The 57671-nt window shown below is 49.6% G+C and carries 47 protein-coding genes and 2 tRNA genes (1 of these 49 running past the window's edge); 26 read left to right on the top strand and 23 right to left on the bottom strand.

All coding sequences use genetic code 11. The features are described 5' to 3' along the window. The 7 genes from ACI0FR_RS02995 to katA form a co-directional block, all read right to left on the bottom strand. Window positions 1-322: the beginning of an aspartate dehydrogenase gene (locus ACI0FR_RS02995; protein WP_374829231.1), read on the bottom strand. 503 nt of this gene lie to the left of the window's left edge; the window shows 322 of its 825 coding nt (coding positions 1-322); its start codon is at window positions 320-322; its stop codon lies beyond the left edge, outside the window. A gap of 181 nt (window positions 323-503) precedes the next feature. Continuing rightward, on the bottom strand, window positions 504-1214 hold the full coding sequence (locus ACI0FR_RS02990) for a phosphoribosylaminoimidazolesuccinocarboxamide synthase (protein WP_404906620.1): 711 nt from the start codon (window positions 1212-1214) through the stop codon (window positions 504-506). Window positions 1215-1293: 79 nt separating this feature from the next. Next, window positions 1294-2853, bottom strand: coding sequence for a glutamine-hydrolyzing GMP synthase (gene guaA, locus ACI0FR_RS02985; protein WP_374829227.1), 1560 nt, complete (start codon window positions 2851-2853; stop codon window positions 1294-1296). Window positions 2854-2975: 122 nt separating this feature from the next. After that, the gene (locus tag ACI0FR_RS02980; RefSeq protein ID WP_184221145.1) at window positions 2976-3431 is read right to left on the bottom strand and encodes a PaaI family thioesterase; all 456 of its coding nucleotides are present in this window, start codon (window positions 3429-3431) and stop codon (window positions 2976-2978) included. A 117-nt stretch (window positions 3432-3548) separates the two neighbouring features. Continuing rightward, complete coding sequence (locus tag ACI0FR_RS02975; protein WP_404906621.1) at window positions 3549-4835, bottom strand: RsmB/NOP family class I SAM-dependent RNA methyltransferase; 1287 nt, start codon at window positions 4833-4835, stop codon at window positions 3549-3551. 142 nt (window positions 4836-4977) lie between these two features. After that, window positions 4978-5583, bottom strand: coding sequence for a disulfide bond formation protein B (locus tag ACI0FR_RS02970; RefSeq protein WP_404906622.1), 606 nt, complete (start codon window positions 5581-5583; stop codon window positions 4978-4980). Between the two features lie 504 nt (window positions 5584-6087). After that, the gene (gene katA / locus ACI0FR_RS02965; protein ID WP_374829221.1) at window positions 6088-7587 is read right to left on the bottom strand and encodes a catalase KatA; all 1500 of its coding nucleotides are present in this window, start codon (window positions 7585-7587) and stop codon (window positions 6088-6090) included. A 174-nt stretch (window positions 7588-7761) separates the two neighbouring features. Between katA and ACI0FR_RS02960 the strand changes: the two genes are divergently transcribed. Continuing rightward, a complete protein-coding gene (locus ACI0FR_RS02960; protein WP_404906624.1) occupies window positions 7762-8700 on the top strand; it encodes a hydrogen peroxide-inducible genes activator in 939 nt (312 codons plus the stop codon). A 60-nt stretch (window positions 8701-8760) separates the two neighbouring features. Here the strand turns inward: ACI0FR_RS02960 and guaB are convergent, their stop codons facing one another. Then, the gene (gene guaB / locus ACI0FR_RS02955; RefSeq protein ID WP_374829217.1) at window positions 8761-10251 is read right to left on the bottom strand and encodes an IMP dehydrogenase; all 1491 of its coding nucleotides are present in this window, start codon (window positions 10249-10251) and stop codon (window positions 8761-8763) included. Between the two features lie 363 nt (window positions 10252-10614). On the opposite strand from guaB, the gene ACI0FR_RS02950 reads away from it, so the two are divergent. The 6 genes from ACI0FR_RS02950 to ACI0FR_RS02925 all read left to right on the top strand — a co-directional run bounded on the left by ACI0FR_RS02950 (window position 10615) and on the right by ACI0FR_RS02925 (window position 18201). Beyond that, window positions 10615-12924, top strand: coding sequence for a bifunctional salicylyl-CoA 5-hydroxylase/oxidoreductase (locus ACI0FR_RS02950; RefSeq protein WP_404906626.1), 2310 nt, complete (start codon window positions 10615-10617; stop codon window positions 12922-12924). Window positions 12925-12938: 14 nt separating this feature from the next. Further along, entirely contained in the window at window positions 12939-13721 is a 783-nt protein-coding gene (locus ACI0FR_RS02945; RefSeq protein ID WP_404906628.1) for an SDR family NAD(P)-dependent oxidoreductase, read from the top strand. Window positions 13722-13723: 2 nt separating this feature from the next. After that, window positions 13724-14572, top strand: coding sequence for an enoyl-CoA hydratase family protein (locus tag ACI0FR_RS02940; protein WP_404906630.1), 849 nt, complete (start codon window positions 13724-13726; stop codon window positions 14570-14572). A 4-nt stretch (window positions 14573-14576) separates the two neighbouring features. Further along, on the top strand, window positions 14577-15746 hold the full coding sequence (locus ACI0FR_RS02935) for an acyl-CoA dehydrogenase family protein (RefSeq protein ID WP_404906631.1): 1170 nt from the start codon (window positions 14577-14579) through the stop codon (window positions 15744-15746). 70 nt (window positions 15747-15816) lie between these two features. Beyond that, window positions 15817-16212 (top strand): RidA family protein, encoded by a 396-nt coding sequence (locus ACI0FR_RS02930; RefSeq protein WP_404906632.1) that lies wholly within the window; start codon window positions 15817-15819, stop codon window positions 16210-16212. Between the two features lie 24 nt (window positions 16213-16236). Then, entirely contained in the window at window positions 16237-18201 is a 1965-nt protein-coding gene (locus ACI0FR_RS02925; protein WP_404906633.1) for a 3-hydroxyacyl-CoA dehydrogenase NAD-binding domain-containing protein, read from the top strand. A 13-nt stretch (window positions 18202-18214) separates the two neighbouring features. Here the strand turns inward: ACI0FR_RS02925 and ACI0FR_RS02920 are convergent, their stop codons facing one another. Next, window positions 18215-19618 (bottom strand): MATE family efflux transporter, encoded by a 1404-nt coding sequence (locus ACI0FR_RS02920; protein ID WP_374829201.1) that lies wholly within the window; start codon window positions 19616-19618, stop codon window positions 18215-18217. Between the two features lie 221 nt (window positions 19619-19839). Here ACI0FR_RS02920 and ACI0FR_RS02915 point away from each other — a divergent pair, with 221 nt between their 5' ends. After that, window positions 19840-20025 (top strand): tautomerase family protein, encoded by a 186-nt coding sequence (locus ACI0FR_RS02915; RefSeq protein WP_374829199.1) that lies wholly within the window; start codon window positions 19840-19842, stop codon window positions 20023-20025. A 64-nt stretch (window positions 20026-20089) separates the two neighbouring features. On the opposite strand, the gene ACI0FR_RS02910 is transcribed toward ACI0FR_RS02915, so the two are convergent. Beyond that, window positions 20090-20866, bottom strand: a complete 777-nt coding sequence (locus tag ACI0FR_RS02910; protein WP_374830459.1) for a ferredoxin--NADP reductase — start codon at window positions 20864-20866, stop codon at window positions 20090-20092. A gap of 100 nt (window positions 20867-20966) precedes the next feature. Here ACI0FR_RS02910 and ACI0FR_RS02905 point away from each other — a divergent pair, with 100 nt between their 5' ends. Together ACI0FR_RS02905 and ACI0FR_RS02900 are read left to right on the top strand one after the other, a co-directional pair. Further along, window positions 20967-21287 (top strand): hypothetical protein, encoded by a 321-nt coding sequence (locus ACI0FR_RS02905; RefSeq protein WP_374829197.1) that lies wholly within the window; start codon window positions 20967-20969, stop codon window positions 21285-21287. A gap of 22 nt (window positions 21288-21309) precedes the next feature. Continuing rightward, a complete protein-coding gene (locus ACI0FR_RS02900; protein ID WP_404906636.1) occupies window positions 21310-21945 on the top strand; it encodes a helix-turn-helix transcriptional regulator in 636 nt (211 codons plus the stop codon). On the opposite strand, the gene ACI0FR_RS02895 is transcribed toward ACI0FR_RS02900, so the two are convergent. Beyond that, window positions 21942-23399, bottom strand: a complete 1458-nt coding sequence (locus ACI0FR_RS02895) for an MFS transporter (protein ID WP_404906638.1) — start codon at window positions 23397-23399, stop codon at window positions 21942-21944. The two genes, ACI0FR_RS02900 and ACI0FR_RS02895, sit on opposite strands and share 4 nt — an antisense overlap. A 393-nt stretch (window positions 23400-23792) precedes the next feature. On the opposite strand from ACI0FR_RS02895, the gene nspC reads away from it, so the two are divergent. Together nspC and ACI0FR_RS02885 are read left to right on the top strand one after the other, a co-directional pair. Next, window positions 23793-24890 (top strand): carboxynorspermidine decarboxylase, encoded by a 1098-nt coding sequence (gene nspC / locus ACI0FR_RS02890; protein WP_404906639.1) that lies wholly within the window; start codon window positions 23793-23795, stop codon window positions 24888-24890. Window positions 24891-24965: 75 nt separating this feature from the next. Beyond that, window positions 24966-26207 (top strand): saccharopine dehydrogenase family protein, encoded by a 1242-nt coding sequence (locus ACI0FR_RS02885; protein WP_404906640.1) that lies wholly within the window; start codon window positions 24966-24968, stop codon window positions 26205-26207. A 77-nt stretch (window positions 26208-26284) separates the two neighbouring features. On the opposite strand, the gene nadC is transcribed toward ACI0FR_RS02885, so the two are convergent. From nadC to ACI0FR_RS02855, 6 genes are all read right to left on the bottom strand, one after another. Continuing rightward, window positions 26285-27136, bottom strand: coding sequence for a carboxylating nicotinate-nucleotide diphosphorylase (nadC, locus tag ACI0FR_RS02880; protein ID WP_404906641.1), 852 nt, complete (start codon window positions 27134-27136; stop codon window positions 26285-26287). Between the two features lie 20 nt (window positions 27137-27156). Further along, a complete protein-coding gene (nadA, locus tag ACI0FR_RS02875; RefSeq protein ID WP_404906642.1) occupies window positions 27157-28131 on the bottom strand; it encodes a quinolinate synthase NadA in 975 nt (324 codons plus the stop codon). Between the two features lie 66 nt (window positions 28132-28197). Next, the gene (locus ACI0FR_RS02870; protein WP_404906643.1) at window positions 28198-29091 is read right to left on the bottom strand and encodes an NUDIX hydrolase; all 894 of its coding nucleotides are present in this window, start codon (window positions 29089-29091) and stop codon (window positions 28198-28200) included. A 176-nt stretch (window positions 29092-29267) separates the two neighbouring features. After that, a complete protein-coding gene (gene panC, locus ACI0FR_RS02865; RefSeq protein WP_374829181.1) occupies window positions 29268-30122 on the bottom strand; it encodes a pantoate--beta-alanine ligase in 855 nt (284 codons plus the stop codon). Between the two features lie 109 nt (window positions 30123-30231). Further along, window positions 30232-31446: an alpha/beta hydrolase gene (locus ACI0FR_RS02860; protein WP_461667879.1), complete on the bottom strand. Its 1215-nt coding sequence runs from the start codon at window positions 31444-31446 to the stop codon at window positions 30232-30234. 198 nt (window positions 31447-31644) lie between these two features. After that, window positions 31645-33192, bottom strand: coding sequence for a VOC family protein (locus ACI0FR_RS02855; protein ID WP_404906646.1), 1548 nt, complete (start codon window positions 33190-33192; stop codon window positions 31645-31647). Between the two features lie 732 nt (window positions 33193-33924). On the opposite strand from ACI0FR_RS02855, the gene ACI0FR_RS02850 reads away from it, so the two are divergent. Next, entirely contained in the window at window positions 33925-34167 is a 243-nt protein-coding gene (locus ACI0FR_RS02850; RefSeq protein WP_374829175.1) for a hypothetical protein, read from the top strand. A gap of 111 nt (window positions 34168-34278) precedes the next feature. Next, window positions 34279-36081, top strand: a complete 1803-nt coding sequence (locus ACI0FR_RS02845; RefSeq protein WP_404906648.1) for a long-chain-fatty-acid--CoA ligase — start codon at window positions 34279-34281, stop codon at window positions 36079-36081. Here ACI0FR_RS02845 and ACI0FR_RS02840 read toward each other — a convergent pair. The 3 genes from ACI0FR_RS02840 to pgi all read right to left on the bottom strand — a co-directional run bounded on the left by ACI0FR_RS02840 (window position 36070) and on the right by pgi (window position 39586). Further along, entirely contained in the window at window positions 36070-36792 is a 723-nt protein-coding gene (locus ACI0FR_RS02840) for an HAD family hydrolase (RefSeq protein ID WP_404906649.1), read from the bottom strand. The genes ACI0FR_RS02845 and ACI0FR_RS02840 overlap by 12 nt on opposite strands. A 14-nt stretch (window positions 36793-36806) precedes the next feature. After that, entirely contained in the window at window positions 36807-37868 is a 1062-nt protein-coding gene (locus ACI0FR_RS02835; protein WP_404906650.1) for a succinylglutamate desuccinylase/aspartoacylase domain-containing protein, read from the bottom strand. Between the two features lie 68 nt (window positions 37869-37936). Beyond that, entirely contained in the window at window positions 37937-39586 is a 1650-nt protein-coding gene (pgi, locus tag ACI0FR_RS02830; protein WP_404906651.1) for a glucose-6-phosphate isomerase, read from the bottom strand. A gap of 206 nt (window positions 39587-39792) precedes the next feature. On the opposite strand from pgi, the gene ACI0FR_RS02825 reads away from it, so the two are divergent. The 3 genes from ACI0FR_RS02825 to preA all read left to right on the top strand — a co-directional run bounded on the left by ACI0FR_RS02825 (window position 39793) and on the right by preA (window position 43393). Next, complete coding sequence (locus tag ACI0FR_RS02825) at window positions 39793-40251, top strand: CoxG family protein (RefSeq protein WP_374829167.1); 459 nt, start codon at window positions 39793-39795, stop codon at window positions 40249-40251. 266 nt (window positions 40252-40517) lie between these two features. Then, window positions 40518-42005, top strand: a complete 1488-nt coding sequence (locus ACI0FR_RS02820) for an NAD(P)-dependent oxidoreductase (protein WP_374829165.1) — start codon at window positions 40518-40520, stop codon at window positions 42003-42005. Window positions 42006-42082: 77 nt separating this feature from the next. After that, window positions 42083-43393: an NAD-dependent dihydropyrimidine dehydrogenase subunit PreA gene (gene preA / locus ACI0FR_RS02815; protein WP_374829163.1), complete on the top strand. Its 1311-nt coding sequence runs from the start codon at window positions 42083-42085 to the stop codon at window positions 43391-43393. Between the two features lie 176 nt (window positions 43394-43569). Here the strand turns inward: preA and ACI0FR_RS02810 are convergent, their stop codons facing one another. Next, window positions 43570-44250 carry a TetR family transcriptional regulator C-terminal domain-containing protein gene (locus tag ACI0FR_RS02810; RefSeq protein ID WP_374830455.1) on the bottom strand — a complete coding sequence of 227 codons (681 nt, stop codon included), beginning with the start codon at window positions 44248-44250 and terminating at the stop codon, window positions 43570-43572. 363 nt (window positions 44251-44613) lie between these two features. Here ACI0FR_RS02810 and ACI0FR_RS02805 point away from each other — a divergent pair, with 363 nt between their 5' ends. The 6 genes from ACI0FR_RS02805 to ACI0FR_RS02780 all read left to right on the top strand — a co-directional run bounded on the left by ACI0FR_RS02805 (window position 44614) and on the right by ACI0FR_RS02780 (window position 51171). After that, window positions 44614-45861, top strand: a complete 1248-nt coding sequence (locus ACI0FR_RS02805) for a Zn-dependent hydrolase (RefSeq protein ID WP_404906652.1) — start codon at window positions 44614-44616, stop codon at window positions 45859-45861. A gap of 92 nt (window positions 45862-45953) precedes the next feature. After that, complete coding sequence (hydA, locus tag ACI0FR_RS02800) at window positions 45954-47411, top strand: dihydropyrimidinase (RefSeq protein ID WP_404906653.1); 1458 nt, start codon at window positions 45954-45956, stop codon at window positions 47409-47411. Window positions 47412-47414: 3 nt separating this feature from the next. Further along, window positions 47415-48317: an ABC transporter ATP-binding protein gene (locus ACI0FR_RS02795; RefSeq protein ID WP_374829157.1), complete on the top strand. Its 903-nt coding sequence runs from the start codon at window positions 47415-47417 to the stop codon at window positions 48315-48317. Further along, entirely contained in the window at window positions 48314-49243 is a 930-nt protein-coding gene (locus ACI0FR_RS02790) for an ABC transporter permease (RefSeq protein ID WP_374829155.1), read from the top strand. The genes ACI0FR_RS02795 and ACI0FR_RS02790 overlap by 4 nt, the downstream gene beginning before the upstream one ends. Beyond that, complete coding sequence (locus tag ACI0FR_RS02785; RefSeq protein ID WP_374829153.1) at window positions 49240-50100, top strand: ABC transporter permease; 861 nt, start codon at window positions 49240-49242, stop codon at window positions 50098-50100. The genes ACI0FR_RS02790 and ACI0FR_RS02785 overlap by 4 nt, the downstream gene beginning before the upstream one ends. 63 nt (window positions 50101-50163) lie before the next feature. Further along, on the top strand, window positions 50164-51171 hold the full coding sequence (locus tag ACI0FR_RS02780; protein ID WP_374829151.1) for an ABC transporter substrate-binding protein: 1008 nt from the start codon (window positions 50164-50166) through the stop codon (window positions 51169-51171). A gap of 80 nt (window positions 51172-51251) precedes the next feature. On the opposite strand, the gene ACI0FR_RS02775 is transcribed toward ACI0FR_RS02780, so the two are convergent. Both ACI0FR_RS02775 and ACI0FR_RS02770 read right to left on the bottom strand, forming a co-directional pair. Next, a complete protein-coding gene (locus ACI0FR_RS02775; RefSeq protein WP_404906655.1) occupies window positions 51252-54398 on the bottom strand; it encodes an efflux RND transporter permease subunit in 3147 nt (1048 codons plus the stop codon). A gap of 11 nt (window positions 54399-54409) precedes the next feature. Then, a complete protein-coding gene (locus tag ACI0FR_RS02770) occupies window positions 54410-55540 on the bottom strand; it encodes an efflux RND transporter periplasmic adaptor subunit (RefSeq protein ID WP_461667878.1) in 1131 nt (376 codons plus the stop codon). A 229-nt stretch (window positions 55541-55769) separates the two neighbouring features. Between ACI0FR_RS02770 and ACI0FR_RS02765 the strand changes: the two genes are divergently transcribed. From ACI0FR_RS02765 to ACI0FR_RS02755, 3 genes are all read left to right on the top strand, one after another. After that, window positions 55770-57293, top strand: a complete 1524-nt coding sequence (locus tag ACI0FR_RS02765; RefSeq protein ID WP_404906680.1) for a sensor histidine kinase — start codon at window positions 55770-55772, stop codon at window positions 57291-57293. Between the two features lie 177 nt (window positions 57294-57470). Further along, window positions 57471-57547 (top strand) — tRNA-Arg (locus ACI0FR_RS02760). A 47-nt stretch (window positions 57548-57594) separates the two neighbouring features. Further along, window positions 57595-57671: transfer RNA gene (locus tag ACI0FR_RS02755), tRNA-Arg, on the top strand.

Genomic DNA, 57671 nt, shown 5'->3' with positions numbered 1-57671 from the left:
CATCTGCCAGTGCACCGATTGAGACGATGATTGTATCAGTGCCTCGACCTAAGAAATTCGGAACATAGGCAGAAACAGCTGCATGGCCGGCACATTCAATAACCAAATCAAAAGAAGCGGCTAAAAATACTTCACCATTATCAATAACCGTTAATTCGCTGGCAACATTTTTGCCTTCTTCCGCCAATTGCTGGCGGGTGATTTCAGTAAATTCCGGCAAACATAAAACAGTCAGGGAGGTTAAAGGAGCGGCTAATTCATCGCTCAGCAACTTCATCAAAGTTCGCGAAATATTACCATAGCCGATTAAACCGATACGCATTCATTTTCTCCCTGAAATAAAGTGGCGCGCATGCCAATGCACTGCTGTTCGTGTTTACACCCAAAAAGCCTTTGATGAAAACTGCCTCACACAATTTCAAAAGGCTTTGAAATAAAAACACCGCCACGAATGAATAATCGCGGCGGTGTTGTTTTCATCACAATCCGTTATGGATGATCAATCAGCCGATCAGCTTTTCATAGACTTTGGCGTGCTCAAGCACCTTGCCGCTTTCGTCCATAACGCGCATCGCATCAGCAGAAATTTCATCAATCACCACAACCTCACCGTCAATCAGACCAATTTCGATTTTCATATCGATTAGGGTCAGGCCGAGGCCACGCAGGTCAGCCTCAACGATGCGGCATACATTACGGGTAATGTCTTTGGCCTTAGACAAGTGGTCAAGACTCAGAAGGCCAAGCGCCACGATTGTGTCGTCATTGATCAACGGATCACCGCGTTCATCGTCTTTAACCGTGATTTCAACCAGATAATCAAACTTCTGTTCTGTATCACGTATATATTGCTGATAACGGCGAATGAAGCTGCCCCAAGGGCGTGTGCGGCAAACAAATTCAAAACCGCCGGTGCCGTTGATATCCTTGCCCAAAGGCTCGGCACGGCGCACTTCCATCGTGCCTTTTTCAAGATCAAGATTGACCAGATGGGTGGCGACATCAGCAGCATGTAAACGCTTAAAGAAATAATCCGTCATAGCCAGAGACTTGCGTCCCTTGCCTTCAACCTGACCGATAACGGTATTTGCGCCCGGATCAATCACACCGTCCGCGCCGGTTACATCATCCTTGAACACCAGAAGAACGTTGCCGTTCTCTAGTGCGTAGAGGTCTTTGGTCTTGCCGGAATAAATCTTTTCGCTGCTGTTCATTTACTTGCTCGCTAAGGTTTATGCGCTCATTATAGATCCAAAAAGAAACAATGCGCCAATCGGCGCATTGTTCTTTAACTTATTCCCACTCGATGGTGCCCGGAGGCTTCGAAGTGATGTCATAGACGACGCGGTTGATACCGCGCACTTCATTGATGATACGAGTGGCGGCTTTCGCCAAGAAGTCCATGTCGTAGTGGTAAAAATCGGCAGTCATACCATCAACGGAAGTGACTGCACGCAACGCACATACGAATTCATAGGTACGGCCATCGCCCATCACGCCAACGGTTTGCACCGGCAGCAGCACGGCAAAAGCCTGCCAAATGGTGTCATAAAGACCGGCTTTGCGGATTTCATCCAAGTAAACCGCATCGGCTTCACGCAGGATTTCCAGCTTTTCGCGGGTGATGCCACCCGGGCAGCGAATAGCAAGACCCGGACCCGGGAACGGGTGACGGCCAATGAAGCTATCCGGCAAACCAAGCTCTTTACCCAACACGCGCACTTCGTCTTTAAACAATTCGCGCAAAGGTTCGACGAGCTGCATATTCATGCGCTCAGGCAAGCCACCCACATTGTGGTGCGATTTGATCGTAACCGACGGACCACCGGTGAAAGAAACACTTTCAATCACATCCGGATAGAGCGTACCTTGAGCGAGGAAGTCAGCGCCGCCTAGTTTTTTAGCTTCTTCTTCAAACACTTCGATGAAGAGACGACCAATGGTTTTACGCTTCTTCTCAGGGTCGGTTTCACCTTCCAGTGCGGAAATGAAACGATCCTGTGCATTCACCAAAATCAACGGAAGATTGTAATGTTCTTTGAACATTGCAACAACGTCAGCCGCTTCATTTTTGCGCATCAACCCGTGATCAACCAGAATGCAGGTCAGCTGATCGCCAACAGCTTCATGGATGAGAAGAGCTGCAACGGAGGAATCCACACCACCTGAAAGGGCGCAGATCACTTTGCCCGAACCCACCTGCTTGCGGATGGCTTCCACAGCCTGCTGGCGGTAAGCGGTCATTGTCCAGTCCGGCTTGATGCCAGCGATATTGTGGACGAAATTTTGCAGGAGTTTCGCACCGTCCGGTGTGTGCACCACTTCCGGATGGAATTGCACGCCATAATATTTGCGCTTTTCATCAGCGATAGCAGCATAAGGCGCGTTGGTGGAGGTTCCGATAATTTTGAAGCCTTCAGGCAACGCAGTTACGCGGTCACCATGGCTCATCCAAACCTGATGACGGGTGCCTTTTGCCCACAGACCGTTGAACAGCGCGCTGTCTTCCTGAACGTCCAGGAAGGCACGACCAAATTCACGGTCATGGCCGCTTTCAACTTTACCGCCGAGCTGTTCGCACATGGTCTGTTCACCATAGCAAATGCCAAGCACCGGAATGCCGGCTTCAAACACTGCCTGCGGCGCACGCGGGCTGCCGATATCAGTGGTTGAGTGCGGGCTTCCGGACAGGATGACAGCACGCGGATTGATCCGCTTGAATGCGTCATCGGCCAGCTGGAAAGGCACGATTTCAGAATAAACTCCGGCCTCACGGACACGACGCGCTATCAGCTGCGTGACCTGACTTCCGAAGTCGATGATAAGGATGGTGTCGGGATGATTGGTGCTCATGTGAAGCATCTAAAGAAAAAACTGTCTTGTTGCAATGGGCATTTTCGTCGCTTTTAACAACAGTGCAAGCAGAAATACAGGAAAACCCGTTACTCCACCCCCAAAGCCGTGTCTGTGACTTTTTAACCCTGCAACCCTTTACGATCCTGCACGACCATCACGGTCGCTGTCATCGTCGCAATCAAGCGCACTTCCGTGTCGGTCACGGCAAAGGCCTGTCCGTCGCTCACCATGATGGTGCGACCAGGCTTTGTGACTTCGCCACGGAATAAAAACCTGTCGCCCTGCCCCGGTGCCAGCAAATTGACCTTGAACTCGATGGTCAGTACGGCTGCATCAGCCGGCATCAGCGTGAAAGCTGCATAACCACAGGCAGAATCAAGCGCTGCCGAAATAATGCCGGCATGCAAATAGCCGTGCTGCTGGGTGAGATCATTGCGAAACGGCAATTCGATTTCCACAATACCCGGTTCGCAGCGCGTTAAATCCGCGCCGATCAGCTTCAAGGCCGGCTGCCTTGCGAAGCTTTCCTCAACACGCAGCTGGAAATCAGCTTCGGCTATTCTCGCATCTGACATAAGTCCTCCCAAAACATACCTGATTTCATATGACAGTTTTGTATTTATGCAGTCCGTTCTCAAAGAAGCTAGTTATTCTTTTCCTATACTGCCTGACAGATGATAAATAATCTGTTGTCAGGCGCGCTTCTTTAGAATTGCTACATAAAAACCATCAGTCATGGTTTGTTTTGGTGCGAAAACACAGCCTTTGGACATGAAAACCGGCTGTATATCGCCAAAATCTGCGCCGGAAATGCATGAAAGGTCGATTTTCTCTTCAGAGAAATTGCTGTTTTCAGTCAAGAACTTCTCAATTTGCAGATTGTTTTCACTGTCGAAAACCGAACAGGTGACATAAACGAAACGACCACCCGCTTTCAGATAATGTTTGGCGCTGTTCAGCACCTCCTGCTGATCTTGCTGGCGCGCGGCCAATTGCTGGTCGGTCAAGCGCCATTTTGCATCCGGGCGACGGCGCCATGTGCCTGCTCCCGTGCATGGTGCATCAGTCAGAACCAGATCCATCTGGCCTTTCAAAGGCTCCAGATCAGCCTGCTTATTATAGCCTTGCGTGTTGCGCACACCGGCACGCTGCAAACGATCATAAATCGGTGACAGACGGGCAGCTTCCGCATCAAAAGCATGGATTTGGCCGCGATTTTCCATGGCAGCCGCCAGTGACAAGGTTTTGCCCCCTGCTCCGGCGCAATAATCGAGCACCTGCTCGCCAGCTTTTGCATTGGCGAGTTTCGCCGCAATTTGCGAACCTAAATCCTGCACCTCAAACCAGCCATCCTGAAATGCCTGTCCGGTTTGCACATTGGGATGGCGACCCAGCGCTTCAATGGGTGGAATACGGACCGCATCATCAAGGAAAGGTGCAGCAGTCGCATCTGTGCCATCCAATGCCTGCAACACCTGATCACGGGTGGCTTTAAGGCGATTAACACGTAAATCTACCGGCGGACGATCAGCCAAAGCGGCAGATTGGGCCACCCAATCATCACCGAATGTACCGCGCAATTTATCAACGCACCATAAAGGCACATCCGCCTGAATATACTCTTCGGCTTTGGTAATATCGTTGTTCTGCCAATGCTCAAGCTGTTCGCCCGACAATTCCGGCGGGCGGAATTTGTCGTTCGCGATAGCGACCATGATATCTTCATAAGTCAGGCCACCATCACGCAGCAATGCGCCATAGGCAAGCGATGATGCGCTGTCGCTGCCCATCAGCCAGCCAAGCGAAAGCTTGCGGCGCAAAGCATCGTAAACGATATTGCCAATCACTGCGCGATCCCCCGCGCCGGCAAAACGATGCGAAGAGCCCCAATCTTTTAAAGCATCAGAAGCGGGGCGCTTTTTGGCCTCAATATCTTCCAGTACTTCTATCGCCGCCTGTAGGCGTCCGCCAAGCCGCATTATTTTTCCCTAGCCATCCTTATTACCAGTATTACCAGCTCCGCATAATCATGCCCGGCTGCAAATGGCAACATAAAACACAATAAGGATGGTATATTGATGCGGCTTAAGCCATTGATCAGACCCAACTTCGCTTTTTGGATTATTTTAGCAACGCATAGCCCATTGTATGGCACTGCCCTGCACCGCATTGCAATAATACTGAAACCGTGTTCACAACAGCAATGAGAAGCACATAAGAGCTCAGAACGATTGCTGCGATCTTAAGTAACGGAAATGCTTTGATTTTTGCATTGCTGCGATAGTTGATGCCGCCCCATAGCATCATTTGTAATGATGTCGCCAAAATAAGAGCCAAACCAATTAAAACTGACCATACCGGCATATGCAAACCAAAAACAGCACTGCCAATATATTCATGCCCTGGACGGACATAAATATCGAGAAGTGTTTGGCGTACAGAAACAATCATCAGGAATATCGCAAAAAACAGAGTGACGCCAGCATGTTGGAACGTCAGACCGTAGCGAAATTGCAGCATCACACCAAAGCACACACCCAACATGGCAAGACGTTGCAGCAAACAAAGCGGACAAGGCAATTCACCATAAGCATATTGCAATATCATTGCTGCGGTCAAAATCGCAGCAACAACAAACATCATACCGAGTAAATATAAGAAATGAAATCCCGTCCATTGGTGCTGCCTAACGGAGCCATTCTGATCACCTGTATTGAAAATACTCATATCAATCCGCCTTCAAATTGACTTCAAATCATAGCTGAAGCCACGGCATGCTATAGCCATAATCAGAACTGTGAATTTCCCATAAAAACTCTTTAATCGCGAAACTTAGGCAAAAAACTAAAAAAACCAGCGATAATTTTCGATAGCCAAGCCAATTAAAACCGAGTGCCATCGTCATAAAAACAAATAAAAACAACATCATCTTATTCGCCTTCCGTCATAGAATCAAAAGCGATTACCTGATTAAGATAATTCAAAGATCAATAAAAATATATCATTAAGAACTATAGATAGTAATTTGCCTCGATAAGATGACAATCAATTATATAAATTGAAAATTCAAAACATAATATTCTATTTATTTATATAAATGGCCATAACAAATCTATATGATCAACATCAAAATATTAACAATGCAGTAAAGACATTTTAATCATCTGATTGCTCTTTTTAAAAAAGAGGGGTTGCCCCCTCCTTTTCAATCCGTTCGATTTATCACACGCCTTAAGCGTTGATACCCGCTTTTTCCTCGTTGGAAATCGTATTGGCATCATAGCCGTGGGCTTGGTGGAGAGCCTTACGTACACCCGCTTCATAATCCGGATGGATCAGCTTGAAATGGCCAAGCTGGCGCTCAATGATAAAGCCCGGCACGCCACCCATTGCTGCAGCAATATTCGAGAAAAGACGTGCTTTTTCGCCATCATTAAAAAGATTAAACAAAGCGCGTGGCTGTGAATAATCATCGTTGCCGATACGGTGATTGTAACGCTCGGCATCACCGTTGATTCTCAGTGGCGGCTCTTTGGCAGAAGGCTGCTCGACCGGGCCATTGAAAGAATTCGGCTCATAATAAGCATCAGGATTGCCGGTTGCGATACCACCGAATGTATTCATCTGACCATCGCGGTGATAGTGATGCACAGGGCATTTCGGCTGGTTGACCGGAATATGCTCATAATGGGTGCCCAAACGATGGCGATGTGCATCCGCATAAGAGAATAAGCGTGCCTGCAACATTTTATCCGGCGAATAGCTGATCCCTGGCACAATATTGGATGGAGAAAAGGCTGCGTTTTCAATTTCCGCAAAATAGTTTTCCGGATTACGGTTCAATTCCATCACACCAATATCAATTGGCGGATAATCCGCATGCGGCCAGACTTTGGTCAGATCAAACGGATTATAAGGCGTCTTGTCGGCATCCGTTTCAGGCATGATCTGCACCTGCACTTTCCAGCGCGGAAACTCGCCTTTTTCAATAGAACCGTAGAGGTCTTCCTGTGTCGATTCACGGGTTTTACCCACAACATGCTCAGCTTCATCATTGGTCCAATGCTTGTGACCCTGCATGGTTTTAAAGTGGAATTTTACCCAATAACGCTCGCCTTGATCATTCCAGAAAGAATAAGTGTGCGAACCATAACCATTGATGTGGCGCACATCGGTCGGCAAACCGCGGTCAGACATCAAAATTGTCACCTGATGCAGACTTTCCGGTGACAATGACCAGAAATCCCACATCGCTGTGGCCGAGCGCAGATTGGTTTTCGGATGGCGTTTCTGCGTATGGATAAAATCCGGGAACTTCATCGGGTCACGCACAAAAAACACCGGCGTATTATTGCCAACCAAATCCCAATTGCCTTCAGGCGTATAGAATTTCAAAGCAAAGCCGCGTACATCGCGCTCGGCATCCGCTGCACCCTGCTCACCGGCAACGGTCGAAAAACGCGCCAACATCGGGGTAACAGCTCCCGGCTGCAATGCGGAAGCCTTGGTATATTTGGAAATGTCACCAGTAATGGTCAAAGTGCCATGTGCACCCCAACCTTTCGCATGCACAGCACGCTCAGGAATGCGTTCACGATTTTGATGCGCCAGCTTTTCAATCAGCTGATAATCCTGCATCAAAACAGGGCCGCGCTCACCGGCGGTCAACGAGTTTTGATTGTCCGGAACAGGTGCACCACCGGTTGTGGTCATAATCGGGCGATCGGTCATAAATGGTCTCTCCCTTTTGGTATAAACATGTTAAATGCTCCTGAATGGAGCCAAGGCTCACGTCTATAAATACAAGTCTCTCACAGACGCGCCCTTTGATAAAGGCAGTTTAGAACTATTCTTATCATAATCTCTAATTGCATTTTCATGAAAGACTGATAGGAATACCTTATCATGTTTACAGTCAGACAAATGCGCTATTTCGAAGCGCTCGCCACTACGCTTCATTTTCGCAAAGCCGCTGAAACAGTGCATGTTTCGCAGCCAGCCTTGTCGGCACAAATTGCCGAAATGGAAGATCTCGCCGGTGCGCCTCTTTTCGAGCGCACCCAGCGCAGTGTGATCATCACCGAGCTTGGCAAAATTCTGCGTCCGCGTATTCAGTCCATTTTGATGGATATTCAGGCACTGGAAGATGTTACTGCTATTAACAAAGGCCTGCTTAGTGCGCGCATGAGGCTTGGTATCATTCCAACCATCGCGCCCTATATTGTGCCGCTGCTCATCCCGTTACTGCGTAATCAATATCCGCAATTCCGCCTTGAACTGCGCGAAGCAATGACGGCACGCTTGCTGGAAGATCTCAACAATGGCGAGCTGGATGCCATTGTCGCCGCACTGCCCGTCGACGATGATCGCTTGGCGCATACATCGCTTTTTAACGACCGTTTTCTTATTGCAACCGCCACCAATGACACTGATATTCTCGATGGACCAATGACACAGGATCGCGTTGCACTGGATCAGTTGCTATTGCTGGAAGAAGGTCATTGTCTGCGCGAACAAGCACTGGAATTCTGCACCAAACCACATCAACGCCAATTGGTGAAATATGGCGCCACCAGCATGGCCACGCTGCTGCAAATGGTCAGTCACGGCATGGGGTTGACGCTCATTCCGGAAATTGCTGTACGTGCCGAAGCAAGCCACATGAAAATGCGAATTATCCCTTTCGAAGGCGAACAGCCATCACGCGAAATCGGCATGTTATGGCGCAAACAAAGTCTGCGACGGGCTGATTTTATGGCGCTTTCTGATTGTATTTCAAAAGCTGTGCAACAGCTTAAGGTCAGCGATCAGGAGCTGAAATCACTCGCGAAGATGCAAAATTAACGCAAAAAAGCCCGCTTTGAGAAAAGCGGGCTTTTTTAATGTAATATTCAATCAAGCTTATTATGCGCTTGGGTAATTCGGGCTTTCACGGGTGATGGTCACACCATGTGAATGGCTTTCCCTCAAACCTGCATTAGAAATACGTACGAAAGTTGCTTTTTCGCGGAATTCTTCCAGATTTTTTGCGCCCACATAGCCCATTGATGCGCGAAGACCACCAGCCAACTGATGCAGCACATTGCCGACAGGGCCTTTGTAAGCCACCTGACCTTCAATACCTTCCGGTACCAGCTTCAGTTCGTCACGTACTTCTGCCTGGAAATAACGGTCGGCAGAACCACGAGCCATTGCACCAACCGAACCCATGCCGCGGTAAGCTTTGAATGAACGCCCCTGATGCAGGTAAACTTCGCCCGGGCTTTCTTCCGTACCGGCAAGCAAGGACCCAGCCATAGCAGCAACCGCACCAGCGGCCAGTGCCTTGGCGAAATCGCCGGAGAATTTGATACCACCGTCAGCAATCACCGGAATATTGTGTTTCTGCGCCACTTCAACAGCCGACATAATGGCTGAAAGCTGCGGAACCCCAACGCCTGCAACAATTCGGGTAGTGCAGATTGAGCCAGGGCCAATACCAACCTTAACAGCATCGGCACCGGCATCTATCAGCGCCAAGGTACCACCGGCGGTTGCCACGTTACCAGCCAGAATGCGGACACCGCTGGAGAGTTTTTTGATGCGGGTCACTGCATCGAGAACGCGCTGCGAATGGCCGTGGGCTGTATCAACAACCAACAGATCAACGCCGGCATCAATCAGACGTTCGGCACGTTCAAAACCGTCTTCACCAACACTGGTGGCCGCAGCTGCACGCAGACGGCCTTGCGCATCTTTGGCAGCATTCGGGTTTAGTTGGGTTTTTTCAATGTCTTTGACTGTAATCAAACCAACGCAACGACCGGCATCATCAACAACCAGCAATTTTTCAATGCGGTGTTGATGCAGCAAGCGCTTGGCTTCGTCCTGATCCACATTTTCACGCACGGTGATCAGGTTTTCATGGGTCATCAGCTCATGAATTTTCTGATCAGGATTGGATGCAAAACGCACATCGCGGTGGGTTAGAATACCAACCAGACGACCTGGTGTACCATTTGCCCCTTCAACAACCGGAATGCCGGAAATGTGGTGCGCGGACATCAAAGCCTGTGCTTCAGCCAGAGTAGCATCCGGAACAATCGTGACCGGATTGATAACCATACCGGATTCAAATTTCTTGACGCGGCGAACTTCTTCAGCCTGACGTTCCGGTGTCAGATTACGATGAATAACGCCAATACCACCGGCCTGCGCCATCGCAATGGCCAGACGCGATTCGGTTACAGTATCCATTGCAGCTGAAAGCAGCGGCAGGTTGAGTTCAATATCACCGGCAATAATTGTGCGCAGATCTGTCTGACCCGGCATCACCTCAGAGTGACCCGGCTGCAGCAGCACATCATCAAATGTTAGGGCTAAATGTCCCGTAGGCGTTTCAATAATTTTTGCCATTGCCAGTTCCTTTAAATAACAAAAGGCTGCTCAGTCATACATTGGTTCTAAAACAACCATGGGGGGCAGAGCAGCGAATTCTCAAGTATTTTTCCTTGGATTGGCAAGGGCTGGTAACACGATTATGGCAAAATGAAAAGTCAAGAATAAAAACTATTTGTTGGAACTCTCAATTTTGTGAAAATTCGCCGTCAAATCAGCGCTTTTCATCAAGGCTGTCCGTTCCGACCAACCGATTGGATTCTCAATTCATGATAAATCTTGAAAATGGTGCTTGACGCAGACCTGTTCCCACCTAATACTTTAAGCATAAACTATTTTTAAAGCCGGCAAAGATCGGTGCGTCGAACAAGGGAACATATCATGCGTATCGTCTGCATCGGCGGTGGTCCGGCAGGGCTGTATTTTGCACTTTTGATGAAGAAACTGCACCCCGAACATCATATTCGTGTGGTTGAGCGCAACCGCCCTTATGACACATTCGGCTGGGGTGTGGTGTTCTCTGACGCAACAATGGAATCCATGCTGGAATGGGACCCTAAAAGCGCCAATGAAATTCAGGATGCATTCAACCATTGGGATGATATTGAGGTGCTGTTCAAAGGCACCAAACAGCGCACATCCGGCCACGGCTTTGTTGGTATCGGGCGCAAAAAACTGCTCAATATTTTACAGCGCCGCTGCGAAGAACTGGGCGTGGAGCTGGTTTTTGAAACCGAGGTCAACAGCGATCTCGATTATCAAGATTCCGACCTGATCATTGCCAGTGACGGCGTGAACTCCAAAATCCGCAATCACTATGTCGAAATTTTCAAGCCGGATATGCTCAAGCGGCCAAACCGTTTTATCTGGCTAGGTACCGACAAACTCTATGATGCTTTTACCTTTGATTTCCGCAAAACCGAACATGGCTGGTTTCAAGCGCATATTTATAAATTTGACGATCAGACCTCGACATTTATTATCGAAACCACCGAAGACACCTATCAGGCTTCCGGCTTCGACGCGATGGATCAGGATCAGGCCATCCACTTTTGCGAAAACCTGTTTTCGGAAGTGCTTGAAGGTGCATCGCTCAAGAGCAATTCCCGTCATTTGCGTGGCTCTGCATGGCTCAATTTCAACCGTCTGATTTGCGAAAAATGGAGCCATTTTAACGGTCATTCGCATGTGGTGTTGATGGGTGATGCAGCGCATACCGCGCATTTTGCCATTGGTTCAGGCACCAAGCTTGCCATTGATGATGCGATTGAACTGACCCGCCAATTTGAAATTCACGGCCATGACAAGAGCCATATTCCGGCAGTGCTGGAGGATTACGAGGAAATCCGCCGTGTTGATGTGGCGCGCATTCAAAATGCGGCTCGCAATGCGATGGAATGGTTTGAAGTCGTCGGCCACCGTTATGCCGATGTAATGGCGCCGGAACAGTTCATGTATTCGATGCTGACCCGCTCGCAGCGTATCAGCCATGAAAATTTACGTCTGCGCGATGCCACATGGCTTGAAAATTACGAGCGTTGGTTTGCCAAACAAGCAGGACTTGCGATAAATGATGAGCGCTCGCTGCCGCCGATGTTTACGCCTTACACCATGCGGGGCACAGTGCTGCCAAACCGCATTGTGATGTCGCCAATGGCGATGTATTCGGCTGAAGATGGCCTGATTAATGATTTCCACATGGTGCATTTAGGCAGCCGTGCCATTGGTGGCGCGGGGTTGATTTTTGCCGAAATGACCTGCGTGTCACCCGATGCCCGCATCACGCCGGGCTGTCTGGGGCTTTGGAATGATGAACAGATCGAGGGCTGGAAACGCCTCGTCAATTTCATCCATCAGAACAGTTCAGCCAAGGTCGGTATTCAGCTTGGTCATGCAGGGCGCAAGGGTGCTACTAAAGTCGCTTGGGAAGGCATCGACCAACCGCTGGAAAGCGGTGGCTGGCCGCTCTATTCCGCATCAGCGATTGCCTATCTGGAACATGGCGTGACGCCAAAAGCGATGGATCGCGCCGATATGGACCGCGTCAAAGCGGACTTTATCGCCGCCACCAAACGAGCCGCCGAAACCGGTGCCGACTGGTTGGAATTGCACGTTGCCCACGGCTATCTGCTGGCAAGCTTCTTATCGCCGCTCACCAATATCCGTGACGATGAATATGGCGGCCCTCATGAAAACCGTGCCCGCTATCCACTGGAAGTGTTTGAAGCGGTGCGCGCCCACTGGCCGGATGACAAGCCGATTTCCGTGCGCCTTTCCTGCCATGACTGGGTGGAAGGCGGCAATACGCCGGATGATGCTGCCATTTTTGCAAAAATGTTCAAAACGGCTGGTGCGGATATGATCGACTGTTCTTCCGGCCAGACATCAAAAGCTGAAAAGCCGGTCTATGGCCGTCTGTTCCAGACACCATTTTCCGACAAAATCCGCAATGAAGTGGGCATTGCGACCATTGCTGTCGGTGCGATTTCGGAAGCCGATCACGCAAATTCCATTATTTCCGCAGGTCGCGCTGATCTATGCGCCATCGCCCGTCCGCATCTGGCCGACAATGCATGGATTTTACATGAAGCGGCCAAAATCGGCATTAAGAGTATTGCTTGGCCGAAGCAATATCACTCAGCTAAATATCAGTATGAAGCCAATCTCGAACGAGCGGCGGCGCAAAAATAACAACAGGAATTGCCATGCAAAAAGATGCAGCATTGCTGAACGGCCATCATGCATTGATCACCGGTGCCGGTTCGGGCATCGGCGAAGAAATTGCGCGCCAGCTTCATGGTGCCGGAGCCAAGGTAACATTGGCTGGACGCCGTTCCGAGCCATTGCAAAAGCTGGCAAATGACTTGGGCAGCGGCAGCTTGGCGCTTGGTGATTTTGACGTTACATCTTCTGCCGCCATTCACGCAGGCCTTGAAAAAGCGCGTGCGCAATTCGGCACGGTTTCAATTCTCGTCAATAATGCCGGACAAGCCCCAACCGAGCTGTTTGAAAATATGAGCGACGAGCAATGGGAAGAGATTATCGCGGTTAATATGACCAGCGTTTTTCGTCTTTCCCGTGCGGTATTGCCTGACTTAAAACTGCACGGCGAAGGGGCAAGGCTCATCAATATTGCATCCACTGCGGGGCTGAAAGGCTACCGCTACGTGTCTGCTTATTGTGCGGCCAAACATGGCGTTATCGGCCTCACCCGTGCGCTGGCGCAGGAGCTCGCCAAAGCCGGCATTACAGTCAATGCGGTCTGCCCCGGTTTCACCGACACGCCACTCATTCAAAAATCCATTGAAAAAATTATTCACAAAACAGGACGTACGCGAGAAGAGGCTGTGGCGACACTGGCCAGCACCAATCCGCAAGGCCGCCTCATTCAGCCGAAGGAAGTTGCCAATTGTGTTTTATGGCTTGCAGGCTCCGCCAGCGGTGCCATTAACGGACAAGCCATCAGCGTCTCGGGAGGAGAAATATAATCATGGTTGCACAGAGCAGTATGGGCGCGATGCAAAAGCCTTTTAAGGATTATCAGGCTAAGCATTTTCTATGGTCGGTCAGTGATGATGGCCGTGTGGCGACATTGACGCTTAACCGGCCAGACCGCAAAAACCCGCTGACTTTTGAAAGTTATGCCGAGATGCGCGATTTGTTTCGTGATCTTGTCTATGCCTCCGATATCCGTACGATTATTTTAAAGGGTTCCGGCGGCAATTTTTGCTCCGGCGGCGATGTGTTTGAAATCATCGAGCCGCTGACAAAAATGACCATGCCCGACCTCATAGCCTTTACCCGCATGACCGGCGATCTCGTCAAAGCAATGCGCAATTGCCCGCAGCAAATTATTGCCGCTGTTGATGGTGTTTGTGCCGGTGCCGGTGCGATACTTGCTATGGCGGCAGACTTACGTCTCGCCACCCCTGAGGCTAAAACCGCATTTTTGTTCACTCGCGTTGGTTTGGCCGGTGCGGATATGGGCGCTTGCGGAATTCTGCCGCGTTTAATCGGTCAGGGACGGGCGGCTGAACTGCTTTATACCGGTCGCTCAATGAGTGCCACGGAGGGCGAGGCATGGGGCTTTTACAATGCGCTTCATGCTAAAGATGAGCTGGATGCAGCCGCTGAAAAGCTAGCCCGTACGATTGCCGATGGCCCGTGGTTTGCCCATGGCATGACCAAAAACATGCTCAATCAGGAATGGTCAATGGGCTTGAACGAGTTGTTGGAAGCCGAAGCTCAGGCGCAAGCCATCTGCATGGCGACACAGGATTTCACCCGCGCTTTTGAAGCCTTTGCCAACAAACAACGCCCAGCCTTTGAAGGAAATTAAGGCGATGGATAAAACCAGCCTTGCCCCTTCCACCGAGCATCTGCAATGGCCGTTTTTTGACGAAAACCATAAGGCTATTCATACGAAATTGCATAGTTTTGCCATCAGTGGCGCGCTTGAACATATCAATCATGAAGATACCGACAATAGCTGCCGTAAATTGGTGAAACAACTTGGCGAAGCAGGATTGCTGGCAATCGCCACCGGCAATGCAGGGCAGAATATTATTGATTCACGCGCTGTTTGTCTGGCACGCGAAACACTGGCTTGGCATGATGGTTTGGCGGATTTTGCCTTTGCCATGCAGGGGCTTGGCACCGGCGCCATCGGCCTTGTCGGTTCAGATCAGCTGAAACAAGACGTGCTGCCGAAGGTCACCAGTGGCGAATGGATCGCAGCTTTCGCACTCTCGGAAGAAGAGGCTGGTTCCGATGTTGCAGCCATGCAATGTGCAGCCACTCGCGAAGGCGACTATTATGTGCTGAACGGCGAAAAAACATGGATTTCCAATGGCGGCATCGCCGATGTCTATACGCTCTTTGCCAGAACCGGCGAAGCGCCGGGCACAAGAGGCATTTCAGCTTTGGTCGTCTATGCCACGGATCCGGGATTTTCGATCACCAAACGTATTGATGTGATCGCGCCCCATCCGTTGGCAACCATCCGTTTTGACAATTGCCGCATTCCGGCAGGTCGGCTGCTTGGCAATGCTGGTGAAGGCTTTAAAATCGCCATGCGCACTCTCGATATTTTCCGCGCCTCAGTTGCCGCCGCCTCAGTGGGCTTTGCCCGCCGCGCCTTGGATGAAGCGTTAAACCACGCCAAAACCCGTAATATGTTTGGGGCGAAACTGGCTGATTTACAACTTACTCAAGCAGCACTTGGAGATATGGCAACCGACATTGATGCGAGCGCACTCCTCACCTATCGCGCGGCATGGCGGCGTGATGTGCAAAAACTGCCGACAACGCGTGAAGCGGCGATGGCAAAAATGCAAGCCACCGAAATGGCGCAGCAAGTCATTGACCGCGCCGTACAGATGTTTGGCGGGCGCGGTGTCGCACGCGGTGAAATTGTTGAAAGCCTTTACCGCGAGATACGGGCTTTGCGCATTTATGAAGGCGCCACCGAGGTGCAAAAACTCATCATCGCCCGCGAATTGATGAAAACATGAGACTTAAACCTGCTCGCATGAGCGCCGACCAATCCTTGGCCGTGAAGGCTCTTAATTATCCGGAGTAGACATGAAAAAAATCTTGCAACCTGAAGGTTGGGCAGCACCAATCGGCTATGCCAATGGTATTGAAGCACAAGGGCACACCATTTTTGTCGGCGGACAAATCGGCTGGAACGGTCAATGTCAATTTGAAACTGATGATTTTGTCGGCCAAGTGCGCCAGACTTTGCAAAATATTGTCGATGTGCTGGCTGTTGCCGGTGCAGGGCCTGAGCACCTGACCTCAATGACATGGTATTTTATCGACAAAAAAGAATATCTCGACAATATGAAAGGCATTGGTCAGGCTTACCGCGAAGTAATCGGCAAGAACTTTCCGGCCATGGCCGCCATGCAAGTGGTGGCGCTCATTGAAGACCGAGCGAAGATCGAAATTCAGGCCACTGCGGTTATTCCTGACTAAGCCAAATTCAAGAAAGGCTGCCTGATGACGAGCTCCCATTCAAGCACACAATTTTCTGATACAATCAGTGCGATTGTTGAAGATAATGTCATGCTGATTACCATTGATAACCCGCCGGTCAACGCAGTCAGCGCCTCGGTGCGACAGGGTTTGATGGCGGCTCTCGATCAGGCAGAAACAACAGACACCATTCAAGGTGTTGTGATAACCGGTGCGGGCAACACTTTTGTTGCCGGTGCCGATATTAAAGAATTTGGGCAACCCGTCACCGAGCCAACCCTGCCGCAAGTGACCCAGCGACTGGCAAATTTCGGTAAAACCATCATTGCCGCCGTCAATGGCGCGGCCTTGGGTGGAGGTGCCGAAATTGCCATTGCCTGTCATGGCCGTGTGGCAAGTGGAATAAGCAGTTTTGCTATGCCGGAGGTAAAGCTCGGGCTGGTGCCGGGTGCTGGCGGTACGCAACGTCTGCCGCGCCTGATTGCTGCCGACATTGCCCTTGATATGATCGGTACCGGACGCACACTCAAAAGCGTTGAATGCTTGGAAATCGGGCTGATTGACGAATTAGCAGATGAAGATACGCTGATAGCACACGCAAAAAATGCAAGCCTCAAACCGGCAGCAAAGCGCACGACACCGCAATATGATGCGCAAAAATTTGCGAGTGTTAAGTCTGGTATTTTGCGCAAAAGCCGTGGGCAAAATGCGCCACGACAAGCCGTCGAACTAGTGGAACAAGCCAAACAGATAGACTTAAACGAAGGACTAGCACAAGAGCGGCAAATATTTTTGCAACTTAGAGACAGCGATGAAGCGAAGTCGCTGCGCCATGTTTTTTTGGCTGAGCGTATGGCCAAAAAACCAGCAATGCTGGAAGGTAGCAGCCCGAAAGATGTTAAAGTTCTAGGCATCGTCGGTATGGGGCTGATGGGCTCCGGCATTATCGTCTCGGCACTCAATGCCGGTTATCAGGTGATCGGCGTTGAACAGACAGAAGAAGCAGCCCTTGCCGGACATCAGCGAATTTTAGGGCTTTTGGAGAAAAACCTGCAATCTGGTCGCTTAAGCGCGGATGCCTTCGAGCGCCAGAAAAAAGCGCTGACCATTGCCGGAAATCTGGAAAGTTTGGGCGTAGCTGATCTCGTCATTGAAGCGGTGTTTGATGATTTGGAAGTCAAGGTAAAACTGTTTCAGGCACTGGATCAAATCATTCGTGCCAATGCGATCCTTGCCACCAATACCAGCTATTTAAACCCTGACGAGATTGCCGTGGCCACGCTTTATCCCGAGCGTGTTATCGGTATGCATTTCTTTTCGCCAGCCCATATTATGCGGTTAGTGGAAGTCATTCACACGGGAAAATCTGATCTGCAAGCCGTTGCTACCGGTTTTGCTGTCGCCAATAAAATGCGCAAGCTACCGATTTTAAGCGGTGTGATTGAAGGTTTTATCGGCAACAACATCTTTTCAGCCTACCGGCGTGAAGCAGAGTTTTTGCTGGAAGAGGGCGCCTATCCGCAAGATATTGACGCGGCGCTCGAAGATTACGGTTTCGCCATGGGGCTCTTTGCCGTTTATGACATGGCAGGCTTGGAAATTGCCTGGGCAAAGCGCAAACGCGAGGCTCTCACCCGTGACCCGCAATTGCGCTATGTCAAAATTGCCGATCAGCTTTGCGAGCTTGGTCGTTTTGGCCAAAAATCCGGCCTTGGCTGGTATCGATACACACAAGGCAAACGCGAGATTGATCCGGTTGTGACTGATTTGATTGATGCAGCACGAAGCGAAAAAAACATCACACCGCACAAGTTTAGCAGAGAGCAGATACAACAACGCCTGCTGCAAACCATGCAAACCCAAGGCAATCTTTTGCTGGAAAATGGCATTGCAGCGAGCGCCAGCAACATTGATCTGGTGATGATCAATGGCTACGGCTTCCCCGCCCATAAAGGCGGCCCCATGTTTGCTTGTGGCATAATAGATTAAAGCTGATTTCCTATCAAACAAGCTGGCTCAAACGACGGGTTTCAATTTCGAGTAATTTTATCCAGCGCCTTGTCATCAACACGGCAACCATCGCAAGGCCTGCTGCCAAGCCAATCCAGATCCCCATACCCTTCCAATCTGCCCAGAAGGCCAGTGCTGCACCCAGCGGCAAACCAATGCCCCAATATCCAAGCAGCGCCAATAACATCGGAATACGGGTGTCTTGCAGCCCGCGCAACATACCGGCCGCAACCACCTGCCCGCCATCAAAAATCTGGAAAATTGCCGCCAACACCAAATAAGACATTGCCAGTTGGATCACTGCGGCATTGGCCGGATCATTTAAAGGCAAGAAAGCCCCGATGAAAACTTTCGGCATAACTGTCATCAAAAATGCCATGAAAGCCATAAAGCCGATGCCTAAAATATAAGAGCTCCAGCCGGCATAATAGAGCCCCTTGGCGTCACGCGCACCGTAAGCGCGCCCGACACGCACTGTCGCCACCTGCCCAAAACCAAGCGGCACCATAAAGCTCAAACTTGCAATCTGCATCGCGACCGCATGAGCTGCCAGTGATGTCGGGCTAATTTTACCCATCATCAAAACAGCTGCGTAAAAAATTGACGATTCAAACACGAAGGTCAGCCCCATCGGCAGCCCCAAGCGCCACAGTTCCAGCAAACGCGGCCAGTCAGGACGCCAGAAGCGGCCAAACATGGCATAGCGCCGGAACTTCTTATGGGTGACAATCACCATTGCCAACCCGAAGAACATCATCCAGCTGGACAAGGTGGTGGCAATACCTGCCCCGCGCAAGCCCAGTGCCGGCAAACCGAAATGGCCGAAAATCAAGCTCCATGCAGCTAAAGCGTTAAAGGCAATCGCCATCATCGCAATCAGCAGTGTCCAGAGCGGTTTTTCAAGTGCTGCCAGAAACGAACGCAAAACGATATAGCCAAGATAGGGCAACAACGCCCATTGCAAAGTGTGCATCAGCTCGATTGAGCGCGCCGCTACATCAGGGCGTTGACCGAGAGCGATGAAAATATGTTCCGCATTCCAGAGCATGATCCAGAAGGGAATGGAGATCATGATAGCTGTCCATAACCCCTGACGAACGGTGCGGCGAACCTCGCGCACCGAATGTCTGTTTTTACCCAAAGTGATCGCCACCATCGGCATAACGGCTGTGACCAGTCCCATGCAGAAGATCATGGTTGTGTGGTAAAAAGACGTTGAAAGTACCGCTGAAGCCAAAGTGTCAGGCCCCAAACGACCGATCAGAATCACATCGGTTGCGGTGAGAGCTGCTTGTGACAAATTGGTAAGGATGAGCGGCCATCCCAGCTTCATGGCACTGATGAATTCAGCGCGCCAGCGTGCTGTGCCGCTTTCGGGCATTACTTGTGTTGTCATGCAAACAGCCTCCGGCACTGTACCTCACTATTAGCGATTTACAGGTGAGCAATGCCATTATAAAAAATGTTATTCAAAGTGCTGATAAATCTTCAGAACTTAACCGATACCAGAGCTTTCGAGATAATCAACACCACAATTAGATTTTATGATGCTGATATAACATCATATCAATACTGATCCTTCTTACACAGCATCAGTCACAAAGGCAGGAGCGCATAATGCCACTGGTCAGAATTTCCATGTTATCCGGGCGTAGTGACGAGGAAAAGCATGAGCTCGCACAAGAAATAACGAAAAGCTTTGAGCGTATCTGGAATAATAAACCCGAAGCCATCACCATCATATTTGATGAGGTGGAAAAAACGGACTGGATTGTCGGCGGTGTGCCTTATTCCAAAAAATAATATAAAAAACACCCCTGTCTTGAACGAGACAGGGGTGTTTTTATTGATCATGAAGCATCAAGACTTACTTCTCGACAAATGCCTTTTCGATCACGAAGTGACCGGCTGTGGTCTGGCTGCCCTCTTCCAAACCCTGACCTTCCAAAATCTCGCGCATTTCAGCAAGCATTTCAGGGCTGCCGCACAACATCATGCGGTCGTTTTCTTGATCAAAAGCCGACATATTGATGTCGGAGAATAATTTCCCCGAGCGGATGAGATCAGTCATACGACCCTGATTTTTATAAGCTTCACGGGTAACGGTCGGATAATAAATCAGCTTTTCACGCACCATTTCGCCCAAAAACTCATCTTCAGGCAATTCTTTAGTGATGAAATCTTTATAAGCAAGCTCGGCCACTTCACGCACACCGTGCACCAAAATAACCTTTTCATAGCGCTCGTAAACTTCCAGATCACGGATGATCGACATGAAAGGTGCAAGGCCGGTGCCGGTTGATAAAAGCCAGAGGTTTTTGCCCGGCAACAAATTATCATAGAGCAATGTGCCGACTGGTTTTTTACCAGCCAGAATCTTGTCGCCAACTTGTAAATGCTGCAAACGGGATGTCAGCGGGCCATTCGGCACTTTGATGGAAAAGAACTCCATCTGTTCATCATAAATGCTACTGGCGATGGAGTAAGCGCGCAGCAATGGTTTGCCTTCAACTTCAAGGCCGATCATGATGAATTGGCCGCTTTGAAAACGAAAACCCTGATCGCGCGTGGTACGGAAAGAAAACAACCGGTCTGTCCAGTGATGAACTTCAAGGACGGTTTCCTGATTGAAATTGCTCATGATGGAATGTGTCTCTGCTTTGCTACCAGATTGATACCTGAGGGACTTGGGAAACCCGACAGGCTGATGAAATATTCAAAAAATAAGCGCTGTTTCATGAACCATGAAAACAGAGCTTAAATTCAAGTTCCCGGACTGTGTCCTGAACATGCAGCCATTGCGGTCAGGCAATATCAACGCGCTTGTTCGAACCACCAATGAACATGAGCGCCATTACCAATCCGGAATAATGTCTGACGCCGAAATAATCTTTATCAGCACAGACATCAAGCCTTTTTGCCATCCGGCACGGAAACGTAAAAGCACCAGCCATTGGTTGACTGTCGTATTCTTTTTCCTTGCCGCTTGCGCCCTTAACATCAATCGTTTATTTTACAAGGAATGTCTTTTTAAAATAGATTGCGTTGAAGATGTCAAGAAATGACCTACTAAATTCCGAAACTATCTTGGCACGTTCTCCCGGGCAGCGGATTTTGATGCTGTTAAAAATGCATGGCGCCAATACAGCCGCTGTTTTGGGTAAAAAACTGGGCATCACCGGTGAAGCCGTACGCCAGCAATTGGTAAGGCTCAATGAAGAAGGTTTGGTTGTCTCTTATTCACAAAGCCGCGGCGTGGGTCGCCCGTCGCAATATTGGGATTTGACGGCACTTGGTCACGCAAGATTTCCCGATACGCATGCGCAATTAACAGTGCAGCTTTTAAGCTCTATACGCGATTTATTAGGGCAAGATGCACTTGATATACTGATCAGCGCCCGCGAAAACCAAACGCGCGAGCTTTACCAGAGCGCCATGAACCAAACTACAAGCTTGACAGAGCGCGTGGCAAAACTGGCGGAACTTCGTTCGTCAGAAGGCTATATGGCGGAAGTGGAAACGGATAAGGACGGCAGATTGATTTTCATTGAAAATCATTGCCCGATTTGTGCTGCTGCAACAGCTTGTCAGGGCTTTTGCCGTGCGGAGCTTAATATTTTCCGCGCGCTTTTAGGAACAGATGTCAAAGTCGAGCGGGAGGAATATATCTTGTCGGGCGACAGACGCTGTACCTATTCTATACAGCGTCTGGAAGCACATTAAGCAGCCATTTCAACCGACTCTTCAGCAACCGGCTTTACAGCCCGTTGTTTGCGTAAACGCACGACGATGCGGGTCATGAAAATCGCCAGCACCGGCAAGGCCGTCAAGGAAATAAACAACCACAGAGCTGCATTGGCAACGCCGCCAGCACCACCCGGATTGCTCAAACCGGCCAGATTAGCGATAGTTCCGGCTAAGGCCGCACCAAAAGCTGTTGTGACCAACTGAACAGTGGTGAGTGAGGCAGACGCAATGCCTTGCTCGTTTTGCGGGGTGATCTGCAATACATTGGCAAGCAAATGCGGCCATGTCAGACCAACACTATAACCAACGATGAAAAGACTGATGCACATTGGCGCCAGATCAAGCCAGCTACCATGACTTCCGCCCGGCACCATCAGTGCCAGAATGATCAAACCGGTCAATCCAACAAAAGGCGCCGACACAATCACACGATTGGTATTGCTGGCAGAAAGGCTGGATGTCGTGAGTGAGCCCAATGTCCAGCCAAGCCCCATCAAGGCTGCCAGATAACCGGCAACCAATGGTTTTTGGGCATGTAATGTCTGGAAGAACAATGGGATAAAGACTTCACTACATGTGACCATCAAGCTCAACAACGCCATAGTGATATAAAGCGGCGCAAGCTTTTTCATGTTGAAAGCATCCCGCGGCAACACATGATTGGGCGATTTGCGCTCAATGACATAGGTCAATGCCAACAGTGCGATTGCCGCCAAAATGCCCAGTGCATTATAAAAGAAGGACGGTGAAAGGCTTGCCCATGACACCAGTAAAACGGCTGCGGTCAACAGCACCAATTGTGCCCAAGGCAAACCGCCCGTTTTATCCCCCTTGCCGGCTTCTTTCGGCAGAATAAACACTGCCAGCAAACCAAACAGCACAATCACCGGAATGATCGAACCGAACGCCATGCGCCAATGGCCATATTGCGCGAATACACCACCAATGGCAGGGCCAACCAGTGATGCCACGCCCCACATGCCGGAAATCAGCGCAATAGCAAAAGTCCAAAGCCGTGGTTCGAACACCAGACGCACCATCGAGAAAGACAAAGCCAGCAAAAAGCCGCCGCCAAAACCCTGCACACTACGCCCGGCGAGCATGATTGGCATGGAAGGCGCAAAAGCACATATCGAAGTGCCGATGGCAAAGATGATTGCAGCAACTAGATAGGCGTAGCGTGGCCCCACCTGACCCAGCAGGCGTGGCGCCATCATTGAACCCAAAATGGAGGCCGCTACGAAAAGCGTGGTATTCCATGCATAAAAATCAAGACCGCCAATATCTTGAATGACAGTTGGTAAAATCGTTGTCGAGATAAATACATTAATTGCATGCAGAGCCACACCGCCCACCAGCGTTAGACTGCGAATTGCATTGGAGCCGGAAAAAAGCTGACCCCAGCTTCCGGCTTGTTGTTGAGTTTGCATCTTATGTCCTTCAAACCAGCATTGCCGGCATAAAAGCCCTATCGCGAGTGAATAATTATTATGAATTAATAATCGCGGACTGCAAAAAGCAGTGAGAGCTATATCGATTGTCGACTAATCCCGACACTACATTTTGTCAAGACATCGCTTGGAAAATTATAAGTTGGGAATTTGATAAAAACTGCCTATATAGGATTAACAGCAGCGCTTAATATATTTGGTATAAAGCAATGTCGCATATCTAACCTGCAAAGCTTGGTATTGCGGTTCTTGGGTATTCTATATATTGCATAAGATAAATTAAGCAGCTGCATCTTTGTAATTACGTCACAAGCTTACTGTAAGCTTCAGGCTAAGTGCAGCAATTAACATTTCTTTCCCGATGGAATGCTCATGATCCAGACCCCTTATTACCTGATCGATAAGTCGAAGCTTTTGCGCAATATGGAAAAGATTGCTTATGTACGCGAGAAGTCCGGTGCCAAAGCACTGCTGGCTTTAAAATGCTTTGCTACATGGTCTGTGTTTGATCTGATGAACCAATATATGGATGGCACCACCTCTTCATCCTTGAATGAAGTGAAGCTTGGCCGTGAGAAATTCGGCGGTGAAACCCATGCCTATAGTGTGGCTTATGCCGATTATGAAATTGATGAAGTGATTGAAAATGCCGACAAGATCATTTTCAACTCGATCAGCCAGCTGGAACGCTTTGCCGACAAAGCTTCATCCATTAAACGCGGCCTGCGCCTCAACCCGCAGGTGAGCACTTCAAGCTTTGATCTGGCCGATCCGGCACGCCCTTTCAGCCGCCTTGGCGAATGGGATGTTACAAAGGTTGAAAAGGTGATGGATCGCATCAGCGGCTTTATGATCCACAACAATTGCGAGAACAATAATTTTGCCCTGTTTGACGAAGTTTTGAGCCAGACAGAAGAAAAATTCGGCTCGCTTTTGGAGCGCGCTGAATGGGTAAGTCTTGGCGGCGGCATCCACTTTACCGGTGATGATTATCCGCTTGATGCTTTTTGCGCCCGATTGAAACAGTTTTCCGAGCGCTTCCATGTACAGGTCTATCTGGAACCAGGTGAAGCTTCGATTACCAAAAGCACCACGCTGGAAGTCACAGTCCTTGATACATTGTTCAACGGCAAAAACTTGGCCGTTGTCGACAGCTCGATTGAAGCCCATATGCTGGATCTGCTGATCTATCGTGAGACCGCAAAAATGGTGCCTAATAATGGCAAACACCAATATATGGTTTGTGGTAAATCCTGCCTTGCCGGTGATGTTTTCGGTGAGTTCAACTTTGAAAAAGAATTGAAAATCGGCGATCGTTTGTCTTTTGAAGACGCAGCCGGTTATACTATGGTCAAGAAAAACTGGTTTAATGGCGTGAAAATGCCCGCTATAGCAGTTCGCGAATTAGACGGTCAAATCAATGTGGTTCGCGAATTTACCTTCGCGGACTTCGAGCAGTCTCTTTCTTAAACAGAAGGCTTGAAACCCCTTCTTTTTAAGAGACTTGGTAACTGGTGTAAGTAATTAAAAGGTGCATCAACATAAATGAAGAAGAACGTTCTCATCATCGGCGCCGGTGGCGTAGCACAGGTCGTGGCGCATAAATGCGCTCAAAACAGTGATGTATTAGGAGATATACACATTGCGTCCCGGACGGTTGAGAAATGCCGCGAAATTATTAAATCCGTGCATGACAAGAAGAACCTGAAAACTCCGGTTAAGCTTGAAGCTCATGCGCTGGATGCTCTTGAGATCGAAGCCACTAAAGCTCTGATTACCAAGCTTGGCGTCAATATCGTGATCAATGTCGGCTCGCCCTTCCTCAATATGTCTGTTTTGCGCGCTTGTATCGACACGGGCGTAGCCTATATGGACACAGCCATTCACGAAGATCCGAAAAAGATCTGCGAGACCCCGCCGTGGTATGGCAACTACGAGTGGAAACATGCTGCCGAATGTGAAGAAAAAGGCATCACTGCCATTCTCGGCATCGGCTTTGATCCCGGCGTGGTCAATGCCTATGCACGACTGGCTGCCGACGATTATCTCGATGAAGTTAAATCCATCGATATAGTCGACATCAATGCCGGCGATCACGGCCATTGGTTTGCCACTAATTTTGATCCGGAAATCAACTTCCGCGAATTTACCGGCACCGTTTATTCCTGGCAGAACCAGGAATGGCAGAAGAACAAAATGTTCGAAATCGGCAAAGAGTTCGATCTGCCGGTGGTTGGCAAACGCAAAGCCTACATGACCGGCCATGATGAAGTGCATTCGTTGTCGAAAAACTATCCGAATGCCGATGTGCGCTTCTGGATGGGCTTCGGTGATCACTATATCAATGTTTTCACCGTGTTGAACAATCTCGGCCTTCTCTCCGAACAGCCGGTTAAAACCGCTGAAGGTCTGGAAGTTGTGCCGCTGAAAGTGGTCAAGGCTGTACTGCCGGATCCGGCATCATTGGCTCCAAATTATGTTGGCAAGACCTGCATTGGTGACTTTGTGAAGGGCACGAAAGACGGCGCTGAACGCGAAGTCTTTATTTATAACGTTGCCGACCACAAAGAAGCCTATGAAGAAGTGGGGAGCCAAGGCATTTCTTACACTGCCGGTGTTCCGCCGGTTGCAGCAGCCATGCTGATTGCATCGGGTGAATGGGATACCAAGCGCATGGTCAATGTGGAAGAACTGAACCCGCGTCCGTTCCTGCACATTATGAACCATATCGGTCTTAAAACCCGCATCAAAGATGCAGATGGCGACCGCGCTCTGACATTCGAATAAGATATGAAAAAAAGCCCCCGACAGGTTTTGGGGGCTTTTTTAATGACGCCTATCAGCATGCAAAAGCTTCTCAGCGACTAAGCTTCAAAATCCAAGCCGATATCAAGATTTGGTGCACTATGGGTCAGCCAGCCGATTGATAAAAGGTCAACGCCGCTTTCGGCAATTGCCACCGCCGTTGCCGGTGTGATACCGCCCGATGCTTCGGTGATCGCGCGACCATCAACAATCTTCACCGCCTCCACCAACATAGCTGGCGACATATTATCAAGAAGCACCGCATCGACACCAACAGCCATTGCTTCATGTAATTGCTCAATCGTGTCGACCTCCACCTCGATTTTCACCATATGGCCGACATTGGCGCGCGCGCGTTTGATCGCCTCGCCAACACCGCCTGCCACCGCCACGTGATTGTCTTTAATCAGCACCGCATCATAAAGTGCAAAACGATGGTTTTTAGCGCCCCCTGCCCGCACGGCATATTTTTCTATCGCACGTAAGCCCGGCATAGTTTTGCGGGTGCAAGTGACATGTGCTTTGGTGTGGTTGACCGCCTGCATTAATTGATAGGTCACCGTCGCAATACCGGATAGATGGCCCAGCAGATTAAGGGCTGTGCGCTCCGCCATCAAAAGGCTGCGCGATAATCCACTGACCTTGGCAATGACAGATCCCGCCTCCAGCTCATCACCATCCTGGCAAAGTGGTTGAAACCCCACGCTCGGATCAACCAGTTCAAAGCTTAGAGCAGCAAGATCCAAACCTGCAATCACACCTTTGGTGCGGGCACGAAAAACCATTATCGAGCGATGATCCGCCGGAATAACGGCATTGCTGGTAATATCACCCGCAAGACCTAAATCTTCGGCTAAAGCAGCACGCACCAATGGCTCTATCGTGAAGCGCGGCAAAGAGGTTAATGTCATGATGATCTCCTGCTTATTTCTTATTTAACCGCCAGCATCCGCTCGACTGCAAGGCGTGCAGGTGCTGCAATCGCCGGATCAATCACCACTTCATGGCGGTTGTTTTCCAACGCATCACGGATGTTTTTCAAGGTGATCAACTTCATGTGCGGGCAGAGATTGCACGGGCGGATAAAATCCACTTGCGGATGCTGCACGGCCACATTGTCGCTCATCGAACATTCGGTCAAAAGCACAACGCGGGCAGGTTTTTCCGCAGCAACAAAATCCGACATCATTGCGGTGGAGCCGGAAAAATCGGCAACTTCTACCACTTCGGGTGGACATTCGGGATGCGCCAAAATCACCACGCCCGGATGGTTATCGCGCAGTTCGGCAATATCTGATGGCGTAAAGCGTTCATGGACTTCGCAATGGCCTTTCCATGCGATGATTTCGACATCGGTTTCACGCGCAATATTTTGTGCCAAAAACTCGTCGGGTATCATCAGCACTTTCGTCACACCTAAAGATTCCACCACCTTTTTGGCATTGCCCGATGTGCAGCAAATATCAGATGCGGCTTTCACTGCTGCTGATGTGTTGACATAAGTGATAATCGGCACACCCGGATGGGTCTGACGCAACAGAGCGACATCTTCGGGTGTAATTGAGTCTGCTAATGAGCACCCTGCCCCCAGATCAGGGATCAGTACTGTTTTGGACGGGTTCAGCAATTTAGCCGTTTCAGCCATGAAATGCACACCCGCCACCACAATCACATCAGCATCCGCATTGGCGGCCTCACGCGCCAATGCCAGACTGTCGCCAACAATATCGGCAACGCCGTGAAAGATTTCCGGTGTTTGATAATTATGCGCGAGAATAACAGCATTACGGCTGCGCTTGAGCTCTAAGATCGCCTCGACATCATCTTGATAAGACAGCCATTCGGCTTTTGGCAAAACACGTGCGACGCGCTGGTAAAGTTCTGAAACTGATGTGAATTGGTTCATGACCCCTCCTTATACTCTTTATGAGTATATTATGGGTGCGCAGATATACTCATAAAGAGTATAATGTCAACCGCGGGAGAGAGGTAATTTTGATCCGGTTAAAGCGCGTTCTTCAAGGATGGAGTGACGGAAGCGGAAAAGCTTGGCCGGACGCCCCCCAGTTTCGCTGTCGCTCTCGCCGGTTTCTTCCACCAAGTTCTGCTGCTCCATCAAGCGGCGGAAGTTTTGTTTGTGCAGACGTAAACCCGCCAGCGCTTCCACAGTGCGCTGTAATTGCAGCAATGTGAAGGTTTCCGGCATCAGTTCAAACACGACTGGCCGATATTTGATCTTGGCACGCAGACGTGCAATGGCGGTTGCCAGAATGCGCCGGTGATCAGCAAACATCGGCATACCAAACCCGCTTTGATGTCCCGCCTCTTTAACCAAACCAGCTTCGAATAATAATTCATAGCGTTGCAGGGTCAGGTCTTCATTCCAGCCGCCATCATCAAGCCCAAAGGCAAAAGCAATGCGGCGATGACGATAGCTTGCCTGTTTGGCATCACCCGCCATATTCGCCCAATTTTTAAGTGCTATTGCGATTTCATCCAAACATTCAGGCTGCCCCTGACGATGATCTTCCCACGGAAAATATTCATACCAGCCGCGCCAACCAGCACCACCTTGAGCCGCCGGATTTTCCCGTCCCAAACCTAAATAGCTGATCGAAATGGTGCGCTGACCATCAAGATGACGATCACGGTCGGCAAATGTGTAAAGCTGTTCCAGATAGCCAAGCGGACAATTGGTTTGTGCCTGCACCCAAGCCCGCAAACCTGCTTGCAGCGAGCGATGGCCCGTTTCAAACGGCCCCGAAGGCAAGGCTGTGCCCTGACTGATTGTCATCACGCGCGGTTCTTCCAGTGTGACCGCCGCCAAAACCGCGATCAACTCTGTATGGGCAATATCGCTTGTCACGTTAATAATAAATTTCCTGCATTAAAGCGTAAAAAACAAAATCAATCATAACCCGAACAGACGTTCAAAACAAATAGTTGCCAAGATTTTACAATCAGGTTGTCGCATGTTTTCAACCGTTGCGTAGCCACAATACGGTTTTCACAACAAGCTGAGAGAGAATAAGCTGAACCTGCCTATCTTTTGACCTTGAAAACGCGATTATCCAACAGTTTGGTTGTGCCGATCCGCACAAAAAGGGCGACCAGTAAATCATCATCTTTTAAAGAACTGACACGTTCCAATGTATGAGGATTTCTAACCGCCACCATCTCTGGCTCCGCCAAGGGTTCGGTTCTGATAAAATCACTCAAAGCCTCTTCCAAACCGGCTGCATTGAGTCCCCCTTCGGAAACCAATTTTTCAGCCAATACCAGCGCCTGCGGAACGATAACAGCTGCCTTTCTTTCGCCTTCGCTCAAATAACTATTACGCGAAGAATAGGCCAAACCATCGGGCTCACGCACTGTCGGCACTGCGATCACCTCAACAGGCATCAGCAGATCTTCAACCATACGCTTGATGATCACAACCTGCTGAAAATCCTTCTCGCCAAAATAAGCACGATCCGGTTGCAAAATATTGAAAAGCTTGGATACAACAGTTGCCACTCCTGCAAAATGGCCGGGGCGCACTTCGCCTTCCAATTGCGAACCAAGGGTCGGCACATCCACCACCGTCTGCATGGGTTGTGGATACATTTCACGCACCGATGGCGCAAATAATACATCGACACCGCCTGCGCGCAATAAGCTAGCATCACGCTCCAAATCACGCGGATATTTCGACAAGTCTTCATTGGCGCCAAATTGCAGCGGATTGAGAAACACCGACACAATGGTGAAATCATTATTCTCGCGGGAATGGCGCACCAGTTCCATGTGTCCTGCATGCAAATATCCCATTGTCGGCACGAAACCGACAGACTTCTCAAGCTTGCGTTGACCGGCAATCAGGCTGCGCAGCTCAGAGATGGTGTGGATAATTTGCATGATGCCTCCGCGATATGTCTATGCGTGCATCTGGTAACGATTTTTCTGCCCGAAAACAACAAAAAGTCCGGTATAAATGAATATACCGGACTTCTGTATCAGTCATCAATTACTGACCTGTCGCACTTTCTAACGTGCCGCCAATCGCCTGACCAAAACGGTCGATCTGCTGGTTATAAGTGCGTCTTGTCGTTGGGTCGAAAATCGCAATTGGTGTACTGACCGCAACAGAAGCAGCGCTACCTACACCTTGCCCGACCCCCAAGGCCACGGCACCAATACGCTCACCCAAACCAATATCGGAATCGGTGATGGTTTGTCCGGCAACGAGCCGCTTGCCGATCAATTGCACCACTTCAGGACTTTCAGCAAATTTACCATGATTAAGACGGTCACCAACCTTCAGCTTGGTAAGATCAATGACGGTAATACCTGTTGCCTCCAAGGCCGAGCGATAAGGCTCTTGTCCGGGATTGATTTGTCCCAAACGATCAATATTGCCCGCAATACGACGCGAGACTTTAAGTGCGCGATCATCCTGCGAAACAAAAATTGTCATTTTCGGCGCTTGTTTCTGCATGACACGCCATTGCTGGCTAAACACATCCACGTCCAGATCAGGCGACGCCAAGATCACATCCTTCACCTTCGGCATGATATGTCCGTCACGGATGGCAATCTGGCGCAAGGTTTCCATGGTCAGCCATGTACCCATCGAATGCGCCATGATGGTGATATCTTTAACTTTTGGATGGGCGGCAGCCGCACGGATCACCTCTTCCAGCGCATCGCGCGAATAGGTGGTGCTGTCTTTATCATAATTATAATCGAAAATGCTGGCGCGGGACGGCCATGTGAAAATGATCGGCGCTACTTTTGCTTCTGAGTCATGCACAATCTGCGCAAAACGATAGACCGAATCTTCAAATGTATTGTTGAAGCCGTGAATGAAAATCATCACGCTGCCATTGGCAGGAATATGTTTATCAAGCCATTGCTTCTCGCCGTCTTTTTGCTCAAGACCGGCGACACGATAAGTGGTAAACTCTTTTAACGGATTAGCAGGCAATCGTTTTGGCCATTGCACCTGTCCGATTGTACGGTTGGCATCCGGCGGAATCGAAATACCAATATCGGTTACAATCAAACTGCTGCCACGTTCTCCTGAAAATAATGTACGCGGATCATAGGTCGGCATACGTGTGGTTGTAACCAGCAAATCAACCTTGGAAACGCTTGGCTCATTAACAGGAACCGGTATCAAAACCCCTTCCGGTCGTGAAGCGCAACTGCTCAGCACCAAGCTGAAGGCAAGAATGCACACTATCTGCCTGAATGAATTGAGCAAGAAAAACCCCGTACAACTATCTTGAAGACTGCGGCAGTCTGTTTGATCGCAATGTCAGAGTCCAGCGTAAAGACAAGTTGTCCGGTGCTTTTTTATGTGCGAGACGTAAAGTAGCCACATAATTAAAAGCCAAGACTAAAAAAACCGCCCTGAACAACAGAACGGTTTCACTTTTTAGAATTGCTCAAACCATTTTTGACTGCGACTGATATCTTCTTGCGACAGATTATGACCCGCTTTAAGCATGTCTGCTTGCAGCTTAGCGGCGCCAAGTTTCAGCGCCTCCACCAAAGGCTTGGCAAAGCCGCCGTAAATATCATCCTCTCCGTTCAGCATCAGCAGGCAAACATCTGATAAATCCGTCACGGGTGCATTTTCCAGCACCTCGCCACCGCGCAACAAAATCACCTTTTGCAACACATGCGGATGCAGACGCAAAATAGCTCCAAGCAAATTAGCTCCATTGGAATAACCCAAAAATACCGTTTTGCTTAAATCCACCTGATAAGACTTCACAATGCCTTCCACAAAAGCCATGAAGGCTTCCGCTTCAAATGCAATATCCGCCTGATCAAAACGGCTCATCGTTATACGCTTGAACCAGCGATGCACACCCTCTTCGGTTGCACGTCCCCGCACCCCGATCAGCGTGGCGTTGGGCGCAATCTTATGCGCCAATGGCATCAGATCATTTTCATTGCCACCTGTGCCATGCAACAGCACCATAAATGTGCCATCCGGATTTTTCGGCTGGTAAATCCGGTGGATGAAAGGCAATTCACGGTAAATAACCCGCTCCTCACCTGGCAAAGCAAATTGCGGCAAACGCAAGCTGTTATCACCCAAATCACCTTCGGATGCGGGCGGCACAAACAAGGTTTTACCAAGATCAGCCAGCGCTTCATCCACGCTCATGCCCGGCGCATCGGTGGCAAATTCAATCAGGCTGCCGCCCGGTTCACGTACATATAGCGAATGAAAATATTTACGGTCATGCACCGTCGTTTCCACCGCATTAAGCTTGGAAAACTCAACAGAAATGGCATCAATCTCGCCTAAGTTTTTGGCACGAAGCGCAACATGATCCACCGTACCTGTGCCCTGCATTGCTTCCCAAAAACCGGTTGCATCACGCACATCCAGATAGTCACCGCTTTGCGAGGCAAGACGGCTGATTGTGTCTGTCCGCAAATCCGGCTTCAAACCAAAATGCTTAACCAGAAAAGCCTGTGTCTGCTCCGGCACTTCCGACAGAAGCGTTACGCCTTGCAAGCGCTGTACTGCTGCGAAGGTTGGAATATCACCAGCGACGGCCGCATCAGGCGATTTTAATGTGGAAGCAACCAGCTTGACGATTACACCATCAGGGTCTTTCATGCGTAAAACAGTTTCGCCCATTTCCACCTTCGGCCCTTCAATGGCGATGTTATGGCGCAAACCACGTTCCATCCAAAAGCCGATAGCGCTTTGATCGATAGCAAGCGCAATTTCGCTGATCTGGCCGTGACCGGCACGCCCGCGCACGCCGTCTTCCCAGACCAGAAATGTTACCAGTGAACCCGGATTGCCGTGCTGATCGCCGTAAAACAAATGCAGCTGCTCGGTATCTTCATAACCGGCCGTTTGCTTGACAAGACGAAGCCCAAGAAAGCCCGCATAAAAATCCACATTCGGCTGAACCTTACCGGTAATCAGAGTGACATGATGGATGCCGTTGCTCATGGTTTTTCGCCTTTACATTATTGTTATTATACATCTGGCGCAGATATAGGCACTTTTTCTCAAAAGCCAAAGAGCAGCAGACCGAACACAATGTGTATCAGGCAATGACAATAGAACGGGGGAAAGTAATTGGCGCACAAAAAATGAGCAAAAAAAAGGCCGCGCGGGAGGAGGATGCGCGGCCCAATCTTTGAACGCGGCTGGGAGGAGGAGTGCCGCATTCCGGTATCGGACTTTGGGAGGAGGAGTAAGTCCGATGACGCATATATACCGATCTAAATCGTTTAGATCAACGAACAATCATGCATAGCTGATATGCAAAAGAGGCAAGAGAGCATCATAAAACCAGTTTCAAATATAAGAAACCATCGTTTTTCAATGCTTCTGATGCTGCATGTCCCCGACATAAGCCTTGGCCACTGCTTTCCTCATATATTTTTGCATCAAGCACCAAATAGTTTGAACCGCTTTTTGAATGCAAGCTTATGTAGGCACACAGCTTTTGCGTTTAGCGGCAGTTTTCAAAAGCAGCGAATGAATGACATTCATTTCAGAAATATATGTAAATTCGGAAATTACTATTATTACAATAAATACTGTATAGTTAAAATTATTACTTACATAGAAAATGTATTATCAAAAACAAAGCAGATTGCAATCAATATTATTATTTTTATTCTTGCACTATTTTAAAGACGGCGCATAATAACAATGGGAACGAGGAGAAGAAAAATGGCAGATATCACACATGGACGCTGGATAGAACGCAAAGGCCAGTTTGATACAGGCAGAGTGAGCGGTCACCGCACCTTTCAAACTGTTCGTTCACATAGCCGCACCGCCAATATCCCACAAAAGACCAACGCCATTCATCCGGCTACAGTCTTTTTAGGCATTATGCTGTGTACACTCATCGCACCTGCAGCCATTTTAGGCTGGGCACTTTTCCACGCCAGTTTCAATATAATTAACTGATATCGGTGAATAAACTGCTTGATAAAAGCTTTTGCCAGTGTAACTCTGCGGCACTGAATGACAGATTATGACGGTCAACCCTCAGGAGGAACCATCGTAAGGCGGATTACGATGGAATGGGGATTGACAGCTGCCGGTGGAACCAAAGATTTTATGACAGCCGATAATGCGCTTGAACATGCGCCAGACCCTCATCGCTCTGTGAGCAATTCAAGCGCAACAGAAAAAATCTGGCTGAAATCCTATGCACCTGAAGTGCCGGAGAATATCCCTTCTCCCGTATTCAATTCTATTTCCGCCATGATCACCGATGCCTGCAAGCGGTTTGATGACAGACCAGCTTTTACCTGCATGGACAAGTCGCTAACCTATCGTGCGCTTCATGAGCAATCCGGTTGGCTTGCCGCTTGGTTAAGCACCAAAGGATTGGTTAAAGGTGATCGCGTTGCCGTGATGATGCCGAATATTTTACAATATCCACTCAGTATTGCCGCCATTTTGCGCGCAGGACTGGTCGTGGTGAATATCAATCCGCTTTATACGTCGCGCGAGCTGGCGCAACAATTGAATGATTCCGGTGCCAAAGCCATCATCATTCTGGAAAACTTTGCTACCACACTGGAAAAAGCCCTACCCGAAATTAAAATTCCGGATATTCAAAAGCCACATATTTTGGTGGCGAGCATGGGCGACATGCACGGGCTAAAAGGACATCTGATCAATCTGGTGGTGCGCCGCATTAAAAAACTGGTGCCGCGATGGCATTTGCCACATTATACGCGTTTTAAAGCAGCGCTGAAAATCGGGCGTGCTCATGCTGTTCCGATGCCTGTTTTAAAGCGTTCCGACCTTGCTTTTTTACAATATACCGGCGGCACCACCGGCGCTTCCAAAGGCGCAATGCTGTCTCACGGCAATATTCTGGCCAATCTTGATCAGATGCGGCTTTGGCTGGATGTGGCTTATCGCATCAAAGGCAAGCCAGATGATGTCAATTATATCTGCGCCTTGCCGCTTTACCATGTCTTTGCACTCACTGTGAATGCGATGATCGGCATCCAGCAGGGTGCGCGCAATATTCTCATTCCCAATCCGCGTGACATCAAAAGCTTTGTCAAAGAGCTGCAAAAATATCCGTTTCATATTTTTCCGGCACTCAACACGTTGTTCAATGCTTTGATGAACAATCCGGATTTCAAAAACCTCAATTTCAAGCCGCTGATTCTCACCCTAGGCGGTGGTATGGCAGTGCAAAAACCTGTCGCAGAACGCTGGCAGCAAATGACAGGTTGCCTGATCACTGAAGGTTATGGGCTTTCTGAAACATCGCCGGTTGTTGCGGCCAATGGTTTGGATGCCACGCAATTTACCGGCACAATCGGCTTACCAATGCCCTCCACCGATATTGCTATTCTGGATGATGACGGCAACTATCTGCCGCTTGGAGAGGTGGGCGAAATTTGTGTGCGCGGCCCGCAATTAATGCTGGGCTACTGGCAACGCGATGACGACACTGCCTGCTCATTCACCAAGGACGGTTTTTTCCGCACCGGTGATTTGGGCTTCATGGATGAAAATGGCTACACCAAAATTGTTGACCGCAAAAAGGATATGATCCTTGTCTCCGGCTTCAATGTCTATCCTAACGAATTGGAAGAAGTGTTGGTTGCGCATGATAGCATTAAAGAAGCCGCCGCCATCGGTGTACCAGATGCAATATCCGGCGAAGTGGTCAAACTCTTTATTGTGCGTAAGGATCCTAATTTAAGCGAAGAAGAGGTGAAAGCCTATTGCGCCGAGCGCCTGACCAATTACAAGCGCCCGCGCATGATCGAGTTTCGTGACGAACTGCCGAAAAGCAATGTCGGCAAAATTTTACGCCGCAAATTACGAGACGCAAATTTAAGCAAATAAAGCCGGAATATCGGCAACAGAGGGCAAAACAATATCGGCGAGCGGTTCTAAAATATCCGCTCCCGCATTGCCAGAAAGCACACCGATGCTCAAGCCAGCCTGTGCCGCATGCGCGGCCTCCATATCGTGGCTATTATCGCCGACCATTGCTAATTGCGACAATTCAATGCCGGTTTTTTGCGCAAAATAAATCAAAGGATCGGCAAATGGTTTTGGCCGTGCCGCCGTATCATAGCCGATAAAGCTCGAAAAAAAGTGATCAATGCCTAGCAATTGCGCGGTTTTCAGTGCTCCCGCTTCAGAATCATTGGTGCAAATGCCCAGGATAAAACCCTGCGTTTTGAGTGCTTCCAAAGCCTCATAAAGCCCATCAATCGCCACAGCTGATCGCGGGCCCGCCTCAAGGCTTGCCTGATTGTAGCGGTCAACAATTGCAGATTGTGTGACAGCATCAATATCGGGGTGCCACAGCGCCACCATTTCCTCAACCGTTCCCGCAGCAATTACCGAATTGCCGCGAAAACGTTTGGCTTCCCAATCATAGCCGCCAATATCCATCAAATGACGGGCTTTTGCCTCGTCACCATTGGCGGCTTTCTCCGCCATAGAATAAGAGAACGCAAACCATGTGCGTTCAAAATCAATCAAAGTGCCATCCTTGTCGAACAGGATGGCACGGATTGATTTCAATTTGTCAGCCAATTCGCTCATGCTTCCAAAGCTCATTATGCCTCTAAGGCTCCGGCACGTTTGGTCACTTTAGAAGGCTTGTCGCCCAACAGTTTCAACACGTCATCACCACGGCGCAGATAGCGCAAAGAACGGCGTGTTAGAATGCGCCCTGCCTGCGGAGCAGTCAGAACAATATCACCACTCGGGCTTCCAGGGGTTGTGACGATTGTCGCAAGCTTTGCACCTTCGCTTACCACATCACCCGGTTTCACATGATAGAAAACCATGCCGCCTTGCGGGGCGCGGATCATTTCCACATGGGTGAGCGGCGTAACAAGACCTTGATAATCAAGGTTTAACTGTACTGAACCGTCTTCAATAACACCGCGATGCACTAAAAACTTATAAAGTCCGGCAGCATCTTCTGCGCCCTGCTCTGCATAAACATCGCTTAAGCCCCGAAACTCAACCGTCGTGACAGCGCGACGTTTCATATTGCGTTGATCACGCGGTATTTGCAAAACAGGATGCGCACAAGCTTCTTCGAAAGCGGCATCAGCAGTGGTATCCCATGCCAGAATAGCGGTGGAATTCAGCGCTACGGCCAAATCTTTCATGTCTTCGACGAAGTCTTCAGCAATATAAAGATAGTTTTCGCTCTCATCATCGCAGTGCAGATCCAGCACAATATCATGCGGCAATGCAAAGCGTAGCAGAGCCGCCTTCAAGCGCTTGATCAGTGCTTCCGGCGCATCCGGTTGCGGCAGATTTGATGTGTCAAAGTCCGGCAACAGCGGAAAAGCGCGGTTGAAATTGACCGCTGAAAATGTATCAAAACGGCCTTGATGCTGGTATGCCTGCCACTGGTTGGAAGCAACCGGATTGGCCTGTGGCACCACGGTAATATTGCCTTTGATGCGCCCTTCATCAGCCGCCTTTTGCAGCATCGGCACCAGAAAATGAAGTGCTGCCTGCCCCGGCAATTCACCACCATGAAGGGATGATTGCAGATAGGCAGTTGCTGCCGTTTCATCATGGCCTTCAAAACGCAAAACACGCAGTTCAATTTCATTGCCCGGCACATCACCGGCAAATTTAATCAATTCCGTCTTCATGAAATCTCAGCGCTCCTCCATGCCAGATTTGCCGGTTCGCTTTGAACCGGCAATATTTCCCGACAATGTCAGTGTTTGCGACGTACATGCAAGTGATTTACCAGCCCTTGCGTTGAACTGTCACGATTGCCAACTGGTTTGTCACCCGTCACCACATCGAGCAATTCGGTGGCAAGCTCCTTGCCAAGCTCCACGCCCCATTGGTCAAACGCATTGATGCCAAACAATTGCGCCTCGACAAAAACACGGTGCTCATAAAGCGCAATCAAACGCCCAAGCGCAAATGGTGTCAGCAGATCATGAACAATGGTGAGAGAGGGACGATTGCCGGAGAAAACACGATGCGGAGCGATTTCTTCAGCACGCGCTTCATCCATGCCCTTAGCCAGCAATTGCGCGCGCGCTTCTTCCAATGTGCGGCCTTTCATCAAAGCTTCAGATTGCGCCAAGCAATTTGCGAGCAGCATTTCATGCTGATGATCAAGCTGCGGCTCATGCGATTTGCAGCCAACGATAAATTCCAGCGGTATTGTATCTGTGCCTTGATGCAACAACTGGAAGAAAGCATGCTGACCATTGGTGCCAGGCTCCCCCCACACAACCGGCCCTGTCGGCCCATTCACAGGGGAACCATCCAGCATCACGCTTTTGCCGTTTGATTCCATATCCAATTGCTGCAAATAAGCAGGCAAACGGGCAAGGCGCTGATCATAAGGAATGACAGCACGGCTGGTATAATTGCAGATGGCGCGATGCCAATAGCCAATCAGCCCCAGTACAACCGGCATATTTTCAAGCAATGGTGCATCGCGGAAATGCTGGTCCATTGCATGCGCACCGGCCAGCATTTGCGCAAAATTTGTCCGACCAACTGCGATCATCACCGGCAAACCGATAGCCGACCAAACCGAATAACGGCCACCAACCCAGTCCCAGAAACCGAAAACACGAGTTTCATCAATGCCAAAATCTGCCACTTTATCAAGCGCTGTGGAAACAGCGACAAAATGATCAGACACTGCCGCTTCGCTCAAATTCTCTACAATCCATTGACGCGCGGTCTGTGCGTTGGTCATGGTTTCAATGGTAGTGAAGGTTTTTGAGGCAATAATGATGAGCGTTGTCGCCGGATCAAGTGCCCCCAGCACATCAGCAATATGTGCGCCATCAATATTGGACACGAAATGTGTACGCGGTCCGTCATGATAAGGGACAAGCGCAGTGGTCGCCATCACCGGTCCCAAATCGGAACCGCCAATGCCGATATTGACGATATCGGTAAATGCTTTGCCGGTTGCACCTTTTAAATGGCCGGAACGAATGGCATCCGAAAAATCACCCATACGCGCAAGCGTTGCTTTGACTTCGGGCAATATATTTTCGCCCGCGACCAAAATTGCATCCGACGATGTGTCACGTAAAGCCACATGCAAAACGGCACGATTTTCACTGGTGTTAATCGGCTCGCCGGCAAACATTGCTGCACGGCGCCCTTCCACATCGGCAGCTCTTGCAAGTCTTGCCAAAAGCTGCATAGTCTCTTCATTGGCCAAACATTTTGACCAGTCGAAAAGCAGGTCATCGAATTGCAGCGAGAATGATTTAAACCGATTTAAATTTTCGGCAAAAGCTTTGCGCATATCTTTTGGTGCAGATGTGCTCCAATGGTTTTTAAGCGCTGCAACTGCCTCGGTTACCTGAGCTTCATTCCGTGCCATTTAACAACTCCCGAATCAAATTTAGCCAGAGTGTAAACTAAACATTCATAGTTTAGTATTTTGTTGGCATGCTTTCACGAGGATTTCAGCAAAAGTGCCAGATTGCATAAAACAATATCACCGCTGGTAATCGTCTTTCATCAACTACGTCTATAACAGTCTTTAGCATTCATGCATGAAGTCTAAGCAACAATTATGGAGATATAATGGATTTGACCGGTGAAGAGCGCATATCAGCCCCTCGTGAAGCAGTGTGGAATGCGCTCAATGACATTGAGACGCTGAAAGCTGCGATTCCTGGTTGCGACAATTTGGAGCGAATCAACGAACATCAAATCAGAGCCAGTATAAAGGTGAGTTTTGGAGTCATAAAAGTCGGCTTTCACGGGCTTTTGGAGCTTTCCAATATGGTGCCGCCGCACTCTTATACCATCTCCGGAAAAGGGGAAGGAACCATTGCCGGTTTCGCCGAAGGTGCCGCTGATGTGCGCCTCACGCAAGATGGTGAAGAAACAATTTTATCCTATGCAATACAAGGAGATGCAGGCGGGAAAATTGCACAAATCGGCACCAGGATTCTAGGCTCTGCAGCACGCAAAATTGCTGACCGGTTCTTTGCCAATATTGGTGAAGCTGCTGCCGCGCAAGTCGCCGCAAAAAACTAAAACCATCATCTTCTCTCGCACGTTATTTTATCTGGTTGAAAGCAAGTTTTCGTCAATAATTGACCAAATGATAAAAAATTTGACCTTCTGAAAAAATCTGTCATGCTGATAACAGCATAAGCATTCTCCCGTACAAGAAAGCTTAAAAGCTTTCAGGAGAAGCTGCAATTTAAGGGACAAGGCGGAATAACCGCCACCCGCATATAGAAAAGCTGGCGTCAAAAGGAACAGCGCCGCTTGAACTTAAAAATGGGAGATGCGATCTGATGGGATCAGCAGATAACACATCTATTCGTGCAGAAAACACGCAAAACCAGCCGGACATCAAAACGGCGCGGTTAGACCACTCTGCCTATGCAGATGTCTTTGATGATCTGCATCCGCCCCTCACACATCATGAAGCGATTGTAGAGGCGGATCGGTGCTATTTTTGCTATGATGCTCCGTGCATGACCGCATGCCCGACCAGCATCGATATTCCGCTTTTTATACGCCAAATTTCGGCTGAAAATCCAAAAGGCGCGGCAAAAACCATTCTTTCAGAAAACATTCTCGGCGGCATGTGCGCCCGTGTTTGCCCCACTGAAACCTTGTGCGAAGAAGCCTGTGTGCGTGAAACCGCCGAAGGCAAGCCGGTTAAAATTGGCCTGCTCCAGCGCTATGCCACTGATGATCTGATGGAAGACGGCACACATCCGTTTAAACGTGCAGCCGCTACCGGCAAAAGCATTGCCATTGTGGGCGCAGGCCCTGCCGGTCTTTCCGCTGCACACCGCCTTGCGATGCATGGTCATGAAGTCAGCATTTTTGAAGCCCGTCCAAAAGGCGGCGGCCTCAATGAATATGGTATTGCCGCTTATAAAACCGTTGATGATTTTGCCGCCCGCGAATTGGAATTCGTGCTGAAAATCGGCGGCATCAAAATTAATTACAATAAGGCTTTAGGCCGCGATATTTCGCTTGATGCCTTGAAATCCGGCTATGATGGCGTCTTTCTTGGAATGGGTTTGCCAGGCGTCAATGGTTTGGGACTGATAGGCGAAGATGCACCCAATGTGATGGATGCGGTGGATTATATCGGCCAGCTTCGCCAAGCCAAAGACCTCTCCAATCTGCCGGTCGGACGCAATGTGGTGGTGATTGGTGGTGGTATGACCGCCATTGATATTGCCATCCAGATCAAGCTTTTGGGCGCTGAAAATGTCACCATCGCCTATCGTCGCGGTCAGGAACAGATGAATGCCAGTGCATATGAGCAAGAATTGGCGCAGGTTCATGGGGTCAATATCCGCCACTGGGTGCAGCCTTCAAGCCTGACCCGCAATGCGGATGGTACTGTCAGCCATATGGTGCTGGAATATACGACCCAAAAAGATGGCAAGCTCTCCGGCACCGGTGAAACCATCACGCTCAAAGCCGATCAGGTTTTCAAAGCCATCGGGCAAAATTTCCTCGCCGAACCGCTTGGTAAAACCGGTGTGGCACTCGCCAAAGGCCGTATCAAAGTGGATGAGCACAGACGTACATCCGTTGAAGGTATCTGGGCTGGCGGCGACTGCGTGGAAGGCGGCGAAGACCTCACCGTTGCATCCGTTGAAGACGGTAAAGTCGCGGCAGAATCCATTCACCACACCTTGATGAACCTAACGCAAGAAGTTGTCGGATTTGCCGATGCGGTACTCTCCGCACAAGGCGGCGCCAATAACGGCCAGCGTCATATTCAAGGGCCTGAACCCATTGAATGGGGTCACTAATTTTTTCATCCGTGGTTTTAAAAAGCGGCCGCAAGAGCCGCTAAAAACCGGTAAGTCGTATCAGGGGAATTTCGACAATGGCTGACCTTTCCACCAATTTTCTCGGGATCAAGTCGCCCAATCCGTTTTGGCTGGCTTCTGCCCCTCCAACCGATAAAGCCTATAATGTGGAGCGTGCTTTCAAAGCAGGTTGGGGCGGTGTGGTATGGAAAACGCTGGGCTCCGAAGGCCCGCCGGTTGTTAACGTCAATGGTCCGCGTTACGGCGCTATTTATAGTGCTGACCGTCGTTTGATCGGTTTGAACAATATTGAGTTGATTACCGACCGCTCGCTGGAAATAAACTTACGCGAAATGAAAGAGATCAAGCGCCGCTGGCCGGATCGAGCCCTCATTGCCTCCATCATGGTGCCATGTGAGGAGGAAGCATGGAAAGCCATTCTGCCACTGGTTGAAGAAACCGGCGCTGACGGTATCGAGCTCAATTTCGGTTGCCCGCACGGCATGAGCGAACGCGGCATGGGCGCGGCTGTCGGTCAGGTTCCAGAATATGTCGGCATGGTGGTGAAGTGGTGTAAGCAATATACGCGCATGCCGGTCATTACCAAGCTGACACCCAACATCACCGACATCCGTTATCCGGCACGCAATGCTTTTGCCAATGGCACTGATGCTGTGTCACTGATCAACACGATCAACTCGATCACCAGTGTCAATCTTGACAGTTTTGCACCTGAACCTACCATTGACGGACGCGGTTCGCATGGTGGTTATTGCGGGCCTGCGGTCAAGCCGATTGCGCTCAATATGGTGGCGGAAATTGCCCGTGATGCGGAAACTGCCGGTCGCCCGATTTCCGGTATTGGCGGTGTATCGACATGGCGTGATGCGGCAGAATTCATCTCGCTTGGTTGCGGCACTGTGCAGGTCTGTACCGCTGCCATGACCTATGGTTTCAAGATCGTTCAGGAAATGATCGACGGCCTGTCCGATTGGATGGATAGCAAAGGCTTTGAAACGCTGGATGATTTCCGCGGTCGTGCCGTGCCGAATGTTACCGATTGGCGTTATCTCAACCTCAATTATGTCACCAAAGCCAAGATCAATCAGGATCTTTGCATCAAATGCGGCCGCTGCTTTGCAGCTTGTGAAGATACTTCGCACCAAGCGATTACCTCACTGGTTGACGGCGCCCGCCACTTTGAAGTGATTGATGAAGAATGCGTTGGCTGCAATCTCTGCGTCAATGTCTGTCCGGTTAATGATTGTATCACGATGGAACCAATCAGCGGTTTTGATCCGCGCACTAAAGCGCCGATCGATCCAAACTACGCCAACTGGACAACCCATCCGAACAATCCGATGTCTGTACAGGAAGCAGCAGAATAAAGCTCCCCCCGAAGACCGGCAGGGCATGATGATAAAGATCATGCCCTGCCTGAAGATGTCTTTGAAGCTTTGAGGATTTCATGAGCGTTTGAAACAATCGCCATTGAGGAAGTCCGAACTTCAAATCTCAATCCGGCGCAAAGCGTGCAATCGACACCTTGCGCATGGTGATACAATCAGAATGAACGCGGACGGATACCGTTGAGAACAATGCCGACTATCGCTTCGGCGGTTTCTGCCCGGAATGAAGACCTGTCAACTTTTTCGCCCATAATGGCGCGAACCTGTACGTCAAAGTCAGAATAATGCTGTGTCGTTGCCCAAATGGTGAAAATCAAATGATAAGGATCAACAGGAGCTATTCGTTTTTCAGCAATCCAGCGATTGATCACTTGCGCCTTGCCATCGACCAATTCACGCAAATGGGTTTTCAAAAATGTGCCGATAGCCGGTGCGCCATGCATGATTTCATTAGCAAAAAGGCGCGAGGCTTCAGGTTTGCTATCCGACATTTCAAGTTTGCGGACAATATATTTTTTCAACTCTTCCAGCGGATCGCCTTGCGGGTCGATTTCTTCAAACGGGCGCAACCATTCAACCAGGGTATCTTCCAAGACATTGACGTAAATATGCTGCTTGCGCGGGAAATAATACAACAAATTGGGCTTGGACATGCCCGCTTTTTCGGCAATCTGATCCAGCGTAGAGCCTCTGAAACCAAAGGCAGAAAACACATCCAATGCAGCGTCCAGAATAATGCGTCGGTTGATACCCTGAATGCGTGTTTCGTTTTCGGGACTATCGCTTTTTTTACGCCTTGCGCCTTTGCGGGCAGCAGTGGGAGCAGCTGTGGCCATTTGACACCTTCCGCCGGACGGAGAAACTTTCGAAAGCGCTTGACCGCCATCGATGCCTCTTCTAGCCTGTATTTTTACCAAGTAGTCAAGTTTTTTACGCAAGTCAAAAATATTGCCGCCGTAAGTGCGACTGGTAGCGGGAACAATAGAGCGGCGTTTGAACCGCGGCAAGGGGGAGAGCCAGCATGTCATATGCGACAAGCCTGCCCATCTTTTTAACACGCAACGGCTGCATGAGCAGGTGCGTGGACAGGGAAGCTGTATCTGCATCTGAATTTCAACGTAAAAATTCAGGGCACACCGGCACGCAATCTATTTTTGATCAGGTTTTTTAATAGCATGTAACAGAAAGGCAGCTCTCTCATGGCGCTTAACAGCAATCTCAAGATCAACTCCGATCGCTTGTGGGATAGTTTGATGGAGATGGCCAAAATTGGCCCCGGACTGCGCGGCGGCAATAACCGTCAGACTTTGACCGATGAAGATGCGCAAGGCCGCAGACTTTTCCAATCATGGTGTGAAGATGCCGGTATGACTATGTCTGTCGATACGATGGGTAACATGTTTTTCTATCGTGAAGGCACTGATCCGGATGCCGATCCGGTTTATATGGGCAGCCATTTGGATACACAGCCGACAGGCGGTAATTTTGACGGCGTGTTGGGTGTACTTGGTGGCTTGGAAGTTGTGCGCACGCTCAACGATCTAAAGATCAAAACCAAGCATCCGATTGTTGTGACCAACTGGACCAATGAAGAAGGCACCCGCTTTGCCCCCGCCATGCTGGCATCCGGTGTTTTTGCAGGCGAGCTTGATCAGGACTGGGCTTATGAGCGCGTTGATGCCAAGGGCAAGAAGTTTGGCGATGAATTAAAACGCATTGGCTGGCTTGGTGACGAGCCGGTAGGACAACGTAAAATCCATGCCATGTTTGAGCTACATATCGAACAAGGGCCAATTTTGGAAGCTGAGCATAAAGATATCGGCGTTGTGACCCACGGACAGGGGCTGTGGTGGCTGGAAGTCACGATTACCGGCAAGGAAGCTCATACCGGCTCGACACCAATGCCGATGCGAAAAAATGCCAGCCTTGGCTTGGGCAAATTGCTGCAACTCGTCAATGATATTGCCATGGAACATCAGCCGGCCGCTGTTGGTGGTGTCGGCCATATTGATGTGACGCCCAATTCGCGCAATGTGCTTCCCGGTCAGATCGTCTTTACTGTCGATTTCCGCTCGCCGGATCGTAAAGTGCTGGATGGCATGAAGGCAAAATTTGAAGCTGAAGCGCCAAAAATTGCCACCGAACTTGGCATACAGGTTGAAATCGAAGCGATCGGCCATTTTGATCCTGTTACTTTTGACGAAAATTGTGTGAACTCCGTGCGTAACGCCGCAGAGCGGCTCGGCTATAGTCACATGAACATCATTTCGGGCGCAGGACATGACGCTTGCTGGGTTAATCGGGTGGCGCCGACTGCCATGATCATGTGCCCATGTGTCGACGGCTTAAGCCATAATGAAGATGAATCCATTTCCAAAGAATGGGCAAGTGCGGGAGCTGATGTGCTTTTGCATGCAGTGCTGGAAACGGCTCAAATCTGCGAGTGATTACAGTATAAGCTGGCGGGACTCGATCACCCCGCATCAGTTCCGTTAATATCTGCAACTGTTCGCAACGAAACCAAAAAGGGGAACGAACAATGGCAACCAAGGTGATTAAAGGCGGTACCATCATTACTGCTGACCGTACATATGATGCGGATGTTCTCATCGATGGCGAAAAAATCGTAAAAATAGGCAATAATCTTTCCGGTGATCAGATCATTGATGCAACAGGCTGTTACATCATGCCAGGCGGCATTGACCCGCACACCCATTTGCAGATGCCGTTTATGGGCACCTACTCATCCGATGATTTTGACACCGGCACCGCCGCCGCCCTTGCAGGCGGCACCACAATGGTGATTGATTTTGTCCTGCCCGGATCTGAGGGCAATTTGTTGGAGGCATTGCAGGAATGGTTCCAGAAATCCGGCAAAGCGCGCACCGATTATTCTTTCCATATGGCGATTACCGGCTGGAGCGAGCGCGCCTTCAATGAAATGCCGGAAGTGGTCAATCGCGGCATCAATTCATTTAAACATTTCATGGCCTATAAAGGCGCATTGATGGTCAATGATGATGAAATGTTTGCTTCATTCCAGCGTTGCGCTGAACTGGGTGCCACAGCATTTGTGCATGCCGAAAATGGGGACGTGGTAGCGCAGTTACAGCAAAAACTGCTGGCTGAGGGCAATAAAGGCCCTGAAGCCCATGCCTTCTCGCGCCCACCGGAAATTGAAGGGGAAGCCACCAACCGCGCCATCATGATTGCCGATCAGGCCGGTGTGCCACTTTATGTGGTGCATACATCCTGCGAACAAGCGCATGAAGCCATTCGTCGTGCGCGCCAAAAAGGCATGCGTGTGTATGGCGAACCGCTTATTCAGCATCTGACATTGGATGAAAGCGAATATTTCAATCAGGATTGGGACTATGCCGCACGCCGTGTCATGTCACCGCCATTCCGCGACAAACTCAATCAAAACAGTCTCTGGGCAGGTCTTTCTGCCGGAAGCTTGCAATGCGTTGCTACAGACCATTGCGCCTTCACCAGCGAACAAAAGCGCACCGGTATTGATGATTTCACCAAGATTCCAAACGGCACCGGCGGTCTGGAAGAACGCCTGCCGGTATTATGGACAAAAGGTGTTGTCACCGGCCGTCTGACACCAAATGAATTTGTGGCCGTGACCTCCACCAATATTGCGAAAATCCTCAATATGTATCCGCAAAAAGGTGCCGTTCTGGAAGGATCGGACGCCGATCTCATCATCTGGGATCCGAAAGCCCAAAAAACCATTTCGGCCAAAACGCAACATTCTTCCATTGATTACAATGTGTTTGAGGGCATGGAGCTGACCGGGCTGCCACGCACGGTGTTGTCGCGTGGCAGAATTGCCTTTGATCAAGGCAAAGTGCTGGCGGAACCGGGCGATGGCCGTTTCATCGAACGCGAGCCAAATGCAAGCGTCAACAAGGCACTTTCCACATGGAAGGAAGTTGTTGCACCACGCAAAGTCGAGCGCAAGCCGGAACATATGCCATACGGGGTCTGATCCATGAACAGACCGCAATCTGATGCACAGCTTCGGGAAGCGATCATAATGACAGATTATCAATCAGCTCCCTCAAGAGCCCCAATAAAAACCAATATCACCGGCGCAGCCAACAGCGAAAACTGCGTCATTGATATTAAAAAACTATCGTTGATTTTTGAAACCAATGACGGGCCGGTGCAGGCTTTGTCCGATATTGACCTTCACGTCAATCGTGGCGAATTCGTATCTTTCATCGGCCCTTCGGGCTGCGGGAAAACTACGCTGATGCGCGTGGTCGCCGATCTGGAAAAACCAAGTTCCGGTAGCATTACCGTTAATGGCATGACACCGGAACAGGCACGCTTGAAACGTAGCTATGGTTATGTTTTTCAGGCCGCTGCCCTTTTTCCGTGGCGCACGATTGAAGATAATATCGGTCTGCCGCTGGAGGTGATGAAATTCAGCCCGGCGGAAAAGAAAGAGAGGATCAGAAAAAATCTTGATCTGGTCAATCTTTCCGGCTTTGGCAAAAAATATCCGTGGCAATTATCAGGAGGCATGCAACAGCGTGCCTCTATTGCCAGAGCCCTGTCTTTTGATCCGGATATGCTATTGATGGACGAACCTTTCGGTGCACTGGATGAAATTGTACGTGATCACCTCAACGAACAATTGCTGAAATTATGGGCGGCTACTAAAAAAACGGTCATTTTTGTCACCCACTCCATTCCGGAGGCCGTATTTCTATCGACAAAAATTGTCGTTATGAGCCCACGCCCGGGTCGTATTCATGAAATTATTGATTGCGATCTGGGGCCAGACCGCACATTGGAAATCAGAGAATCTGAAGCATTCTTGAAAATTGCCCATCAGGTTCGTGAAGGTCTACGGCTGGGGCATTCTTATGATGAGGTGCACTCTTGAGCAGTAAACCACCTCTCACTTCTCAGATCTTCGGATCAAATTTTTTCAGGGATCGTTTCTTTCCTGTCCTCGTCGTATTGGCCGCCATTATCCTCATCTGGTACATAATGGCGGCTTTTTTGAATGCGCCTTTTGAACGGGATCAGGCGGAGCGAGCCGGTGTTGAGATCAGCACCTCCACGGTGATTAAAAACACCATGAACCAAGCGCGTCCTGTATTACCCACTCCGCATCAAGTAGCGGCAGAAGTCTGGAAAACAGTTTTCGAAGTTAAACCAAGCTCCAAGCGCAGTCTCGTCTATCACGGCTGGGTGACGCTTTCTTCAACACTGTTGGGCTTTGTTTTCGGCTCATTGCTCGGCATTTTGCTGGCGGTCGGCATTGTCCATTCGCGCACGCTTGATAAAAGCCTGATGCCCTGGATTATCACCTCACAGACAATCCCCATTCTGGCCATCGCCCCAATGATCATTGTGGTGCTCAACGCCATTGGCATTTCCGGCCTGCTGCCTAAAGCCATCATCTCCACCTATCTGTCTTTCTTCCCTGTCGCTGTCGGTATGGTGAAGGGCTTAAGATCACCGGATGTGATGCATATGGATTTGATGCGCACTTATAATGCTTCCAACACACAAATGTTTTGGAAGCTGCGCTGGCCAACAGCCCTGCCCTATCTTTTCACCTCCATGCAAATTGCGGTGGCGATCAGCCTTGTTGGGGCAATTGTTGGTGAATTGCCCACCGGTGCAGTAGCAGGGCTTGGAGCGCGTTTGCTGGCAGGCTCTTATTACGGGCAGACCGTGCAAATCTGGGCAGCATTGGTGGTGGCGGCCATTATGGCGGCCGCATTGGTCGCACTTGTCGGCATTGCCGCGCATTACGTCAACAAGCGTATGGGCATTAAGCCGGAAAGGGCAGCGGCATGATCAAACCTCTACTCTTCTTATTTTTCCTCGTCATTGTCTCATGGTTTTCGGTCAAATGGCTGGCAAGCCTGCGCACGTCTTCACGTCAAGGCCAACACTTGCTCGACATTGCCGTACCAACCCTATTCGGCATCTGGATGTTGGTGTTCTGGGAAGCAACAGTCAAAGGATTTGAAATTCCATCGGTTTTATTGCCCGCTCCTTCGATGATCTGGGCACGTATCACCAATTCAGTACCAATCCTTTGGGCCGACTTTCGCCAGACTTATCTTAAAGCAGTGATTGCCGGTTATGCAATGGGTTGCGGGGCCGGTTTCATCACCGCCATTCTGGTAGATCGTGTGCCATTTTTACGCAAAGGCCTGCTGCCGGTCGGCAATCTGGTGGCGGCATTGCCTATTGTGGGTGTTGCCCCTATCATGGTGATGTGGTTCGGCTTTGACTGGCAATCGAAAGCAGCAGTCGTGATTATCATGACTTTCTTTCCAATGCTGGTGAACACAGTGGCAGGGCTTGCAGCCGCAGGCTCGATGGAGCGGGATATGATGCGAACCTATGGCTCATCATATTGGCAGTCCTTATTTAAGCTGCGCCTGCCCGCAGCCATGCCTTTTATTTTCAATGCTTTGAAGATCAATTCCACCCTCGCCCTGATTGGCGCGATTGTGGCCGAGTTTTTCGGCACACCGGTCGTCGGCATGGGTTTCCGCATATCAGCAGAAATCGGGAGAATGAATGTTGATATGGTCTGGGCGGAAATATTCGTTGCAGCGCTTGCCGGTTCGATTTCATACGGGCTGTTGGCATTGCTCGAGCGACGTGTGACATTCTGGCATTCTTCTTACAGGAGAGGCTGAAGCATGACAAAAAACGGCATCCGCCAAACATAAGGCGGAGCCGCAACCAGAGGAGAACTAAAAATGAAAAAAATAATCACAAAAACGCTGGGTGCTGTGGGAGCAACCGGCCTTGTTTTATCTTTAATGGCAGGCTCGGCATTGGCAGCCGATAAGCTCACCTTACAGCTTAAATGGGTAACGCAAGGGCAGTTCGCCGGTTATTATGTCGCCAAAGATAAAGGCTTTTATGAAGAAGAAGACCTCGATGTCGAGATCAAACCGGGCGGCCCTGATGTGGCACCACCACAAGTGATTGCCGGTGGCGGCGCGGATGTGGTGGTGGATTGGTTGCCATCGGCGTTGGCAACCCGTGAAAAAGGCGTGCCGCTTGTCAATATTGCCCAGCCTTATAAAAAATCCGGCATGATGCTGACCTGTCGTAAAGACACCAATATTACCAAGCCTGAAGATTTCCGCGGCCGGACCTTAGGTGTCTGGTTTGGCGGCAATGAATATCCGTTTCTGTCATGGATGAGCCATTTGAATATTCCGACCGAAGGCGGAAAAGATGGTGTTGTCGTGCTCAAACAAGGCTTCAATGTCGATCCACTCATTCAAAAACAAGCCGATTGCATCTCCACCATGACCTATAATGAATATTGGCAGGTGATTGATGCAGGTATTCCGGCAGATCAGCTCGTTGTCTTCCCTTATGAAGAGCAAGGCGTTGCCACACTGGAAGACGGCCTCTATGTGCTTGAAAAAAGCCTTGAAGATCCGGCTATGGTCAACAAGCTTGCGCGCTTTGTGCGCGCAACCATGAAGGGCTGGAAATATGCCGCTGAAAACCCGAAGGAAGCCGGTGAAATCATCGTGGAAAATGACTCGTCCGGTGCCCAGACGGTAGAAGTGCAAGAGCGCATGGTGGCCGAAATCGGCAAGCTTCTGGATGATACCGGCGTGTTGGATACGGCTGCTGCAGAACGCACGGTTGATACATTGCTTGGCGGCGGTTCTGATCCGGTGATTACCAAACGCCCGGAAGGCGCATGGACATCTAAAGTGACCGACGCGATGAAAGAGCTTTAAGCGCAGTTGATCTTAACCAAACAAAAACCGCGGCGGATTGAACATCCGCCGCGGTTTTTATTTATTACTTGATGGATGTCTTATTCACCTTTTTGCTCCACCAAAGCCGCGTGACGCAACTCGTCATCAAGGCGTGCTGCCTCATGGGCTTTCGGATTGACGAAACGACCAAGCAACAAATAGGCAACCGGTGTGACATAAAGCGTTGCAATGGTTGCAAGGCCAAGCCCGCCGACAATAACCCAACCAAGCGAGACACGCGCTTCTGCACCAGCACCTGATGCCATTATCAGCGGCACACCACCCAGCACACCACAAATCATCGTCATACAGACAGGACGCAGACGAATGTTGGCTGCCTCTTCAATCGCCTCACGCAGCTGATAGCCCCGGTCTCGTAACTGATCGGCGAATTCCACGATCAGAATACCGTTTTTCGCCATAATACCCACCAAAAGCACCAGTCCGATTTGACTATACACATTAAGATTGGTGCCCGTTAACAGCATTGCGACCACGGCACAGCCAAGCCCCAGCGGCACTGTTGCCATCACGATGACGGCACTGATAAAACTTTCAAACTGTGCAGCCAGCACCAGCAGAATAATGACAATCGCAAAACCGAAAACCAGCATCAGACCTTGAGATGTTTCATCCAGCGTGCTTGCTTCTGCCAACGGAATAATGTGCGAACCGGCAGGCAACACAGGTGCAGCCACTGTCAAAGCAGTCTGATATGCATTACCAAGGGCAAAATCATCACGTAAACCAGTGGTGATAGAAACCGAACGCATACGTTCTTCACGGTTTAATTGCGGCGGGACGGCCTTTTCTTCAATGTCTACAATAGAAGCCATTGGCACATAGCGGCCATCCGATGTTTTAAGAAAAATATTCTCCAGATCAGTCGGATCATCAACCGGATGGGTGGTGGAGACGAGCTTCACGTCAAAGCTGCGGTCACCCACATATACCGAACCGATTTTACGACCATCAAGCATCGCCTGTACAGCATTAGCAAGACCAGTAATATCAATACCTAAATCAGACGCACGCTCTCGATTGATTGTGATTGATAATTGCGGTTGTGTCGGCTCTACCGACAAACGCGGTTGGTCAAAGCGCGGGTCTTTTTCCAGTTCACGTACAATCGCTTGTGCAGCATCTTGCAATTTATCGTAATCGTTGCCCAAAATCGCAAATTGCAAACCATTACCCGCTCCGCGAATGCCAAGACTGTTTGGTTGCATGGAGAAAATACGCGCACCCGTTATGCCGCGCAAACGCGCATTGGCATCGGCCATAATTTCCTGCTGGCTGCGGCTACGCTTGTCCCACGGCGCCAAAGTCAGCACCACAAAACCGCTATTGGATGATCCAAAGCTACCGGAAATGGCATAGGTGGTGAGAATTTCGCCACTTTCACGTAATGGACGCAGTGCAACTTCCACTTTGTCCATCTGCTCACGCAAAAAATCAACACTAATGCCTTGTGGACCTGTCACGCGTAGTATGGCAGCCGAGCGGTCTTCACTTGGTGTCAATTCCTGACGGATCTGCGTATAGCCAATATAGCTGAAGCTTGCAAAAATCACCGACAGCAACACAATTGCGAAAGGCACATTGAGACAAAAACGTAAAGACACACGATAAATATTGCTTAAAGCACCACCGACTTTACGAATGGTACCGGGCGCTTTTTCGTGGTTATCTTCGCCATTGCTCTCCTTGAGAAAACGTGAAGCCAACATCGGACAAAGGGTGAGTGCGACAACACCTGAAAGCAGCACGGCAATCGCCAGTACGAAACCAAATTCGCGGAAAAGACCGCCAGCCTGCCCCGGTAGAAATGAAATCGGCACAAAAACCGCGACAAGTGTCAGGGTCGTGGCAATCACCGCAAAAAACACTTCCTGTGTACCAAGCACGGCAGCAGCACGTGGCCCCAGCCCCATATTACGACGGCGTACGATATTTTCCAACACCACAATCGCATCATCCACAACCAGTCCTGTGGCCAGCACCAGCGCTAAAAGCGTGATAATATTGATGGAGAAACCCGCCAGATAGACGGCTGCCACTGTACCAATCAACGCCACCGGCAGCGACACCGCCGGAATGATGGTTGCGCGCAAATCCCACAAGAAGACGAAAATTACCAGTACCACGATGATACCGGAAATAATCAGCGCCAAAATCACCTCATGAATAGCGCCATTAATGAAGGTCGCATCATCACTGGTAACACTAATTTCAATGCCTTCCGGCAGCGTGTCTTGCAAGTTTTCAACGGCTAGGCGCACACCTTCAGAAATATCAAGCGTATTGGACTGCGCTTGGCGTACAATACCAAGACCAATGGCCGTTTTGCCGTTGGAGCGCACTTCAGAAGTGATAATATCAGGCCCCAGGGTCACCGTTGCCACATCACGTAGTTTGGTGCGGTCATTCAGGCTGATATTTTCAAAGCCTTCCGGTGTAGTCACATTGGCGGTTGCACGCACCACTATCGACTGATCGCTGCTGCGCAATGAACCGGCAGGTGCATCCAGTGCCATTGAGGCCAACGCTTTGGTAATATCGGCAATGGTCAGACCATAACTTGCCAACCGCCCCTGATGAATATCAATGCGGAAAATCTTGTCGCGATCACCATTGATCTGCACATCAGCAACGCCCGGCACAGCGGAAAGCACATCGGTGATCTGATCATCGACCAACACGGTCATATCATCGATCGACATCGTGTCGGAGGTGACCGCCAGACGCATCACCGCATCTGCATTGGCGTCCGCTTTAATAATGCGCGACGCATCCGCTTCATCGGGCAGCGAATTGACAATACGCGAGATCGCATCCCGCATATCAGCAGCCGCCACATTCAGATCAACACCATCGTTGAACTCAACCGTGACACGGCTACGGCCGAATGAAGAATTTGATGAAATCGCCTTTACACCAGAAACACGCGCCACTGCATTTTCAATCACCTGCGTCAGCTGACGGTCAATCGTTTCAGCAGAAGCCCCGCTAAACTCGGTGCTGATGGTGACAACCGGACGATCGACATCCGGCAGTTCACGAATATCAATGCCTGAAAAAGCAGCAAGGCCAGCCACGATGATCAGGATATTAAGAACAAGAGCCGAAACCGGACGGCGAATGAATAATGCAGTCAAGCCGCCGGATTTGTTGTTATGACCTGATGGGGTTTTTAATTCACTCAACGCTTTTCCCCTCAGTCTGCTTTCGCAGTGGTTTTAGAGGATGCATTTTTAAACGTTACCTGCATCCCCTCGCGCAATGCCTGTACGCCTTCGGTCACAATCAATTCGCCTTCATTCAAAGCACCATTGACCAAAACGCTGGCTGAATTACGCTGCACTATAGTGACCGGTACCCGTTCCACTTTATCGTCTTTAATACGCCAGACATAAGCACCTTCTGCGCCCCATTGAATCGCCAAAGCACTGACGGACGGGTATTGATCACCCGGAAAAAGCATGGTGGTGGAAAAAGACATACCGGACAGCAAACGGTTTTCGACATTTTCAAACATGCCGCGCACCCGCATCGTACGGCTTGCCTCATCCAGCATATTATCTACTTCGATGATCTGCCCGTCATAGATCTGACCCGGCAGAGCAGTCGATTCGGCCTGAATTTTCTGACCGATCTTGATTTGTGGTACAAACCGCTCCGGTACATAAATATCAATCAACATTTTGGATGTATCATCAAGACGCGCCAGCACTGTCTGAGCGGTGACATAATTGCCGGCATCTACCGGCAAAATACCCACAGTGCCGGAAATCGGCGCTTTCACGGTCCGTCGCGAAAGCGCCAATTCAGCATCCTGTACCGTCAGTTTAGCCTTGGCAACAGCAAGCTCGGCAGTCACTTCCTGCACCTGCGTTGCTGTATTGGTTTTACGCAAACGCACAATACGCTCTAGAGTGTTCGCCAAATCTTGCAACTCTGCTTTGGCTTTTTGTAAAATAATTTCTTCGCTTTCAGAATCCAGCTCGGCAATCACGTCGCCAGCCTGCAAAGCCTGTCCGGCTTTGACCTTCAGCGCCATCAATGTACCGCTGGTATAAGGAGTAATAGAAACCGTTTGAAACGCCCGCACAGTACCGATCGCTTCCAGGCGTCCGTTAACAATATCCGTTCGAACCGCATCGCTGACCACAAGTTGCGCGCTTCGTCCGCCGGAACCACCATGCGCAGCGCCACCTCCAAAACCTGCATTTTGAGAAACCGCAGCGTTCGAACCAGTGTCGGCTTGACGTGCTTTATAAGCATACCAACCTGCACCAGCTGCAATAATAACGAGCAGACAAATAACCAGCTGCTTCCATAATTTCATTCGTAACCCCAGCGTAAAATGCAAAATAACCGTCTAAAACGGCATAAAAACAATCACTACAAAATGCACGTGAAAAACGTCTAGTCCAATTAAACTTCTGTAATGGAAAACAAAGCGCAGCTTAACATATGGCAAGCACAAAAATATAACCTATATATGACGAGAAACATCTTTCCCTTTAAAAAAGGCAATTCAGCCGTATCCGACTTCTGCATACCGAAAGATCAGCATGGCCTCCGAACCCGCGCATCTGCGTCAGTCAGACCATTATCAGCCTGCTCAAACTATTGCCCACGCGAATGAAGCCGTGGCAGAATCGGCTGCACCCGCTGCTAAAATCAAAAGACCTGCTTTTTTTCAGCGTTTGAGCAATAAATTCCTGCTTCTTACTATGCTTGCGGTTCTGGTTGCCGAAATTCTGATTTTTATTCCCTCGACAGCCAGCATGCGGATAAGGTGGCTTACCAATCTATTGGATACTGTCGCACCGGTTGCACTGGTGTTGGAAGATGAAAAAGACGGGATCAGGCCACGCGAGGCACAAGACAAAATTCTTTATGCCACCAATGCCAAATCAATCAGCATTACAACCAATGATCAAAAAACATTATTGGCTGCCAGTGCACAGCCATTCATCATTGATGCCAGCGTAAATCCACGCCAGACCAGTGAATCACAAGCCATTTGGGATGCTTTTGCGACGCTTTTTGATCCGGCAGAGCGTAATATCCGCGTTTACAGCGCCATACCCAATACTAACAAAACCCTCGAAATTGTCATTTCCAGCCAACCTTTGCGCAATGCCTTATTGGTATATGCGCGTTATGTTTCGATCATATCCTTGCTTATTTCGATCATGGCCGCTGGCTTCATTTATTTGATTATTCATGAAATGCTGCTGCGCCCTGTCATCCGTATGCATCGCGATATGATCAAATTTGCTGAAAAGCCGGATGATCCGGCACGTATCATCCAACCCGAACAACGCCATGACGAGCTCGGCATTGCCCAGCAACAACTGGCTTTGATGCAAACCAATTTGCAGCAAACCTATACCGAGCGCAAACATCTGGCCGATCTCGGTATGGCGGTTTCAAAGATCAATCACGATATGCGCAATATTCTGGCCTCAGCACAATTAATGTCGGATAGTCTGGCAGATGTGAAAGATCCCGCGGTCAAGCGTTTTGCACCGCGTCTTATACGGACATTAAGCCGTGCCATCAGCTACTCTGAAAGTGTGGTGGCTTACGGGCGCACCAGAGAAGCGCCGCCCAATCCGCGCCGGACCGTATTGCATGCAATTGTGCAGGATGTTGAAGAGGTCATCAATAGCGATCAGTTGCATAATATCAGCTTCATTAATGCTGTGCCGCAAGATTTCATTCTGACAACAGATGACGAACAGCTTTTCCGTATTCTCACCAATCTCTGCCGCAATGCAATGCAGGCGCTGCAAAGCATGCCCGCTCCGATTGGTGAAGATAATTTCAAAAAGCAAATCATTGTCGAGGCGAGTTGCGACGACAATCAGATTTACATCGATGTCAGAGACAATGGCCCCGGCCTTTCACCCAAAGCCAAAGAAAACCTTTTTACCGCATTTCGTGGCTCCACCCGCAATGACGGTACCGGATTAGGCTTGGTAATCGTGCAGGATCTGGTTCGTGCCAATGGTGGGGAGATTCTCTATTGTGAAGAAAGCGAGCCGGGCGCGCATTTCAGAATTATTTTACCCACTGAAGCTGTTTAAAATCTATCCACACAAGCAAAGGCTCAAGAAACCTGACTAATTTCAATATTTTATCAGTTATGTACATTTTTTTCATTTAGGTGCTTGCATTTAAATTCGATCCGGATTACCAACCGCAAGCACTCTTCGATGAGAGATAATGATAATTTCTTATTGAAAAGTCGCTTTAAGTGATAAGCGCCCGTAGCTCAGCTGGATAGAGCACCAGACTACGAATCTGGGGGTCAGAGGTTCGAATCCTTTCGGGCGCGCCATTCACTTAGAATTATGAAGGTAAGATCATCTTTCCTTTTTAAATGTTGCGCCCGTAGCTCAGCTGGATAGAGCACCAGACTACGAATCTGGGGGTCAGAGGTTCGAATCCTTTCGGGCGCGCCA

It is taken from the genome of Paenochrobactrum sp. BZR 201-1 (genome assembly GCF_044987585.2).
GTDB classification, from domain to species: Bacteria; Pseudomonadota; Alphaproteobacteria; order Rhizobiales; family Rhizobiaceae; genus Paenochrobactrum; species Paenochrobactrum pullorum.
Note: the sequence above shows the minus strand (reverse complement) of the source record. Positions and strands in the feature narration are given on the sequence as shown.

Coding starts and splice junctions, on each gene's coding strand:
- ACI0FR_RS02930 (WP_404906632.1), top strand. CDS start 15,817: ATGAAAAAAATCTTGCAACCTGAAGGTTGGGCAGCACCAATCGGCTAT.
- ACI0FR_RS02950 (WP_404906626.1), top strand. CDS start 10,615: ATGCGTATCGTCTGCATCGGCGGTGGTCCGGCAGGGCTGTATTTTGCA.
- ACI0FR_RS02810 (WP_374830455.1), bottom strand. CDS start 44,250: ATGGCCACAGCTGCTCCCACTGCTGCCCGCAAAGGCGCAAGGCGTAAA.
- ACI0FR_RS02835 (WP_404906650.1), bottom strand. CDS start 37,868: ATGAAGACGGAATTGATTAAATTTGCCGGTGATGTGCCGGGCAATGAA.
- ACI0FR_RS02885 (WP_404906640.1), top strand. CDS start 24,966: ATGAAGAAGAACGTTCTCATCATCGGCGCCGGTGGCGTAGCACAGGTC.
- ACI0FR_RS02765 (WP_404906680.1), top strand. CDS start 55,770: ATGGCCTCCGAACCCGCGCATCTGCGTCAGTCAGACCATTATCAGCCT.
- ACI0FR_RS02925 (WP_404906633.1), top strand. CDS start 16,237: ATGACGAGCTCCCATTCAAGCACACAATTTTCTGATACAATCAGTGCG.
- ACI0FR_RS02795 (WP_374829157.1), top strand. CDS start 47,415: ATGAACAGACCGCAATCTGATGCACAGCTTCGGGAAGCGATCATAATG.
- ACI0FR_RS02990 (WP_404906620.1), bottom strand. CDS start 1,214: ATGAACAGCAGCGAAAAGATTTATTCCGGCAAGACCAAAGACCTCTAC.
- ACI0FR_RS02945 (WP_404906628.1), top strand. CDS start 12,939: ATGCAAAAAGATGCAGCATTGCTGAACGGCCATCATGCATTGATCACC.
- ACI0FR_RS02975 (WP_404906621.1), bottom strand. CDS start 4,835: ATGCGGCTTGGCGGACGCCTACAGGCGGCGATAGAAGTACTGGAAGAT.
- ACI0FR_RS02770 (WP_461667878.1), bottom strand. CDS start 55,540: ATGAAATTATGGAAGCAGCTGGTTATTTGTCTGCTCGTTATTATTGCA.
- pgi (WP_404906651.1), bottom strand. CDS start 39,586: ATGGCACGGAATGAAGCTCAGGTAACCGAGGCAGTTGCAGCGCTTAAA.
- ACI0FR_RS02920 (WP_374829201.1), bottom strand. CDS start 19,618: ATGACAACACAAGTAATGCCCGAAAGCGGCACAGCACGCTGGCGCGCT.
- ACI0FR_RS02780 (WP_374829151.1), top strand. CDS start 50,164: ATGAAAAAAATAATCACAAAAACGCTGGGTGCTGTGGGAGCAACCGGC.
- guaA (WP_374829227.1), bottom strand. CDS start 2,853: ATGAGCACCAATCATCCCGACACCATCCTTATCATCGACTTCGGAAGT.
- ACI0FR_RS02785 (WP_374829153.1), top strand. CDS start 49,240: ATGATCAAACCTCTACTCTTCTTATTTTTCCTCGTCATTGTCTCATGG.
- nspC (WP_404906639.1), top strand. CDS start 23,793: ATGATCCAGACCCCTTATTACCTGATCGATAAGTCGAAGCTTTTGCGC.
- ACI0FR_RS02850 (WP_374829175.1), top strand. CDS start 33,925: ATGGCAGATATCACACATGGACGCTGGATAGAACGCAAAGGCCAGTTT.
- ACI0FR_RS02915 (WP_374829199.1), top strand. CDS start 19,840: ATGCCACTGGTCAGAATTTCCATGTTATCCGGGCGTAGTGACGAGGAA.
- ACI0FR_RS02845 (WP_404906648.1), top strand. CDS start 34,279: ATGGAATGGGGATTGACAGCTGCCGGTGGAACCAAAGATTTTATGACA.
- nadA (WP_404906642.1), bottom strand. CDS start 28,131: ATGAACCAATTCACATCAGTTTCAGAACTTTACCAGCGCGTCGCACGT.
- ACI0FR_RS02825 (WP_374829167.1), top strand. CDS start 39,793: ATGGATTTGACCGGTGAAGAGCGCATATCAGCCCCTCGTGAAGCAGTG.
- nadC (WP_404906641.1), bottom strand. CDS start 27,136: ATGACATTAACCTCTTTGCCGCGCTTCACGATAGAGCCATTGGTGCGT.
- ACI0FR_RS02905 (WP_374829197.1), top strand. CDS start 20,967: ATGAAAACAGAGCTTAAATTCAAGTTCCCGGACTGTGTCCTGAACATG.
- ACI0FR_RS02895 (WP_404906638.1), bottom strand. CDS start 23,399: ATGCAAACTCAACAACAAGCCGGAAGCTGGGGTCAGCTTTTTTCCGGC.
- ACI0FR_RS02840 (WP_404906649.1), bottom strand. CDS start 36,792: ATGAGCGAATTGGCTGACAAATTGAAATCAATCCGTGCCATCCTGTTC.
- ACI0FR_RS02980 (WP_184221145.1), bottom strand. CDS start 3,431: ATGTCAGATGCGAGAATAGCCGAAGCTGATTTCCAGCTGCGTGTTGAG.
- ACI0FR_RS02805 (WP_404906652.1), top strand. CDS start 44,614: ATGGCGCTTAACAGCAATCTCAAGATCAACTCCGATCGCTTGTGGGAT.
- guaB (WP_374829217.1), bottom strand. CDS start 10,251: ATGGCAAAAATTATTGAAACGCCTACGGGACATTTAGCCCTAACATTT.
- ACI0FR_RS02970 (WP_404906622.1), bottom strand. CDS start 5,583: ATGAGTATTTTCAATACAGGTGATCAGAATGGCTCCGTTAGGCAGCAC.
- preA (WP_374829163.1), top strand. CDS start 42,083: ATGGCTGACCTTTCCACCAATTTTCTCGGGATCAAGTCGCCCAATCCG.
- ACI0FR_RS02855 (WP_404906646.1), bottom strand. CDS start 33,192: ATGAGCAACGGCATCCATCATGTCACTCTGATTACCGGTAAGGTTCAG.
- ACI0FR_RS02960 (WP_404906624.1), top strand. CDS start 7,762: ATGTTTACAGTCAGACAAATGCGCTATTTCGAAGCGCTCGCCACTACG.
- katA (WP_374829221.1), bottom strand. CDS start 7,587: ATGACCGATCGCCCGATTATGACCACAACCGGTGGTGCACCTGTTCCG.
- panC (WP_374829181.1), bottom strand. CDS start 30,122: ATGCAAATTATCCACACCATCTCTGAGCTGCGCAGCCTGATTGCCGGT.
- ACI0FR_RS02940 (WP_404906630.1), top strand. CDS start 13,724: ATGGTTGCACAGAGCAGTATGGGCGCGATGCAAAAGCCTTTTAAGGAT.
- ACI0FR_RS02820 (WP_374829165.1), top strand. CDS start 40,518: ATGGGATCAGCAGATAACACATCTATTCGTGCAGAAAACACGCAAAAC.
- ACI0FR_RS02935 (WP_404906631.1), top strand. CDS start 14,577: ATGGATAAAACCAGCCTTGCCCCTTCCACCGAGCATCTGCAATGGCCG.
- hydA (WP_404906653.1), top strand. CDS start 45,954: ATGGCAACCAAGGTGATTAAAGGCGGTACCATCATTACTGCTGACCGT.